Genomic DNA, 41,504 nt, shown 5'->3' with positions numbered 1-41,504 from the left:
AAGGCTTCTCCCCCCTCCTTTTCTTTATAAAATGACCAATATCAAACTGTTATAGAACACGAAAAAGAGCAAATGGTCATCACCATTCGTGCACATACGTTGTTGAAAACAAATAATATAGTAGAAAAACGTCTTTTCGACAAATTACACAGTCTGTGGATAAATAATTCAACAGCCTGTGTAATATCTTTCCACAGCTTATCCACAATTTGTGGATAACGCAAATAGGTCAGATAAGTAATTAAGAGTTAAAACACAAATATAATATCAAAATAAACAAGATGGTGCAATGGGTGTCACAAACTTATCCACACACTTTACATCCTGTTGAAAAATAATTATCCACATCGGTTATTTGTGTGAAAAAAATGTCGATAATGGATGTGGATAGTCTAAATATGCCGGAAAAATATCCACACCCTTGTTTTGCAGGCCTTTTAGGAGGAAAAAAGAATAAAATGCTGGAAACTGAAAAAGAAGGTTTCTTCGTTTGATAAATTATGTTATGCTTATAAGGTTGATAATAAGAGTTTTATCATTGATATTGACAATCGATGGGTTACACAAATATAATGAGTTAGACTGTCTTAAACAGCTATTCCTCAGGGAGGTGTCATAAATGAAAAGAACGTTTCAACCAAATAACCGTAAGCGTAGTAAAGTTCATGGCTTCCGCAGCCGTATGAGTTCTAAAAACGGACGTCTAGTTTTAAAGCGACGCCGCAGCAAAGGTAGAAAAAAATTATCAGCTTAGGCCACTGAATAATGTCAGTGGTCTTTTTTACATAAAATCGTAAATGAACTGTCAGTTTTTATCGGAGTGGAAGAAAACATGAAGAAGCGAAACAGGCTAAAAAAAAATGAAGAGTTTCAAAAAGTGTTCAGAAAAGGTCAATCAATGGCGAATCGTCAATTCGTTATTTACCAGCTGGATCAACCAAATCAAGATGAACTGCGTTTGGGATTGTCTGTCAGTAAGAAGATTGGTAATGCAGTGATGAGAAATCGAATTAAACGACTGATCCGCCAGGTGTTTTTAGAGGAAGGTCATAAGTTAAAGCAAGAAAAAGACTACATTGTCATTGCAAGAAAACCAGCAAGTGAATTGACCTTTGAAGAAACAAAGAAGTCTCTCCAACATTTATTTAGAAAATCCGCTGTTTATCAACAACAACCGAAAAAGTCTTCGTAATAGAAACTTTCGTTGAATCAATTTTTAAAAGCGCTTCCTTCATCTAGTGAATTAAAATGAAACCACCACTTTGTAATGAAAAAATGTTACCATACTGATTAGGTGAGTCACTTTCGTAATCAATTCCAACTTAAATAAAGTTTGAAGTAATGGGAGGAATCTTGTTGAAAAGGCGATTATTACTAATATTTAGCTTGATTGGCGTGTTGGTTCTATTGGCAGGATGTACACAAATCAATGAACCAATCACATCAGATAGTAAGGGATTCTGGAATTCTTATATTGTTTACCCGCTATCTCAATTAATCACGTACATGGCAAATTTGACTGGTGAAAACTACGGGGTTGCGATCATTATTGTGACACTGTTAATCCGCTTGCTCATTTTACCATTAATGATTAAGCAGTTAAGAAGTACAAAAGCAATGCAAGCATTGCAGCCTGAATTGAAAAAGCTTCGTGAAAAATATAGCTCTAAAGACCAAAAAACTCAGCAGCAGCTTCAACAGGAAACAATGGCCCTTTTCCAAAAAAATGGCGTCAATCCATTGGCTGGATGTTTCCCGATTTTAATTCAGATGCCAATCCTAATTGGTTTTTATCATGCGATTATGAGAACAGCAGAAATTAAAAAGCATACATTCTTATGGTTTGACTTAGGCAGTCCAGATCCATTGTTCCTATTACCGATCATTGCGGGGGTAGCTACTTTCATTCAGCAAAAACTGATGATGGCTGGAAATCCTTCGGACAACCCTCAAATGGCTATCATGCTATGGGTTATGCCGATTATGATCATTGTATTTGCCATTAGTTTCCCAGCAGCACTTTCATTGTACTGGGTTGTAGGTAACATTTTCATGATCATCCAAACATTAGTGATTAAAACTCCTCAAGTAAAATTGGATACAAAAGAAAAAGCTGGCGGGAATAAAAAATGAAGGAAATAACTGCTGTCGGTCGCACAATCGAAGAAGCAGTAGATTCCGGACTTAAACAAATTCAACTTCTAAAAGAAGAAGTAGATATCACAATAGTTGATGAAGGAAATAAAGGTTTCTTAGGATTATTTGGCAAAAGACAAGCTGTAGTCAAGTTGATAGAAAAGAGAAATGCTCTTAAATTAGCTACACAGTATTTAGATAATATTGTTAAATCAATTGATCCTAAAGCGAAGATTGTTTCCAAAAAGGAACCGAAAAAGATTTCTTTCCACATTGATGGAGATAAAACGTCATTAATGATTGGAAAAAGAGGACAAACTTTGTACTCTTTAGAAACATTGGTACAGCTAGTATTTAATCGCTATTCTGATCATTATCATCATATTACCATTGATATTGGAGATTATAGGAAGAAGCGACAAGAAGCACTTGAACAATATGCCGTCAAGACAGCAAACAGAGTTTTAAAAACGAAGAGAAAGGTTCATTTAGAACCAATGCCTTCTAATGAACGAAAAGTAATTCATGATACGATCGCCGCATTTTCTAAAGAACTTGCAACGGCATCGGAAGATACAGGCAGCAAGCGTCATGTAGTGGTGCTGTATAAAAAATAACAGAAAGGCTAGAATTCAGCAAAGCTGGATTTTAGTCTTTTTTTATTGAAAAATTGTCTTTCTATAGAAGATTCATCCTTTATTTCTAAAAAATTAGTGTGTGATATGAGTGGAAAACGCCATTTTTACAAGTAAGCAAAGGGATCAGGGCGTTTAAATTTATTGGATTTCGGTGTAAGATGTGAAGATAAGTTTAGAACGTCGTTATTCACATGTGGATAAGTTAAGTGTTAAAATAGATAGGATGCAAAGCTGTGGATAATTAGATAGAGGATACTTTCACTTCGCTTTCATTTATGGTATCTTTAAATTTTGGATTAAGCGTTTTTGATATAGAGATGGACAACGTCCATATAATAGATAAAAGACTGTCTATTAAGTAGAGAAAGAGGTGATTGAGCGATGGATACAATTGCAGCCATTTCGACACCGATGGGTGAAGGAGCAATTGCGATTATTCGTTTAAGTGGGCCTGATGCGGTACAGATCGCTGATCGGATGTATAAAGGGCCTAAGGAGAAAAAACTTGTATCAGTGGATTCTCATACCATTCATTATGGTCATATTGTGGATGCAAGGACTAATCAAGTAATAGAAGAGGTCATGGTGTCAGTACTTCGAGCGCCAAAAACATTTACGAGAGAAGACGTTATTGAGATTAACTGCCATGGCGGAATTGTAACGGTCAATAAAGTATTGCAGCTTGCTTTAAGAGAAGGAGCAAGATTAGCGGAGCCAGGTGAGTTCACAAAACGTGCTTTCTTAAATGGAAGAATAGATCTTTCGCAAGCAGAGGCTGTCATGGACTTGATTCGGGCAAAGACTGATCGTGCGATGAACGTAGCAATCACTCAAATGGAGGGACGCCTCTCCGGTTTGGTTCAGCGACTGCGCGGCGAGATCCTAGAAACACTGGCGCATATTGAAGTCAATATTGACTACCCTGAGTATGACGATGTTGAAGAAATGACACATCGCGTCTTAGTGGAAAAAGCGACATCGGTCAAAAAAGAAATTGAGTCGCTGCTTTCGACTTCTCAGCAAGGGAAAATCCTTCGAGAGGGCTTATCCACTGTGATTATAGGAAGACCGAATGTTGGAAAGTCTTCCTTGCTGAATAGCCTTGTACAGGAAACAAAGGCGATTGTCACAGATATTCCTGGAACTACGAGAGATGTCATTGAGGAATATGTGAATGTAAGAGGTGTACCTCTTCGTCTAGTCGATACTGCGGGTATACGTGAGACTGAGGACATTGTTGAGCGTATAGGGGTTGAACGATCTAGACAGGTCTTAAAAGAAGCTGACCTGATTTTACTTGTGCTCAATTATAGCGAAGAATTATCAGAAGAAGATATGAAGCTTTTTGAGGCTGTCTCAGGTATGGATATCATCGTGATTGTGAATAAGACAGACCTTGAGCCTAAGCTTGATGTAGAAAAGGTCAAGCAGTTAGCGAAGGATCGTCCGATCGTCACCACATCATTATTACAAGAAAAGGGCATTGATGAGCTTGAAATGGCGATTCAATCACTGTTCTTCACTGGATCAATTGAAAGTGGAGATTTAACGTATGTAAGTAATACAAGGCATATTGCCCTCCTTCAGGCAGCAAAACAATCAATTGAGGATGCTCTTGAAGGCATTGAAATGGACGTACCGATCGACATTGTTCAAATAGATTTAACACGCTGCTGGGAACAGCTCGGTGAAATTATAGGAGATGCTGTTCATGAAAGCTTGATTGATCAGCTATTCTCTCAATTCTGTTTAGGAAAGTAAAGGGAGGAACATAAGAAATGGGTTATGAAGCTGGCAATTATGACGTAATCGTCGTGGGTGCCGGTCATGCTGGGGTTGAGGCTGCTCTTGCTTCTGCAAGACAGGGCGCCAAAACACTTGTATTGACTATCAACCTCGATATGGTTGCTTTTATGCCATGTAATCCGTCCGTAGGCGGTCCTGCAAAAGGGATTGTCGTTAGAGAAATTGATGCACTGGGCGGAGAAATGGCACGAAATATAGATAAGACGCATATCCAAATGCGCATGCTGAATACGGGGAAAGGACCTGCTGTCCGTGCGTTAAGAGCGCAAGCAGATAAGTTCCAATATCAGCATGAAATGAAAAAAACAATGGAAAATGAACCGAACCTGACAATGCTTCAAGGTATGGTGGATCATTTAATTGTAGAAGATGATGAATGTAAAGGTGTCGTTACCCAAACAGGAGCAAACTATCGTGCGAAGTCTGTTGTATTAACGACTGGGACTTTCTTAAAAGGCCGCATTATTTTAGGGGATCTATCGTATTCAAGTGGTCCTAATAACCAGCAGCCATCAATCAAATTATCGGATCACCTAGCAGAGTTAGGATTCGATTTGGTTCGCTTTAAAACAGGAACACCTCCTCGAGTGAATAGTCACTCGATTGACTATAGTAAAACAGAAATTCAACCAGGTGATGATGTTCCGCGGGCGTTCTCCTATGAAACGGTTGAATATATTACAGACCAACTGCCATGCTGGTTAACATATACGAGTTTAGAAACACATCAAATTATTGATGAGAATCTTCACCGTTCTCCAATGTATTCAGGTATGATTAAAGGAACTGGTCCTAGATACTGCCCTTCCATTGAAGATAAAGTGGTTCGTTTCAATGACAAACCGAGACATCAAATTTTCTTAGAGCCAGAAGGTCGTAATACGCAGGAAGTGTATGTTCAAGGGTTATCTACAAGTCTTCCAGAGGATGTACAGCAGCGCATGCTTTCCACCATCCCAGGGCTCGAAAATGTACAAATGATGAGAGCGGGTTATGCCATTGAGTATGATGCAATTGTGCCTACTCAGTTGTGGCCTACACTTGAGACGAAGAAAATTTCTGGATTATATACAGCTGGCCAAATTAATGGTACGTCTGGCTATGAGGAAGCAGCAGGTCAAGGAATTATGGCAGGTATTAATGCAGGAAGAAAAGCATTGGGTAAAGAAGAAGTCATTTTAAGCCGATCTGATGCATATATCGGTGTTCTCATTGATGACCTTGTCACAAAGGGAACAAATGAACCTTACCGTCTTTTAACATCCCGTGCAGAGTATCGTTTGCTTCTTCGTCATGACAATGCGGATTTAAGATTAACTGAACTTGGCTATCATATTGGATTAATTTCTCAAGAAAGATTCCAGACATTCCAGCAGAAAAAAGAAGCCATTGAAGCAGAGAAAAAACGTTTATATTCTGTCATCATCAAACCTACAGCAGAGACACAAGAATTTATTCGTTCACTTGGTGGAAGTGAGCTGAAGGACGGTATTCGTGCAAGTGATTTGATGAAGCGTCCAGAAATGAACTATGAATCTGTTGTGACGTTAGCTCCTGCTGAAACACCACTTCCTTCTGATGTGTGTGAGCAGGTAGAGATTCAAATTAAATACGAAGGTTATATTGAAAAGTCACTCCAACAAGTTGAAAAGCTGAAAAAGATGGAGAACAAAAAGATTCCTGATCGTATTGATTATGATGCCATCAAAGGAATTGCAACTGAAGCGAAACAAAAGCTGAAAGAAGTCCGACCGCTTTCTGTTGCACAGGCTTCTCGTATTTCAGGCGTTAACCCTGCTGATATTTCTATCCTTTTAGTATATTTAGAGCAGGGACGTATTGCGAAGATAGCAGAATAGAAAGGATGTCGGCATGAACATTGAACAATTTACAGCAGCACTAGAGGAGAAAGGGATGACTCTTTCTCCTGTGCAGCTTGAACAATTTGAAACTTACTTCCGCATGCTTGTAGAATGGAATGAGAAAATGAATTTGACGTCCATTACTGAAAAGGAAGAAGTGTATTTAAAGCATTTTTATGATTCCATTTCCGCATCATTTTTCATTGATTTTCACAAAGTGACGACGATTTGCGATATTGGAGCTGGTGCTGGTTTTCCGAGCATTCCTCTTAAAATTTGCTTCCCTCATCTACATGTGACCATTGTTGATTCTCTTCAGAAACGAATTACGTTTCTTAATGAGTTAGCAAAAGGGTTAAACTTACAAGATACTACTTTTTATCATGATCGTGCGGAGACGTTTGGACAACGTAAGGAAAAGCGTGAAAGCTATGATCTTGTCACTGCTAGAGCAGTTGCGCGTTTATCTGTATTGAGCGAACTATGTCTGCCCCTTGTAAAAAAAGAAGGGTTGTTTGTGGCATTAAAAGCATCTGCTGCTGATGAAGAAATGCAAGCAGGGAAAAAAGCTGTTACTGTCCTCGGAGGAGAGGTTGTTGAAAAGCATTCCTTTGTTCTTCCTTTAGAAGAAAGCGAACGGAACATCATTGTCATTGAAAAGAAAAAGCAAACACCAAAAAAATATCCTAGAAAACCAGGAACACCTAATAAATCACCAATAGAAGGTTGATCATGTAAAAGGTCGGTTTTTCTTCAATATTTAAGATTTTACAGAAGGAAAAAACATGAGAAAATAGAATTATAAAAAGGTAGTTTTTAAAGGTGGTGTAGGTTCATGAAGCATTCACTCTCACGCTTCTTCGGGCTTGGTGACAAAGAACATCCTGAGCGTGAAACCGAAATAGAGGCAGAGATTGCTGAGCATGATACATTAAAGGAAGAGATACAGGAGCTCCCGGTCGACACAATTATGCCAAACCGTTTTCAGCCACGCACCATTTTTTCAGAAGAAAAGATACATGAGCTGGCCACGACGATTCATACCCATGGCATTATCCAACCTATTGTTGTCAGACCAACAGAAGAAGAAGGTAAATATGAACTGATCGCCGGCGAAAGACGTTGGAGAGCGGTACAGACTCTTCAATGGGAGAAAATCCCCGCTATTATAAAAGACTTTACTGATACGGAAACGGCATCTGTGGCATTGATTGAAAATTTGCAAAGGGAAGAGCTGTCTGCTATTGAAGAGGCTCATGCTTATGCACGTCTTTTAGAGCTTCATGATTTAACACAGGAGGCGCTTGCTCAGCGTTTAGGCAAGGGACAATCAACTGTTGCAAACAAATTAAGACTTTTAAAGTTGCCTGAAGAGGTACAACAGGCCATTTTAGAGAAAAAAATCTCTGAAAGGCATGCACGTTCACTTGTACCCCTAAAGCTTCCAGAATTACAAATCGCGCTATTGCAGGAAATCATCGAAAAGCAGCTGAATGTAAAACAGACTGAAGAGCGTGTAGTGAAAATGCTTGAACAAAAAACAGATCGCAAACCGAAGCCAAAACGTAAGGCGTTTAGTCGTGATACACGAATTGCGATGAATACCATTCGTCAGTCTCTCCATATGGTAGAAGACAGCGGGCTTAAAATAAATACCGAGGAAGAAGAGTTTGAGGAATATATCCAATTAACGATTCGGATTCCTAAATAGAAAAAAGCTGATGAGAGCCACTCGTCAGCTTTTTTTATTGGCCCTACATCACATTTACTTATTATTCATAAATTGGTAAAATATGATTTTCATAGAAGAAAGGAGGTGACATGACTCGATGAAAGTGAAAAAGACGAAATTTGTTATTATTTGTTATTTACTATTTTCTTTTTCTCTTTTTACAAATGAAACAACCATATTTGCTGTGAATTCGCCAACGGCTCCTGCAGAAGAAAGCCCGCTGGACAAAAAAGAACTGAACGTTCTGAAGAAACAAGGTGTTGTTTCTAAGGAGGTCACTTTACAGCAATTAAATCATGAGCATGAGTCTCAGGACGACACAATTGACTTGATTTCAGCTAGCGATGATTTGAAGGACTATGGCTTACAACAAAACAAGCAGGATGAGTTGGTAACGGATGAAAAGCCGCACACCATCAAGCACCTTTTAGGAAAGCCGTATCCTGGTACCGATATTATGCCTAAAAAAGGAGATATATTGGTGACAAGTACTGATGCTTTGAAGGGTATCGTTGGACATGCAGGTATCGTCATTAATGAGAAAAGCTTTGCTTCTATTCCAGGGTTTCGACAGCATCCTCAGCTTGATTCCATTCTTAACTGGTTTCGCTATAATGCCAATACAAAGGTAATTCGAATTAATCAAGAGGAAACAGCAGACCTGGCAGGGGAATGGGCGCACGATTATGTGAAAACTCATCCAAAGGCTCGATACTCCATCACCCTGTCAATTCAATCACTCGATCCGACGTATTGTTCAAAGATTGTGTGGCAGGCCTATGCCAAAACAGGTGACGCTTTGGGACATGCGACATATACCATTAAAACCCCCTACGGATTCTTAAAAAAGAGAAGCTATCATACAGTGACTCCTAAAGTCATTGTGAACGAAGGCCGTAAAATTGGTGGATTACATTTTTGACATGTGCCCCTCACTTTTGATGAAAGTGAGGGTTTTTTATGTTTGTCTTTTCCACCAAAAAGATATATTGATATATTTTTTAATGCGTTTTGGTTCGTCCTTTCATGTACGAAAATAGACATTTGCTGACGAATATATAATGGAGAAACAAAAAAAGCAAACGTTTCATACTTTTTTTGATAGAATAGGAAGTATGAATAAAATGAGAAACTTGTTAAGTTGAAAGTGGGTGACATCGTGGGAAAAATCATAGCGATTACCAACCAGAAGGGCGGCGTCGGGAAGACGACAACTTCTGTTAATTTGAGTGCGTGTTTAGCATACATAGGTAAACGAGTGTTGTTAGTTGATATTGATCCGCAGGGCAATGCCACGAGTGGTATTGGGATTGAGAAGGCCGACGTAGAGAAGTGTGTGTATGATATTTTAGTTGATGATGCAGATGTCCTTGATGTGATTAAGACGACAGAGGTCGAAAATCTTGATGTCATTCCTGCGACGATACAGCTTGCAGGGGCTGAAATAGAGCTTGTGCCTACGATTTCACGTGAAGTGAGATTGAAGAGAGCACTTGAATCTGTTAAGCAAAATTATGATTATATGATTATTGACTGCCCGCCATCACTCGGATTACTGACGATTAATGCGTTAACAGCATCCGATTCCGTTTTAATTCCGGTACAGTGTGAATATTATGCGCTTGAAGGATTGAGCCAATTGTTAAACACAGTGCGTCTCGTGCAGAAACATTTAAATACGGATCTTGCCATTGAAGGTGTCTTGCTGACAATGCTTGATGCACGAACAAATCTTGGGATTCAGGTCATTGAAGAAGTGAAGAAATACTTTAGAGATAAAGTCTATCAGACCGTGATTCCGCGAAATGTGAGACTGAGTGAAGCGCCTAGTCATGGGAAACCGATTATCTTGTATGATCCACGTTCAAGAGGTGCAGATGTCTATTTAGACTTAGCAAAGGAAGTGGATGCGAATGGCTAAAGGTCTTGGAAAGGGTATTAATGCACTATTTAACCATGTAGACTCAAATGAAGAAACGGTCGAAGAAATCAAAATAAAGGATTTGCGTCCGAACCCGTATCAGCCAAGGAAAACGTTTGATGATGATGCATTGTCTGATCTGAAAGAATCAATTCAGCAGCACGGAGTTTTACAACCGATCATTGTCCGTAAATCGATTAAAGGATATGACATTGTAGCAGGCGAACGCCGTTTCCGTGCAGCACAACAAGCTGGTCTGACAACGATTCCTGCGATCGTCAGAGAATTTTCAGAAACGCTGATGAGAGAGATTGCCCTTTTAGAAAACCTGCAGCGCGAGGATTTATCTCCATTAGAAGAAGCGGAAGCCTATGCTTCCTTGCTAGATCACCTCAGTGTGACGCAAGAGGAATTAGCGAAGCGATTAGGGAAGAGCAGACCGCATATTGCGAACCATCTTCGTCTTTTGACTTTACCGGATGAAGTACAAAAGCTGATTGAAGATGGAACGTTGTCGATGGGACATGGAAGAACATTGCTTAGCTTGAAAAACAAAAATAAGCTAGCGCCATTGGTAAAGAAAATCGTGGATGAGGGGTTAAACGTACGCCAGGTTGAGAAACTTGTTCAGCAGTTAAACGAAAATGTTCCACGTGAAACAAAGAAAAAAGAAGCACCAAAGGATCGAGTGTTGAAAGAAAGAGAGTCTTTCTTACAAAACTACTTTGGCACTTCAGTGACGATCAAGAAACAGAAGAAAAAAGGAAAAATTGAGATTGAATTTCTCTCCAACGAAGATTTAGAAAGAATCCTCGAATTGCTTTCTACGAGAGAATCATCAGAGTGACCATCTTGATACGAGATGGTCTTTTTTATATTCTGCCGGTGATATTTTGAATAGGAGCGAAAAGGGACCGATTTTTTTCTCTTGTCCAATCCATTTGATCAATGTGAGATAGACTTTCAGAAAGTGTATTGGCCATAGACATGACAAGATGAAGACGTGTGTTTTGGAGAACGAAGTATTCCATAAAACCGCTCACATTGACGATTCCATTAATATGAATATCTCCTACCTCTGGCAGCTCCTTTTGTACACCCGCCCCAGGCTTTAACGGGCCATCTCCAATTTGGAAGGAGCCTACACTTTTCACTCTTCCTAAACAGGCATCAATTGCTACAATAAACGGATGTTTATGAGCTTGTTCAATTTCAGCGAGCTTTTCTTTTAAATTGACCGCATGAACTGGGTCAGAGAGCGTTCCATATACATGAAGCTTTTTCAAATCCAGACCTGAAAGCTTTGTACCAACAAGTGGACCTAGAGAGTCGCCAGTTGAGCGGTCTGTTCCAATACAAACGATGGCAACGGGTCTTTTTCCTGCTTTCTGAAGATGCGAGAATAAAATACTTTTAAGCTGTTGAATGGCATTTGTATCCGTATGGGACACGTATTCTTTCACCCTATTTCTAAAAAAAAGACCGTTCTTGCTATTCATAGGTCTCACTTCCTTGTCATAGTAGTTAGTAACAGTATACGGAAACAAGCTTAATTCTATACCTATGAGGTGATGATTGTGTGGAAGGCTGGTTCAAGGTGGACGCTTTTAATTTTAGGAAGCTTAATAGGAGCGGGGTATGCTTCCGGCCAAGAAATTTGGCAGTTTTTTGGCATTGATAGCGGACTAGCCATTCTACTGTTTACATTGATGTTTATGCTGTCTACCTATGTGGTGTTGAAAATCAGTTATGAGGTACGTGCCGATCACTTTGTGCCAGTGCTAGAGCGGCTTGTCGGGCCATGGCTGGCTAAAGTGTATGACGTTTTAATTGTCCTTTATTTATTCACGACAACGACAGTCATGATTGCCGGTGGCGGGGTGACACTCGAGATGTATCATGTACCATTTTGGATTGGCATCGGTGCATTTTGTCTGTTTTCATTTATGATTTTTTTCTGGGATGTGAAAGGGCTCTTATCTGTGAATGCTTTCATTATACCAATTTTGGTGGCGGGGCTCATCTATGCGTTTGTTTTTTATTATATGAACCATGATCATATGTGGCGGATTGATTTTGGGCAGCAGTACAATTGGCCTGCCAGCATTGTCTTTGCCTCTTTGAATATATTATCTGTGGTGGCAGTGCTGTCTTCGGTTGGGAAAGAAATGAAGGGGCTTGGAGAGGCCAAAGTGGCGAGTATATTAAGCGGCCTGATTTTTGGGGTCATCTCGTACGTGTATAACGAAATACTGGTTGATATTTCTGGGAGTCTATCACCAGAAGGCATTCCTTTGTTTACAGTATTAGAAGGAGCACCGACATCATTGTTTGTGTTTATGACGGTTGTCCTTTGTCTAGCTATTTATACGACGACAGCTGCAGGTTTATTTGGTCTATCCAGCCGGATGCTCTCTTTTGTACCCTTGCCTCGCTGGCTGGTTGTGCTGGTGATGCTTCTTTTGATGGCGCCTTTAACATCTCTTGGGTTTGCCGATTTGATTGCTTTCTTGTATCCGATATATAGTTTGCTGAATCTTTATTTGCTTGTCTGTTTAATGCTATATCCGATTTTAAGTAAAAAGATATTTTCTCGCTCTAAAAATTATATTGATAAAATAAAATAAGCACCTCTCTTTGTCAGAGCGGTGCTTATTTTATCCGAATAGAATCAATGGCGTCTTTGATATCATCATAGACTGGCATTTGCTTGAGACGCTGAAGTCGTTCCTCTAATTCTGAAATGGCTTGTCCCTTTAAATGCTGGGAGATGTGTTGTTTGACAATGGTCGTCTGGTTGATCATGTCTTCTGTTTTAGACAATTGATACTCCAAGTGCACGCGAGTGTTTGCTAATTCGTCATGAAGCCGCATTTTGAGCAGCCGTTTTAGATCCTTTCGCTGTCCTTCTCTGCGTATGGCCTGAATTGCGGCCATTTCTTCGGGGGACTGCGTCTGTGTTTGCGGTGCCGATTGATTTTCAAATACAGACATGGAGCGGCGGGCACTCACATTTTGCAAGAAACGCTGGGCGTCACTAGGAGGTTTATTTTGATTGATCATGCGATGACTCCTTTCTTAATGAATACCCATTTGCATCGCAAGGCGTCTATCTGCCTTGGCGTAGTCATCACCCATTGTGTACATATGTCTTGAAAGGGTAGAAAGTTCTTGTTCGTAATCTCTCAGGGTGTACAAGGCATTCAGCTGTTTTTCGTGTGAATAAAAGGAGGAATGATGTTGTTCCATCCTCACTTCCTCTACTAGTGCTTCCACATCACTAGGACTTAGTAAATCATAGTGACCAAAGCCGACGAGTCCTTTGAGCTCCTGTTTTACATGCTGGACGGCGTCTTTTACACTTTCATCGATCCCATCGATTTTCTCAAATATAGTGTGTACTTCATGTTCAATCACACTTTGGAGATCGTAGGATGAATTTTTCAGTAAATGGGATTTTATGATAATTTCAAGGCCGCTTTGTGCATATGCACGTCCAGAATGGATTTCTTGCAACAGCATGGCTGTAAAACTTGTATTATGATCAAGCTGTTCATCTAAAATACGGGCAGACCCATCTGTGTGGAATGAATACCCATTTACTTTGTAACTCCCAGAAATAAGAACTAAAAAAGCATTTGTATCAAAGGATTCGTTCCATTCTATATTCATAGAAGCAAATGCTGATTTTAAAAAGGTGTCAATTTCTCTTTTTTTGTATTTAACGGGTTCTTGGACGGCGTCTTGCTGCCGTGGCGGTACAGTATACTTGACTTGACCCACCCCATGATCATGACGATTGAGTAAACCTACATAATGACTAGGTTGAATATATTCAGTCAATATCCGTGTGTATTGACCTTGCTGTGCTTTCTGCTGAATCGCAGGCGACAGACTGCTCCATATATTTGGGCTATCAAAGGTGACGGCTTTTTTGACAGCTGGCTGTTCTGTTGCAACATAAGCACAAACAGCACCGGCAAGGGCTTGTCCAGTGAGATAGATACCTGCATTTGGATGCTGCTGACAGACTTGCTCTATGTATTCCTTTCCTTTAAAAAAGACATGATCTTGATTGCCATCAAGGGACTTCCTTTCAATGGGATAGGCATAATCCGTTTTGAGCAATGACTGTGCCGCGGTGTGTACATCTTGTGGCGAGGTCACCGGCATTTGATTTGGCTGCGGACAGTGAAAAGCGACGATGAACTCGTCTGATTGTTCCGGCTGCATCGTTAAACCATATAATTGATGATCGACCTTGAGAAAATCATGGACAGTGAGCGTTTGCTGACCTATTTCTATCGTATGGTGCTGCTGGTAATTGTCTATGTTTCCAGCATGATCGGATATGATTTTATATTCTTTATCAGTTAATCTATCCTTTCGATTGACCATCGTACCTGCTCCCTCACATAACATTTATGCAGATATCATAAATCAAAAAATATGGAAAAACCACAGCGTTCTACCAATAAAAACCTTTTGACCTACAGTGTTTGTGACAATATTGAAAAAAAGCGGAGTTTAAGTAACTATTGGTCACAAATAAAATGATCTAAAAGAAGGGTTTTTTCTATAAAAAAGAATAGGATGAATGATTGAAAGAGGTTCTTTGTTTTGTACATTGCTCTTCATCGCCGTTTTTTTGTACAATAGATTCAATGAAGTGAGCAAGAGAGGTGAAGGCTGATGGCAGACAAAGCGTTTGGGTTACATGACGTCGTTGAAATGAAGAAACCCCATCCATGTGGTGTCAATCGGTGGAAAGTTATTCGATTGGGCATGGATATTCGTATTAAATGTGAAGGCTGCGGGCACAGCGTGATGATCCCACGAAGAGACTTTGAACGAAAAATGAAGAAAATTCTCGTCAAGCATGAGGAGCCAACTGCTTAAGTAGGCCTCATGCTTTTTTGATGAAATTCGTCTTTTGTATAGAAGAAGCAGGTGTAAATTCGAGTTTTAAAGCACTGATTAATCCTTTTTGGCAATGTTTCTTCTATTGATAATGCATAACGGTTAGCTTGTCTTTTCATGTAAACCTACTTATAATTGCTCTAGGTTCATATTACGCAGTATAACGAGCACGTTTGATATAGAGGAGATGAAAGAATGGCTTTAACAGCTGGTATTGTTGGCTTACCTAACGTCGGGAAGTCAACGCTATTTAATGCAATTACACAGGCTGGAGCGGAGTCTGCTAACTATCCGTTTTGTACCATTGATCCAAACGTCGGAATTGTAGAAGTTCCAGACGAGCGTTTGCAAAAACTAACAGAATTGGTGCAGCCGAAAAAGACAGTTCCGACTGCTTTTGAATTCACTGATATTGCTGGTATTGTCAAAGGGGCTTCTAAAGGTGAAGGTTTAGGGAATAAATTCCTTTCTCACATTCGTCAAGTAGATGCGATCTGTCACGTGGTGAGAGCTTTTGCAGATGATAACATCACACACGTATCAGGTAAGGTTGACCCTGTGTCAGATATCGAAACCATTAATTTAGAATTAATTTTGGCTGATTTAGAAACAGTTGAAAAGCGTTTGGCTCGTGTGAGTAAGCTTGCAAAACAAAAGGATAAGGAAGCGGTAGCTGAATTTGATATTTTGTCGAAGCTAATGGACGCATTTGAAGCTGGGAAATCGGCAAGATCTGTAGAATTTACAGATGAGCAGCAGAAGCTTGTGAAACAGCTTCATTTACTCACATCTAAACCAGTTCTTTATGTAGCAAATGTGAGTGAGGATGAAGTAGCGGATCATGACGGCAACGAATATGTGCAGCAAATCCGTGAGTTTGCTTCTGGTGAAAACGCTGAAGTCATCATCGTTTGTGCGAAGATCGAGTCTGAAATTGCAGAGCTTGAAGGAGAAGAGAAGCAGATGTTCCTTGAAGAGCTTGGCATCAAAGAGTCAGGTCTAGATCAGCTGATTCAAGCATCTTATTCGCTTCTTGGCTTAGCTACTTATTTCACAGCAGGTGAGCAGGAAGTACGCGCTTGGACGTTTAAAAAAGGAATGAAGGCACCGGAATGTGCTGGAATCATTCATACAGACTTCGAGCGTGGATTTATTCGTGCTGAAACGGTTGCATATGAGGATTTACTTGCTGGTGGAAGCATGTCTGCTGCAAAAGAGGCTGGAAAAGTCCGTCTAGAAGGTAAAGAATATGTAGTGAAAGATGGAGACGTCATTCATTTCCGTTTTAATGTATAGGTTCTTGTCATAGGCCGAGTAATTTGTTATAATATACAATTGTGAGTAATATAATTTATTGCTCCTTGCCCGTTTAGGGCCGCTTAGACCAAAAGGAGGTGCAATCAGATGAGAAAGTACGAAGTTATGTACATCATCCGCCCAACAGTTGACGATGAGGCTAAAAAAGCAGTTATCGAGCGTTTCAATAACGTGTTAACTTCTAACGGTGCGGAGATCACTGGAACAAAGGATTGGGGTAAACGTCGTCTTGCATACGAAATCAACGATTTCCGTGAAGGCTTCTACCAAATCGTAAACGTTCAATCTGACGCTGCAGCAGTTCAAGAATTTGACCGCTTAGCTAAGATCAGTGACGATATCATTCGCCACATTGTTGTTAAAGAAGAAGTATAAATCATTGAAATATATATTTAAAGGTGGTCTTTCAATATGCTAAACCGTGTTGTATTGGTCGGAAGACTAACAAAAGACCCTGAGCTTCGCTACACGCCTAATGGTGCGGCTGTAGCCACGTTTACTCTAGCTGTGAATCGTACGTTTACGAATCAATCTGGAGAGCGTGAAGCCGATTTCATTAACTGTGTTACTTGGAGAAGACAAGCCGAGAACGTGGCTAATTTCTTGAAAAAAGGAAGTCTTGCCGGTGTAGACGGTCGTTTGCAGACAAGAAACTATGAAAATCAGCAAGGACAGCGTGTCTTCGTGACAGAGGTTCAAGCTGAAAGTGTTCAATTTCTTGAGCCTAAGAGCGGCGGTGCTGGTTCAGGTGGATACAGCGGCGGTGGCAATAGCGGAGGCCAGTATTATGGCGGTAGCCAAAACGATCAGAATCCATTCGGAAATGAACCAAATCAAAATCCATATGGCAATCAGAGCAACCAACAAAATCGTAATCAGGGAAATAGCTTCAATGATGACCCATTTGCGAATGATGGTAAACCGATTGACATCTCCGATGATGATTTGCCATTCTAATTGATCTGAAAAATTGACTAAAGGAAAGGTGTGAAAACAAATGGCAGGTGGACGCAGAGGCGGTCGTGCGAAACGTCGTAAGGTATGTTTCTTTACTTCTAACGGTATCACGCACATCGATTACAAAGATGTTGATCTTCTTAGAAAGTTTGTTTCTGAGCGTGGTAAAATTTTACCTCGTCGTGTAACAGGAACTAGCGCTAAGTATCAACGTAAATTGACATTAGCGATTAAAAAATCACGTCAAATGGCATTACTTCCATACGTTACTGGTGAGTAAGTCGTTGACTTAAAAGCGGAGAGCCTCGAGCTCTTCGCTTTTTTTATTTGTCTCACTAAGAATCTCATCCGAATTGGCTAGAGCTGTTTTTGGCGGGCATCCTAGGGGAAGTATGTAAAAGAGAGAGAAAGTGACAGTTTGTTCTATACAAATACGGGGTCAATCTGTCATATTGATAGTCTAGAAAATAATTGCAGTCAGGGCGTGGGAAGATGATTGAATTTAAGAAGGTATCGATGCAATTTTCTGATGAGCGCTATGCCGTTCAATCGGTTGATTTAGAGATTCAGAAAGGTGAATTTTTTGTATTTATTGGACCTAGTGGAAGCGGGAAAACGACGACATTGAAAATGATCAATCGTCTCATTTCTTCTACAGAAGGTGAGATTTACATAAAAGGTCAAAAAATAAATGATTATGATATGTATGAGCTGCGCTGGGATATTGGGTATGTTCTGCAGCAAATTGCTCTTTTTCCTCATATGACCATTGAAGAAAATATCGCCGTGGTGCCAGAGCTCAAACAGTGGAGCCGGAAAAAGACCAATAAGCGGGTGGATGAATTGATGCAGATGGTTGGGCTTGATCCTGCTATGTATCGACATCGAAAGCCATCAGAGCTGTCTGGTGGACAGCAGCAGCGTGTCGGTGTGGCACGTGCACTTGCAGCTGATCCTGAGATTGTCCTGATGGATGAACCCTTTAGTGCGTTAGATCCACTAACGAGGGAGAAATTGCAGGATGATCTGCTTGATTTGCAGCGCCGTATTCAAAAGACCATTGTCTTCGTGACGCATGATATGCAGGAAGCGATGAGGCTTGGTGATCGAATTTGTATCATGAAGGAAGGGAAAGTGGTGCAGATTGGTCGTCCAGAGGAATTGGTTCAACACCCAGTCAATGCCTTTGTTCGGGAGTTTGTGTCAGGGGCTGCTCGCCATGTGGAGCATCAAGCGTTTGAGCTAGAGGCCATGGCTAGACCAATGGCTCATGAGGCTCTTTTAGGCTATGAAGCGATCACAGCCCATGCCACGCTGGATGATGTCTTATCCCAATTGGCAAAGCATGAGGAATTGGCTGTTGAAAAGGATGGGGAGCGAATTGGACTAGTGAATCGTCAAGCGGTGATTCAGTTTTTAGCTGATTCTCCTAGAGAGAGGGGCGAGTCACATGAATGATTGGATCAGTGTGTTATTGGACCGAAAAGAACAATTGGGACACGCCTTACTTGAGCATATTCAAATTTCTTTTATTGCTTTATTTTTAGCGATTTTGATTGCCATTCCATTAGGTATCTATTTAACGAGGGTGCCAAAGCTTGCAGAGTGGGTGATTGGGGTGACGGCGGTTTTGCAAACAATTCCGTCGCTTGCGCTGCTTGGCTTGTTGATTCCTCTCGTTGGGATTGGGCAAGTGCCTGCCATTATTGCACTTGTCGTCTATGCCTTACTCCCTATTTTAAGAAATACATATACAGGCATTCAGGAGGTCGACCCTTCCCTGAGAGAAGCGGCGCTTGCCATGGGAATGAATCACCGCAAACGGTTATTAAAGGTGGAGCTGCCTTTGGCCATGCCAGTCATCATGGCAGGTATCAGAACCGGGATGGTTCTCATTGTGGGAACTGCCACTCTTGCCGCACTGATCGGAGCTGGGGGGTTAGGAAGTCTGATTTTGCTGGGAATTGATCGAAATGATATGTCGCTCATTGTCATTGGCGCTATACCAGCTGCCTTACTCGCACTCTTATTTGATGTGGTGCTGCGCACTTTTGAGAAAATCTCTTTTAAAAAGACTGTGATCTCTGTGACGGTTTTTGCTGTGATTGCAGGAGCAGTTGTCGCGGGCCCATTACTGTTTCAACAAGAAAAGAAAGAAATCACCATCGGTGGAAAGTTAGGATCAGAGCCTGAAATCCTGATCTCGATGTATAAGCTTTTAATTGAACAGGATACGGATATTCAAGTCAATCTTAAGCCTGGTCTTGGCAAGACGTCCTTTGTTTTTCAAGCTTTACGGTCTGGTGATATTGATATTTATCCTGAGTTTACCGGTACTGCGATTTCTGAGTTCCTCAAACAAACAGCGAAAAGCACAGATAAAGAAAAAGTGTATGAGCAAGCGCGGCGTGGTTTGGAATCATCATTTCAGCTCCGCCTTCTTGAGCCGATGGCTTACAACAATACGTATGCTTTAGCTGTGCCTCAGTCGCTGGCTGATCAATATGATGTATCCAATATTTCAGATCTAGGCAAGATCAAGAATCGCATAAAGGCTGGCTTCACGTTGGAATTTTCTGATCGACAGGATGGGTATCTAGGTATTCAAAAGACCTATCAATTTTCCTTTGACGATGTGGTGACGATGGAACCGAAGCTTCGGTATCGAGCGATTCAAAAAGGAGATATCAATTTAGTCGATGCGTATTCGACAGACAGTGAATTGAGGGAATACAAATTAAAGGTGCTTGATGATGATCAGCATGTTTTCCCGCCATATCAAGGAGCACCGCTTCTAAGACAGGAGACATTAACTGAGTTCCCTGAGATCGAGACCTCTCTCAATAAGCTTGGTGGTCAAATCACAGATGATGAGATGAGAGAAATGAATTATGAAGTAAATGTGAAAGGTAAGGATGCATTTCAGGTTGCGAAAGCCTATTTAAAAAAGAAAAAATTACTGCAATAATCAAGGAAGAGCAGGTCTGTTATGTAAAAAGCAGACCTGCTTTTTTAAAAGGGAAAACAAAAACCGTTGACATTTATTTAAAAACATCATATCCTTAATTCGAGATAAATATATTTTTTGATTTAATATCTCGAATTCGAGATAATATAAAGGCGTCAGTAAAGACATAATGAATAGAGGTTTGTACTTCATGATGAGGAGGTCATTAGAAGTGAAGAAAACAGAAGGAATTCACCATATCACAGCAATTGTAGGGCATCCTCAGGAGAACGTTGATTTTTATGCAGGTGTTTTAGGACTTCGTCTCGTGAAGAAGACCGTTAATTTTGATGATCCGGGTACGTACCATTTATATTTTGGAAATGAAGGGGGATCTCCGGGGACGATTATCACGTTTTTCCCATGGCCAGGTGCACAAAAGGGACAAATTGGCGCAGGTCAAGTGGGCGTGACGACATATGTCGTACCGCCAGGCGCTTTCTCTTTCTGGAAGGAACGTCTTGAGCAGTTTGATATTTCTTATGAAATGGTTGAACGTTTTGATGAAGCCTTTCTCTCACTTGAAGATCCACACGGCTTGTTGATTGAGCTAGTAGAACGTGCGGAGGGAAAACAAAATGAGTGGACTTTTAACGGGGTCACACCAGATGTCGCGATAAAAGGATTTGGCGGAGCTGTTTTGTTAACATCACAGCCGGAGCAAACGATGCAGCTGCTAGAACAAACAATGGGTTTTGAACGAGTTGGAGCAGAAGAGGACTATGTGAGATTCCGTTCGTTTGGTGAGATAGGCAATGTGATTGATGTGAACAAGACACCTGTTGCACGCGGACGTATGGGTGTTGGGGTTGTGCATCATATTGCATGGAGAGCGACAGATGATCAGGATCAATTAGATTGGCAAAGACATATTGCGCAAAGCGGGTATCAAGTGACACCTGTGCAAGATCGAAATTACTTCAATGCTATTTATTTTAGAGAGCTTGGCGGCATATTATTTGAAATTGCGACTGATCCTCCAGGGTTTGCACACGATGAATCAGTGGAAACAATGGGTGAAGCATTGAAACTGCCACCGCAATATGAGGCGCAGCGCAGTCAGATTGAACAAATTGTGCTGCCAATAGAAGTGAGAGAGATTAAAGGGAAAGGAGATTCATGATGAAGCATCTTTTTCGAAAAGGAAAGAATGAACAAAGACCTGTTTTGTTATTATTGCATGGTACTGGCGGGACGGAAGAAGATTTATTGCCGCTTGCCGATTTAGTAGATGCTGACGCATCCGTTCTTAGTGTAAGAGGAAATGTGTTGGAAAACGGTATGCCGCGCTTTTTCAGGCGTTTGGCAGAGGGTGTATTTGATGAGCAGAATTTAATTGAGCGTACAGAGGAACTATATACATTTATCGGAGAAGCAGCAGATGAATATGGGTTCGATCGTCACAATGTGGTGGCTATCGGATATTCTAATGGGGCAAACATTGCTGGAAGTCTTTTATTCCATTACGAGGATGCGTTAAAAGGAGCTATCCTGCATCATCCAATGGTCCCAAGACGCGGGGTTTCATTGCCTTCATTAGCGGGGAAACAAGTCTTTATAGCAGCTGGTAAAAATGACCCAATGTGCCGTCCAGAGGAATCACAGGAGCTCGAGCAATTGCTGCAAGGCGCAGGCGCTTCAGTTACGCTTCATTGGGAAAATCGCGGACATCAGCTAACGAGAGAAGAAGTCGATGCTGCGGCATTATGGTATCGTCGTCAATTTTAATGAAGGTGGGGAATACAGGTGGGATTTTTACAGAAGCTTTTTGGGCAAACCAAACAAAAGGAGATGGAACAAATGGAAAACGTAAAATTAGCGATTATTTATTATAGTTCAACAGGTACAAACTATCAGATGGCAAAATGGGCTGAAGCTGGAGCGAAAGAAGCTGGCGCAGAAGTGAAGGTATTAAAGGTTGCTGAATTGGCACCAGAATCAGTTGTGGCATCAAATCCAGCATGGAAAGCACACTTAGACGAAACAAAGGATGTCCCAGAGGTTCAATTAAGTGATTTAGAGTGGGCAGATGCCATCATCTTTAGCATGCCGACACGTTTCGGTAACTTACCGGCTCAAATGAAGCAATTCTTAGATACAACTGGCGGCTTATGGTTTCAAGGAAAATTGGCAAACAAAGCAGTGAGTGCGATGACCTCTGCACAAAACCCAAATGGCGGGCAGGAACAGACCATTCTTAGCCTTTACACAACGATGTTCCACTGGGGAGCGATTATTGCCGCTCCTGGATACACAGATGACTCATTATACGGTGCAGGGGGCAACCCTTACGGCGTGAGTGTCACTGTTGATCAAAATGGAAAGATCCAAGAGGATGCAGAAGCTGCTGCAAAACATCAGGCAAAACGTACAGTCAATGTGGCAGAATGGATCAAAAAAGGTCAAAACGCTTAATCGATGGATACAAAAAAGAATGCAGCCTAGGCGCTGCATTCTTTTTTATTTAATAAGGATCTGAAGGTGTGCTGTTGTTAATCGCTTCGTTTACGGCTTGTGCGGCGCCTGTAGAGCCTATAGGTCCGCTTGGCTGTTCTTGTTTGAAGGCTTTTAAGCCGTCAGCGACACGCTTTCCGTAATCAGGGTCAGCCTTTGTAAAGTTTTCGATCATTTGCTCTTGAATGTTCTTTTGACAGGTCGCAAGGGTGTTGATTAAGTTCTTAATCAGTTCCTCACGTTCCCAATCATTGAAGCGGCGATACGTTTCTCCGGCTTGGCCAAAGTTGTTCGGGCGGTCAATGGCTTCTCGTTTGACGTCACCCTCTACAAAAGGCGTATGATCTTTTCCATCCTGCTTGGCTTCTTTTAATCCGCCGAGGATCGATGGTTCATAATTCACATGAGGGTTTTGCTCTTTGCCTTGATCGACATGGTATTCCATTTGCCCATCTCTTTGATTCGTGGCCACATGCTTTTTCGGTGCATTGATCGGCAGCTGTAAATAGTTTGGCCCCACACGATATCGCTGCGTGTCAGAATAGGAGAAGGTGCGCCCTTGAAGCAACTTATCATCTGAGAAATCCAAACCGTCTACGAGAACGCCAGTCCCAAAGGCGACCTGCTCGACTTCTGCGAAATAATTTTCTGGATTTTTGTTTAACACCATTCGTCCAATCGGTTTCCATGGATAGTCATCCTTGTACCAAAGCTTTGTCGGATCAAGTGGGTCAAAGTCAAGGTGAGGATGGGCATCATCTTCCATGATCTGCGCATATACCTCCCATTCAGGATGATCTCCTTGCTCAATGGCTTCATACAAATCCTGTGTGGCATGATTAAAGTTTTCTCCTTGAATCGCTTGAGCTTGTTCTTGCGTCAGGTTGCGAATGCCTTGCTTCGGTTCAAAGTGATATTTGACCAGCACTGCTTTTCCTTCATGGTTCACCCATTTGTAGGCATGGACACCTGAGCCTTGCATGTGCCGATAGGTTGCGGGGATGCCCCATGGTGAAAAGAGAAATGTCACCATATGCGTCGCTTCAGGTGATTGCGAGACGAAGTCAAAAATACGCTCGCCGTCTTGACGGTTGGTGACAGGATCAGGCTTAAAGGCATGAACCAAATCAGGGAATTTCAAAGCATCTCGGATAAAGAAAATTTTGAGGTTGTTCCCCACGAGATCCCAGTTGCCTTCTTCTGTATAAAATTTAATCGCAAATCCTCTAGGGTCACGCAATGTTTCTGGTGAATGACCGCCGTGAATCACAGAAGAAAAACGAACGAAAACAGGTGTCTTTTTTCCTTTTTCCTGAAATAATTTTGCCCTTGTATAAGTGGAAATGGGTTCGTCACCGAATGTGCCATAGGCTTCAAAATAACCGTGAGCTCCGGCCCCGCGCGCATGGACGACACGTTCAGGAATGCGTTCACGATCAAAATGACTAATTTTCTCTAGGAAATCGTAGTTTTCAAGCGTAGTTGGTCCTCTATTCCCAACGGTTCTCATATTTTGATTGTCTGTTACGGGATGACCTTGCCGATTTGTTAAAGTGTCTTCTGACTCTGAAGATGGTTTAGGGTGTTGTTCTTCTTTCAATTAAATCCCTCCTTCAATATTTCCCTAACAATATGGTCATCATGCTCCCTATTTCATACAAGGATTGATATAATGATTGAAAACTTTCACGAGGAGCGAACCTGATGATTCGATTACACTGCCTTCACGCCCATCCGTCCAATCAGTCATATATAGAAAATGTTTTTGGCGATACCGATATTGCGCTTTATCACACGGTCGATTCATCATTTATAGAACGCGCTACACAAGATCCCACTTTTGATCAACACAAGCAGCAAGCCTATGCTATCAACAGGCTGATGCAAGAGGGTGAAGCCGATCTCATTCTGCTCACGTGTACACAATACATTGCCGCTTTGGGAGATCAGCAGCATCTTTTTAAACAACCGATTGTTCCGATCGATGAACCGTTATTTGAGCTGATTTGTCAGGGAAAAGGGCCTCTTCAACTTGTGTTTTCAAACCCGGATACAGTGGAAGGGACGATGAAGCGGCTTAAATCATATGCAAAAGAGCACGGCAAACAGATTGATGCAGAAGTTATGGTGATGGAGGATGTCTTTCACCTTTGCCTAAATGGTGATATGCAGGCTTATGAGGAGCAAATCAAAAAGCAACTTAGAAGATGTATGAAAAAAAGCGGAGATATTTGCGTGATGCAGCTATCGATGGTCCATGCGGCACAGCAGATGGAAGAGGAGACAGGCGTTCCGATCATTCATCCGCTTTCTCCACTTAAACAGTTTGTCCATCAAACAATATCTGCTTTGAAAGAGTGAACCTGTCTGGTTCGCTCTTTTTGTATAGAAACGGAAATGGGATGACATGTTAAAAAAATAACCGAGCGCAAACTATTTTCCAAAGGCGCGCGTCTATCCATTGTAAGAAATAACCGATGCGCATTTAAGATAAAGGAGCTCTTTGTAAAATGAAGAAACGAAAGATTGAGGATCAATTTGCTGATTACGTAATGGAGCATAAACACAGTTTTTATCGATTGTCCTATAGTTATGTCAAAAACCCAGAGGATGCGATGGATGTCGTTCAAGAGGCGATTCATAAAGCACTCAAATCTGTTCACCGATTAGAGGATGCGACCAAGATGCATAGCTGGTTTTATAAAATCGTGGTGAACGCTGCCCTAGACTTTTTACGAAAGAAGAAGCGGGTGCAAGTGACAGATGATGACACACTCGAATTCTTGTCAAAGGGTGAGTCAGATGTCTATGAGGATCAAGATGTCAGACGAGCCATAGAGGATTTGCCTGAGATGTACCGGGTTATCATCATTTTGAGATTCTTTGAAGATTTAAAATTAGAGGACATCGCCCATATTCTCGAAGAAAACGAAAACACCATCAAAACAAGATTATATAAGGCGTTGCGGCTTTTAAAAGTAGAATTATCGCAGGAGGAAATATAAATGGATAAGCATTTGGAACAGTTAAAAGAGGAATATTTAGAAATCCCTATTCCACCGGAATATGATGCTATGGTTGAACGGACATTGAAACGAAAAAATAAAAAACCTCATTTTCAGCAATGGACCATCGGACTTGTTGCTGCGGCTGCTCTATTTGTCACGACAGTTAATGTCAGTCCACAGGCGGCAAGAGCCATTTCAGAGGTGCCTGTCATTGGCGAGCTGGTGAAAGTCGTGACATTCACAGAATTTAAAAAGAGCGATCAAGGAACGAATATTGACCTTAAAACACCACACGTTTCAGGGCTTGGGGACGGAAAATTACAAGACAGCCTGAATCAAAAATATTTAGCTGAAAACAAAAAGCTGTATCAAGATTTTGAAAAGGAAACAAAGGGTTATAAAAATGGTCATTTAAGTGTAGAGAGCGGATATGAAGTGAGAACGAACAATGACCAAATTCTCTCACTAGGTCGATACAAGGTGACGACTCAAGCTTCTGCGGCAGAGGAAATGACGTATGATACGGTGGATAAGAAAAATCATGTACTGATTACATTACCAAGCTTGTTTAAAGATGACCGGTATATAGATGTCATTAGTGAAAATATTAAAGATCAAATGAAGAAACAAATGAAAGAGGATTCAAATAAGATTTACTGGATTGGCAAGCAAGATATGGCGGATCCATTTAAGAAAATTAAGCCGGATCAAAGCTTCTATATCAATTCAAAAGGCAAACTGGTGATTTCCTTTAATGAATATGATGTGGCACCTGGTTACATGGGTGTAGTTGAATTCACGATTCCAACAAGTGTGCTAAAGGATATTCTTGTCAGCGATATGTACATTCATTAAAAGAAGAAAAAAGACTGCTGAACATGTCAGCAGTCTTGTTGTATTGATTAAGAAAGTGCATCTGTTAGTGCAGGTACCACTTGTTTCTTTCTTGATACAACACCTTTTAGTAAAGCGGTGTTGTTTTCAAGTGTGACGTTAAATGCTTTTTCTACTTTTGCAGCTTCTGCACCGAGTGCAAGAGCAAGGGAGTCATTTTCTAAGATGTCTGTGATCACTAGAACGAATAGATCAAGACCTTTCGCTGCGATGACTTCATTGATTTTCGCTTCAATGTCAGCCTGTCTTGCTGTTACTTCCGCGATATCTACTGTATTAACTTGCGCAATTTCCACTTTGCTATTGCCTAGTGCAAATTCTTTTGCATCAATTGTAATTAATTCTTGAACCGTTTTTTGGCTTAGGTCAGCGCCAGCTTTCAGCATGTCTAGGCCGTAAACTTCTGGATCTACCCCTGCAATTTCAGCTAGCTCATGCGCAGCATCAATGTCTTGCTGTGTGCATGTTGGGGATTTGAATAGCAAGGAATCAGAAATGATTGCAGATAAAAGCAAACCAGCGATTTCTTTTTCAATCTTCACTTGGTTCTCTTTGTACATTTTGTTTAAGATTGTTGCTGTACAGCCAACAGGCTCAGCGCGATAGTAAAGAGGTTCACTTGTTTCAAAGTTGGCAATACGGTGATGATCAATAACCTCAGTCACTTGTACTTGATCAATATCGCTTACACTTTGTTGGAATTCGTTATGATCGACAAGAATGACTTGCTTTGTTTCGTTTGCAGCCGTTTCAATGAAACGAGGTGCTTCTTGTTTAAAGAAATCTAATGCGTATTGTGTTTCTCCATTGATTTCTCCAAGTCTGACCGCTTCTGCCTGAACGCCGATTTTGTTTTTCAGATCAGCGTAAGCGATAGCAGAGCAAATCGTGTCTGTGTCAGGGTTTTTGTGTCCGAATACGAGTGTTTTTCCCATGTGAATTCTCCTTCTTACATTTATTGATGATGTTTCTATTCTAACAGCTTTTGACCTTGAATTCAGGGTTTATAGCTAAGAATAATCTAAAAAATTGTAACATGCTGATTGAAAAGTTGCATGTACGAATCTATATTGGTGTTCCACGTGAAACTCTCCTAAGATAGCCTGCATTTTACTTGCGATTTGCCGCTATGGTAAAATAAAGGTTGGGGTAAGACATGGTGTAGCTTACATCGTACGTATACATAGAAGGACACATTGAGCAAGATATAGAAAAAGGATTGGATAGAGGTGAAGGTGTGAAACAAACAAAAGCGTTAGTAGAGGGCGCTATCATGATCAGTATTTTTTCTGTCATGATGCTGTTTTATTTGTATGTGCCGCTATTATCCATTATTTTCTTTCTAGCTGCTCCGATACCGATTATCCTCTATACAATCAGGCACGGCTTGAAAAAAGGAATTGCTGCTGGCGCTATTGGGATAGTGATCAGCTTTTTAATTGGGTCTCTTGCTGGACTCATGAGTGCGCCAATTCTGATTGCTGCCGGATTAGGCATGGGTGTTTTCTACAGCAGAAGGCAGCCTGGGAATGCCATCATTACAGGTGCGCTGATCTATTTATTCAGTTTTCTTATCTCCTTTATTGTCAGTGTTCAGCTTTTTCAAGTCGATATCATGGGTATCGCGAAAGAGTCGGTTGAACAAATGATTCCGATGTTAGAGAGTGTCTTAAAGCAATCCGGCGCTTCTGAGCAGAACATTGCGAAGCAGCTGAAGCAGTTCAGAGAGATGCAGGATGCTGCATTGAGTGCTTTGCCTGTAGCGCTGTTAATTGGTGTCACATTGCTGGCGTTCGTGAATCACTGGTTCGTGCAGCCTCTGATCAAACGGTTTGTCAAAGACATGCCGGTCTTGAAGAAATTTAAGGATATGCGGCTGCCAAAAAGCATGGTATGGTATTATTTACTCACACTGCTTTTGATGCTGATTCAGACGGAAAAAGGCAGCTTTTTATGGCTTGTTCAAACGAGTGCTTTTCAAATTTTATTTATACTGGTGCTTATTCAGGGATTTTCCTTTATCTTCTATTATTGCCACGAAAAAAGCATCTCAAAAGCGGTGCCCATTTTCGCTATCGTGTTAGGGGTTCTCTATCCGCCAGTCGGTGTGATTGTGCGTATTATAGGGATTGCTGACATAGGCTTTGATTTAAGAGAGAAAGTAAAAAACAAATAATTCACTCTGAATGTTGAGGAGTTGATATCAGTGCCAAGCTTCTATAGAAAACCTGTCATCAAGTATCCGATCATCGCTTTGATTGTCCTTGCGGTGGTCACAGTCCTCCTCAACCTTTATTATAATTGGATCATAGGAGCGGTTGGTCTTTTCGTTCTTGCAGGTGTGCTCTACTTCTTAAAGTGGGCAGATACGCAAGTGCAAAAAGAGATTGATTCATATATTTCAACATTATCCTATCGAGTCAAAAAGGTTGGAGAAGAAGCATTAATGGAAATGCCAATTGGTATTATGCTGTTTAATGACCAGTATTATATCGAATGGACAAATCCATTTCTCGCTTCGTGCTTTCATGAAAGCACGCTTGTCGGCAGATCCTTGTATGATACATTCGAGTCCGTTGTGCCTCTTATTAAACAAGAGGTCGAGACAGAAAATGTGACGCTGAATGACCGGAAATTCAAAGTCATTATTAAACGGTCAGAGCGCCTTTTATATTTCTTTGATGTCACGGAACAGGTGCAGATTGAAAGACAGTACGAAAATGAACGAACGGTGTTATCTTATATCTTTTTAGACAATTACGATGATGTCACGCAGGGTCTTGATGATCAGGTGCGCAGCACCATTAATAGTGAAGTGACGTCGCTGTTAAACAATTGGGCACAAGAATATGGCATTTTCCTGAAGCGAATTTCGTCTGAACGATTTATGGCGGTTCTAAATGAGAGCATCTTAGCAGAGCTTGAAGCGTCGAAGTTCTCCATTTTAGACGAGGTCCGTGAGAAAACAGGGGCGCATAGTGCGACACTTACTCTGAGTATCGGGATTGGAGCGTCCGTTCCTTCTTTAAAAGAGCTTGGGGCACTTGCGCAGTCGAGTCTTGATCTTGCCCTCGGACGAGGCGGGGATCAGGTAGCCATTAAGCAGCCAAATGGAAAAGTGAAATTCTACGGCGGGAAAACGAATCCAATGGAGAAACGGACACGTGTACGCGCACGAGTCATTTCTCATGCTTTAAAAGAAATTGTATCTGAAAGCGGAAATGTCATGATCATGGGGCATAAGTTCCCAGACATGGACTCGATCGGTGCATCGATTGGAATTTTAAAGGTCGCCCAGGCCAATGGGAAAGAAGGCTATATTGTCATTGATGCCAACCAAATTGGTGACAGTGTTCAACGCTTGATTAGTGAGATTAAGAATTATGAAGATCTTTGGTCACGTTTTATCACCCCAGAGGAAGCCATGGAGCTTGCAGAGGATGATACATTGCTTGTGGTCGTGGACACACATAAACCGTCTCTCGTCATGGAAGAACGACTGCTCAATAAGATTGAAAATGTCGTGGTCATTGACCATCATAGACGCGGCGAAGAGTTTATCCGTGATCCATTACTTGTCTATATGGAGCCGTATGCTTCATCCACAGCAGAGCTTGTGACAGAGCTTTTAGAGTATCAGCCGAAGAAATTGCGTATTAACATGATTGAAGCTACTGCGCTTCTCGCTGGGATCATCGTGGATACGAAGAGTTTCTCGCTGAGAACGGGATCAAGAACGTTTGATGCAGCATCCTATCTTCGTGCGAAGGGGGCAGATCCTGTCCTTGTGCAAAAATTCCTAAAAGAGACAGTTGATCATTACATCAAACGGGCAAAACTCATTCAGCATACAGATTTGTATCAAAATCAGGTGGCGATTGCTTCATTGCCGTCAGACAGCTCGGAGTATTATGATCAAATTACGATTGCCCAGACGGCTGATTCTCTGTTGTCAATGAGTGAGGTAGAAGCGTCATTTGCTGTCGCTAGACGAGATGACAACACGGTGTGCATTAGTGCGAGATCATTAGGAGATATCAACGTCCAAATTATCATGGAAGCGTTAGATGGCGGCGGTCATTTGACTAACGCTGCCACCCAAATGTATGGTATAACCATTGAAGAAGCGGTAGAGCAGTTAAAAGCTGCCATTGATGAATATTTCGAAGGAGGGGTTCAAAGATGAAAGTCATCTTTCTAAAAGACGTAAAAGGCAAAGGGAAAAAAGGCGAAGTCAAGAATGTAGCTGACGGATACGCTCACAACTTTCTCATCAAACAAGGGTTAGCGGTTGAAGCAAATCCAACGAACCTAAGCGCATTGGAAGGGCAGAAAAACAAAGAGAAAAAGAATGCCATCCAAGAGCTTGAACAAGCGAAGCAACTAAAAGAGACACTTGAGGCGTTAACAGTGGAGCTCACTGCAAAATCAGGTGAAGGCGGTCGTCTGTTTGGATCGATTACAAGCAAACAAATCGCTGATAAATTGCAAAAAGATCATCAAATCAAACTCGATAAGCGCAAAATCGAGCTGAATGACGCCATCCGTGCATTAGGTTACACAAATGTACCGGTGAAGCTTCATCCAGAGGTACAAGCAACGTTAAAGGTTCATGTGACAGAACAAGCATAAAGCAGAAAAGAACCCGTCTCACGAGGAGGCGGGTTCTTTTTTTATGATGGATCTGAAATATAGACGCTTCGTCCGGCTCGCATACCGGATAAAAACATGAAAAATAGGATGATGATAAAGATGATAATGGATGGCGTCCATGTATGTGTGAGATCAAAAAGGATACCGATCATGAACGGACCAACGGCGGCTAATAAATAACCGAGAGACTGCGCCATTCCGGAAAGGGCAGCGGCTTGCTCCATATTGGTCGTCCGTAATCCGATAAATGTGAGCGCCAGACTGATGCTGGCACCTTGTCCAATACCGATCAATAAAACAGAGATCACGAGAATAGGCGTCGATCCTCCGAGAAGAAGTCCGATCATGCCAAGTAAATACACAAGGACAAGTCCGAAGACAAGCGGTCTTTGTGTTTTTAATTTTTCTGCAAAAACAGGCGTTAAAAAGGTGGATGGCAGCCCAGCAAACTGCATAATGGACAGCATCCAGCCGGCTGTCGACAGGTTCATTCCATGTGATGTTAAAATATCAGGAAACCAGGCGATGCTGCTATAGAAAAGGAATGACTGCAACCCCATAAAAAAGGTCACCTGCCATGCGACACGTGAACGCCATATCGGCTGCTCTGTGAGCGAAATGCTTTTGACGGCCGCTGTGTTCTGATGAAGAAGCTGTGGCGCCCAGACCATCATCGCGAGAAGAGCAAGGCCAGCCCATACGAGGAATGATGTATTCCAGCCGCCAGGCATCGTATGACTGAGTGGAACACTGATACCTGATGCAAGTGCCGCAAAGACGGACATCGAGGTCGTATACACGCTCGTCATCAATCCAGCATGTGCAGGAAATTTATGCTTCACGAGCCCCGGTAAGAGCACATTACATATTGCAATCCCGACACCGACAAGCGCGGTTCCAATCATTAAGAAGGTGATCGTGCCAAACGAGCGAATCACAATCCCAAATAAAAGGACAGCAAGCCCAAGCCAAAGGGTTCGTTCATTGCCAAGACGTTTTCCGATTTTAGGTGCAATTGGAGAAAGCAATGCGAATGAGAGCAGTGGTAATGTTGTGAGAAAACCCGCAAGTCCATTTGAAAGCTGTAAATCGGAACGAATGGCGCCGATGAGAGGCCCCACGGACGTAATGGCAGGCCGTAGATTAAATGCAATGAGTAAAATCCCAGCAATCAGCAGGATGGTTTGTCCTTTACTGCGAGGATGTAATGTTGATTGTTCTAGATGTTGTTCCATGAATGTAAACTCCTTTATTTCTTTAAGAAGAACGATCTTTCTTCTGTTCAAGTTCTGCTAGTTTAGCGATTAAGATATGCTGCGGCATATGCATGATTTGTTCAATGGGTACATTGAGTGATGCCGCAAGTTTTTGTGCTGTATCGGCTGAGATTTGTAAAGGTCTCATGAGCAAATCCCTCCTCTTTCAATCTATACGTTCCAATATATCATATCGGCTTTGTACCATGTTGATAAAAAATTAGAGTTCTCTTTTATAAAACCACTTTATGGCCGATAAGAAATTTTTTTGAAATTGTTTCAGATGATGGCCCTCCCCTTGTTCGATGTGATATTGCAGCTGCCAATCCTGCATCCCTTTCTGTAATAAAAGGTCATGTAGTTGTTTGTTGAATAAAGGCATGTGCTGTTGAGCAGATGTTTTGCCTTTACCTTCTTCACTGCCTACAGATAAATAGACAAGGTGCTCCACACACTGAATGCTTTGTTGTTTAGCAAACGGTAGAAAATCTTGATACCAAAATGACCCAGAGATAGATGCGATGTTTTTAAAAAGGGCAGGGTGCATCAATAGGGTATAAATAGCAAATAGTCCACCTAATGAAGCACCTACGTGACTATGTTGATGACAGGTCTGCTTGACTGGATATTCTCTTTTGATATAAGGGAGCAAGTCATTTGCTAAAAATGACATATACGTCTGTGCCTCGCCATTAAAGTCAGGAAACTCAGAACGCAGTGATGACGCCTTCCATGGTGTATATTCATCAAGTCGATTGAAGGGGTGTATGCCGACAATGATGATTGGCGAGATGGTATTGGCTTCGATCATTCTTTCGATCTCTAGCAGGTGTGTTCTAAACAAAGAAGAGCCATCTTGTACAAAGACAGCTGGAACATCAATAGAGGTGTCCTGTGGAAGGTAAATATCAAGCTGACGCCCATTAAACTCGTCATATAGAAACGTTCCGTTCATGTGTATTCTCTCCTCAAGGTTTTCAACTACGCTGAAAAGAAGACAAAGAGCTAAAAATAAAGATCATTTTAGCCCTTTGTCAACAATCTGATCGCGCAAATTGGCGCTTCTTTTTTTAGTTGTTTTTCTCTAACCATTTGACAGCTTTATCAAGGAAGGTTGTTTTGCTTAGTGCTGTTCCTCCTTGAAGCATAGGATCAACGACATTTGCATTGATGTGCCCATTTTTCACAGCTTTTAGGCTTGTCCAAATTTTATTTTGCTCTAAGTCCTTCAATGCGTTTGGATTCGATGAGTTTTCCGCTTTAGAGAACTGAACAAAAATATAGTCAGGATTTAGTTCGCCCAGGCGCTCCATCGAAATCATCGCTTGTGCTTTGGCTTTTTTGATATCACTTGGTGCTGAAAATCCTAAGTCCCCATATAAGGTTGAGTTGAAGTATACGTCTTCAGGATACACGTACAGGTCGCCCTGTCTAATGCGCAAAATGACAGCTGTTTTGTTGTTGCTTTTGTCTTTCAGGGTTTCTTTCGCTTGTTTGAGATCTTTCTGATAATCAGAAATGATGTTTTTGGCTTCTTCACTCTTTCCAGTCAGTGTACCGAGCAATAAAAGATTGCTTTCCCAGTCAGAAGAGACATGGGATACTGGGATCGTCGTTTGGACTTTATCCAGTTTTTTAATTGTTGCAGGCGGGAACTTTGTTGATCCGAGTATCACGTCTGGTTTTAGTTTTAAGATTTTTTCTAGGTTTGGTTCTGTTTTTTCACCGATGCCTTCTGTTTTCGCTGTGATGTCTTTAAATAATTCAGGGAATGTGCCGCCTACGGTAGAAGCACCAATAGGTTGGATACCAAGTAATTTTGCATCTTCCATTGATTCTAGGCTTCCAGCAATGACGATTCGTTTCACTGGTGTTTTGAGCTTGTACGTTTGATCTAAGTAATTGATTTTTGTTTCTGTTGCTTCAGCTGACTTGCTTTTGGCTGTGTTTGAAGCAGGTTTATTTTCTGTAGCACCACAGGCTGCTGTGGTGATCGTCATGATACAAAGGGTAAGCAATGCTAACCATTTTTTCATTTGTTTTCTCCTTTAACTGATAATTGTTCTCAATTAAAGATTGTATTAGGCTTTCGTCCTTTTAGCCATAGACAATTCTCTATCAAATGATGGACTTTTTACGGAAAAAAAGATAAAAGGTCCTGAATGACTCGTTGATGACTGGCTGCTGTGTATTCACGCCAAGGGTCAGAAGCGAGTGGATAGACTGCTTGTTGACTCACAGCCTTGAGATTTTGCCAAGCCTCCTGTTGCTTTAACTTTTGATAAAATGCAATGGTTTTTGGCTCCTTATGCAAGAAGAGGAAGATGGCGTCTGGGTCTAGCTGTTGTATGGAGCGAATGCTGATTTTTTTTTCTATTAGCTGACCATCATTCTGAAAAGCTGGCAGAAGACCAATGTCATAAAAAATCACTTCTGACATGGTGCGATTTACAGACAAGTAGAGCTGATCTTGAAAGATACGAAGAGGCAGGACGGTTTTTGGTGGATGATCAACAAGGCATGCCTTTTTCGCTTGAATGACGATTTCCTCGTAATGAAGCAACCATTCTTCTGCTTCCTTCGCTTCGTTCAGGAACATAGCTGTTTGTCTGAATTGAGCGCGCCAATTCAATTGTGTGAATGGAACAAAGTGAACAGGACAGATGGTTTTCAACACTTGTTTTTCTTCCTCTGTCACATGATCATTGGCAATGATCAGCTCAGGTTTTGTTTCCTTTAATTGCTGTAAATTGGCTTCAGCGTGCTCGTTGATACGATGTGCACTCAGGTGAATCGGAATTTCTTCTGCATGATGCTCAAAATCATGTGCTGTCCATTTAGGATGAAGAGGGGCAGCATATGGGATGATATGAATTGGTGTGAGCTGACCGAGTATGGAATGACCATAGGCTGCAATTTTCCGCTGACGGCTTTTCATATAAGCAGAAGGGGTCATGCCAGTTTTTTTCTTAAAGATGCGGCTAAAGTAATAGGGATCTTGATAGCCGATTTCCAGTGCAATGTCTTTGAGCTTTGCATTGCTTTTTGCCATTAACTGTTTGGCTCTTGCCATCCTTTTCTTGGTGATATAATCAGTGACACTCACATCAAAATGCTTTTTAAATAGCTCACTGTAATGATTGGCGCTGATGCCAGCCATATGAGATAGACTTGTAAGGCTGAGGGGTTCTTCGGAATGTTGATCAATATATTGTTTTGTTTTGAAAAGGGCATGTGCCGTGTCACAAATATCTTCTTTATGCAGTGTGAAAAGCTGCATAATGAGCTGTTGAAAAAGAGTTTGGCTTCTAAAAAAGCTAATGGATTCAGGTCTTTTCCATTCCTCTGTCATTTCAGGCAGTAAAGAATGAATTTGTTCAATCGAGCTAATATCGATAAATTGCCATACATTCAGTAAAGAACGGGCATGTTCAGTTGATACTTCTCCTATGTTTTGATCTTGCAGTGTGTAGAGCTGAAAGCGAAACAGATAGAGCTCGTGTTTTCGATAAGGCTCTGTTTTCAACATAAATGTTTCCCCAGGCATGATCGTATAGAGTGTCAGATTTTTCAATCGCCATTTTTGATCGTTCAATGTGAGTAAACCGCTGCCGCTTATGCTGAAGAGGAGGCAGAATGTATCTGATAGCTGTTGCTCCGTATGCGGAAGCTCTGCATTATTTATTTTTTCAGTATATGTTAATCGATAGATGAATTGTTCGGCATTTGCCATTGTACGTAATTGATTGTTATTTCCCATAAAACCACCTGATCTCTTATTGATTGATAAACATTCTCAATTAAATTGTAGCAGAAAGGGCTGGAAAGATGGTGATGTTTATTCTGTCAAAAAAGCACCCTGAGTGAGATCAGGGTGCGATGATTTATTCCGTTTTTCCATGTGCTAGGGCAGGTTCTTTTGTTAAGCTTAAAGGCCGTAAGTCCTGCCAGTGTGTCTGGATGTAATCGATGCAGGCATTTCTAGTGTCTTCACCAAAGACCTTTTCCCATCCATCTGGTACGGGTGCAAATGATGGCCAAAGTGAATGCTGTCCTTGTTCATTGACAAGCACAAGAAAGACACCGTCTTCACGATCAAAGGGATTTGTCATTTGTCATCTCTCCTTTATTCTTAGTGCTTTTGTTTGACCCGATGCAGTGTGTTGTCTAAGATGACACCAATTTCTGCTAGGGGTTTAGGCTGGCACATGTCTTTGTGCCGGCAATGAATGTCGTGCTGTTCAATTTTTCCGTTGATATAAGGTGCCCATGCTTCGGGATCAATTGGTGTAAACCAATCTGGGATAATGGTAGATCTAAAGAATAATATGTCTCCATGATAAGTTTTTGGCTGATATTCTCCGAGCAATCGAACTGAATTGACATAGGTTTCTTTTAGATTTCTAATGGCATCTTCACTTAAGCTTGCTAGTGCACTGCCATCTTTTTTCAAGATGTCGACGGCACTTTTCATTGTGAGCGGTTCATCTGTTAAGGTATCTGGATCATAACCGCCGAGCGCAAGAAGAGCGATTAGTGCTTCTTCTTCATCAGGTGCTTCTTTAATCGGTAAGAAATGGTTCGGATAGGCATCCAGCATCGCAACGAGTGAGATTTCTTCACCTTGCTGCTGGAGCTGTGTAGCTATTGCCTGTACAACGTTTCCGCCTAGTGACCAGCCAAGAAGATGATAAGGGCCTTTTGGCTGAATCGTTTGGATGTGCTTGATATAATCCGCAGCCATATCATCTAGTGTGCGCGGGTAGTCATCTTTTCTTGCGATTCCTCGTGCCTGTAATCCATAAATAGGGAGGTCTTTCTCTAATGTATTCAAGAGACCTGCATAGCACCAGCTAAGACCACCTGCTGGGTGAACACAGAAGAGAGGATATCTTTCTCCATTTGTTCGTAGTGGCAGCAAGATTTCTAGTGCGTTTTCATCGCTTCCATTTTCTAGTTTCTCTGCCAAACTTGCAACATTTGGTGCTTCAAACAACGTTCCGATGCTTAGTTTGACACCAAGTGCATCACGAATGCGGCTGATTAAACGAACCGCAAGTAAGGAATGCCCGCCAATGTCAAAAAAGCGATCGTCAATGCTGATTTTTGGCAAATCAAGCACCTCTTCAAAGAGATGACATAGGATTTCCTCCTTCGGATTTCTTGGGCCGCGGCCATCCGTTTGCTTTATATGCAATTGAGGTGCCGGCAGTGATTTTTGATCAAGCTTCCCGTTTGCTGTAAGTGGCATGGTATCAATCTGTACATATGCCGCAGGCACCATGTAATCAGGAAGACTGGCTGCGGCAAAATGACGAAGGGTCTCTGTATCGAAACAGTCTTCTTCAGTTGTTACGATATATGCGACTAAGCGTTTGTCACCAGGCTGATCCTCTCGCATAATGACGGCAACTTGTGCAACTGCATCGTGGCGTGCCAGAACGGCTTCGATTTCTCCAAGTTCAATCCTAAACCCGCGTATTTTAATTTGATGATCAGCTCTGCCAATGTAATCAAGTGCCCCTTCTTCTGTCCAGCGTGCGAGGTCACCTGTACGATACATCCTTGTGCCAGGTGCTCCATAAGGGTCGGCAGGGAATCGATCTGAGGTCAGGTCAGGCCTGCTTAGATAACCTCTTGCCAAGCCAGCTCCAGCTACATACATTTCACCTGTCGTCCCAGGGGGAACAGGTTGTAGGTATTCATCTAGTACGTAAACGTGTAGATCAGGAATCGGTTCGCCTATTAAGCTACTGGATTTCTTTGCGATCATGTCTCGATTGAGTATATTGTACGTAACGTGTACGGTGGTTTCTGTAATGCCGTACATGTTAATTAGCTTTGGCTTACAGTCTGAGTGACGGCTGTACCAATCTTCTAATCTGCTAAGCTCTAATGCTTCACCGCCAAAGATGACATAGCGGAGTGATAATGCTTGACCAAGTGTTTGTTGTTCCTTGTCTATCTGCATGAGCTGATAGAAGGCAGAAGGTGTTTGATTAAGCACAGTCACACCTTCCTCGACTAGAAGCTGCAGCATCTCTTCTGGAGAGCGAGAGATGGTATGAGGTACAATGACAAGTCGACCTCCATATAAAAGTGGTCCCCATATTTCCCATACTGAAAAATCAAAGGCATACGAATGAAACATTGTCCAAACATCTTCTTCATCAAAATGGAACCAATGTGCAGTAGATGTCAGAAGACGGATGACATTTTGGTGTGGGATGACCACTCCTTTTGGTTTCCCTGTAGAACCGGATGTATAAATAATATAGGCCGGATGCAGAGAAGATAGTGGCTCAATTCTGTCTATATCAGCCGGATTGTGATTTGGCGTAGTCAGCAATTGATCGCTCGTTTCTTTTTCGTCTAACAAAATCAAATCGCAATCAGCAGGGAGATGCACTGCATCTGCTTTTGTTGTGATGCTGCAAACGGGTTTGGCATCTTGTATCATGTATGCCAGCCTGTCTGCTGGATAGTCAGGATCAAGCGGAACATAGGCTGCGCCTGCTTTATGAACGGCTAATAAGCTTACGAGCATATCGATTGATCTAGGCAGGGCAAGTGCAACGAACTGTTCTGGTCCAACGCCTCTTTCTATTAATAAATGAGCAAGTCGATTGGCTTTGTTGTTTAACTCTTCATAGGTAAGCTGTTGATTGCCATCCGTTACAGCCACTCGATCAGGGTATTGCTGCGCCGTTATTTCAAATAAGGCTGGGAGACTAGGTGCTTGGTCTAACTGAGCGAATGTCTTTTTGTCAGGGAGAAATGTTTGTCGTTCTTTATCCGACAAAATGTTCACTTGACCAATCGGCAGGTGTGGGCGCTCAGCTACTTCTGTTAAAAAGCGCTTCATTCTGTCAGCGATTGCTCGAATGGTGCTTTGTTTAAATACATCTGTACTGAATTCAAACAAACCTGTTAATCCTGCTGCTGATCCAGTTTCAGTTCTTTGTTCTGTCAATTCGATGGTCAGATCAAATTTAGCTGACCCTACTGGTTTCACGTAGAGATCTGAGTCAAGTTGTGTCAGCTTCATTTCCGCCTTCGGTGTATTTTGGAAGGCAAGCATGACCTGGAACAATGGATTGCGTGATCTGGATCGGGTTGGATTTAGGATTTCGACTAGCCGTTCAAATGGCAGATCCTGATGCTCATAGGCTGCTAAGTCAACGTCTCGAACTCGCTTCAATAGCTCACTAAAGGTTGGATTACCAGCTGTATTTGTACGTAATACTAGTGTGTTCACAAACAATCCCACAATGTCGTCAAGTGCATCGTCATTCCGTCCAGCAATTGGACTGCCAATTGGGATATCTGTCCCCGCCCCAAGGCGTGTCAGTAATGCTGCAAGTGATGCTTGAAGCACCATGAACAAACTCACTTGATGCTGCTTTGCAAGCTCAAGGAGCAGCTGGTGTAAAGCGGGCTCAATCGTAAAGTCTATCGTAGCACCGTTGAAGCTTCCTTCCTGTGGACGCGGGAAGTCATAGGGAAGCTCCAGTTCTTCTGGCAGGTCATGTAAGGCACCTGTCCAATAGCTTAGTTGCTTGGCAAATAGACTATCCGTCTCTTCTTCACTGCCCAACAGCTTCTGCTGCCAAATAGCATAGTCAGCATATTGAACAGGTTCGGCTGGCAAGGAGAGTGATTTCCCTTGTATACGTGCTTCGTAAGCAGCAGCTAAGTCTCGTGTCAATGGTGCAAGTGACCAGCCGTCACCAGCGATGTGATGCAGCAATAGAAGCAGTACGGATCGATTTGCATCAAGCATGAATAAATCTGCTCGCAGTGCGGGTTCTTCTTCAATCTTAAAGCTATAGCGAATGGCTTCGTTTAACTGATTCTCAATTTGTTGATCGCTTGAAGCTGTGACATGGAGTTCAGGCTGAACACTTTTTGGATGTAAAATGACCTGTCTTGGCATGCCGTTCTTATTTGGAAAAATGGTTCTAAGGGTTTCATGTTTTTCAGTGATATCTGCCAATGCACCAATTAGAGCTTTTTGATCTAGTGTACCTGTCAGCTGAATGACAAGTGGGATATTGTAAGTTGGACTTGGCCCTTCAAGGCAATGAAGGAACCAGAGCCGTTTTTGGGCAAAGGATAACGGAATCTCATCTGGCTTGTTTTCTACCTGAAGCGGCGGCCGAATGTCCTTCGCTTTGTCAATGTGCTGCGCAAGCTCAGCAACTCGAGGTGATTCAAAAATGGTACTCATGCTTAGGTCTGCACCAAGTGTATCGCGTATACGTCTAAGCAGACGAGCGGCGAGTAAGGAATGTCCGCCTAAGTCAAAGAAACTATCATCTATGCCAATTTGAGATAGGCCAAGGGTTTCTGCAAATAAACTACATAGCATGTCTTCTTGGGGTGTTCTAGGTGTACGCTCAGAACTAACTAAAGACATATTTGGTGCTGGTAATGCTTTGCGATCGATTTTGCCGTTTGGTGTAAGTGGAAGTTCTGGCAAAACGACAACAGCAGAAGGCACCATGTAATCAGGAAGTGATGCAGCCACAAACTGCCTGAGCTCTGAAGGGTGCAGAGAAGTGCCATCTGTCAGCACAACATACGCACAAAGCAGCTGTTGTCCAGGTTGATCCTCACGAACGATAACAGATGTATGCTTTATGGATTGGTGTTGCATAATCACGGTTTCGATTTCACCTAGTTCAATACGGAAGCCGCGGATTTTAATTTGATGATCGGCACGGCTGATATAATCAATTGAACCATCCTCACGCCATCTGGCTAAATCACCAGTACGATACATTCTCGTGCCTTTTGTACCGAATGGATCAGCCACAAAACGTTCAGCCGTTAAATCATATCGTCCAAGATATCCTCTGGATACTCCTTCACCTGCAATATAAAGTTCACCGATTGATCCTGCTGGGACAGGGTTTAGCCCTTCATCTAAAATGTAAATAC

40 protein-coding genes (1 of these 40 only partly in view) are annotated in these 41,504 nt (G+C 41.8%); 28 read left to right on the top strand and 12 right to left on the bottom strand.

Going from position 1 to position 41,504, the window contains the following annotated elements; translation table 11 throughout:
• Positions 1-619 precede the first annotated feature (619 nt).
• The 11 genes from rpmH to MKZ03_RS18855 all read left to right on the top strand — a co-directional run bounded on the left by rpmH (position 620) and on the right by MKZ03_RS18855 (position 10,942).
• A complete protein-coding gene (gene rpmH / locus MKZ03_RS18905) occupies positions 620-754 on the top strand; it encodes a 50S ribosomal protein L34 (RefSeq protein ID WP_008360908.1) in 135 nt (44 codons plus the stop codon).
• Positions 755-832: 78 nt separating this feature from the next.
• Positions 833-1,192, top strand: a complete 360-nt coding sequence (rnpA, locus tag MKZ03_RS18900) for a ribonuclease P protein component (protein WP_034660668.1) — start codon at positions 833-835, stop codon at positions 1,190-1,192.
• Positions 1,193-1,350: 158 nt separating this feature from the next.
• Positions 1,351-2,133, top strand: coding sequence for a YidC family membrane integrase SpoIIIJ (gene spoIIIJ, locus MKZ03_RS18895; RefSeq protein WP_095286180.1), 783 nt, complete (start codon positions 1,351-1,353; stop codon positions 2,131-2,133).
• Positions 2,130-2,753, top strand: a complete 624-nt coding sequence (gene jag, locus MKZ03_RS18890) for an RNA-binding cell elongation regulator Jag/EloR (RefSeq protein WP_307500635.1) — start codon at positions 2,130-2,132, stop codon at positions 2,751-2,753. The genes spoIIIJ and jag overlap by 4 nt, the downstream gene beginning before the upstream one ends.
• A gap of 402 nt (positions 2,754-3,155) precedes the next feature.
• Positions 3,156-4,535 carry a tRNA uridine-5-carboxymethylaminomethyl(34) synthesis GTPase MnmE gene (gene mnmE / locus MKZ03_RS18885; protein WP_340974217.1) on the top strand — a complete coding sequence of 460 codons (1,380 nt, stop codon included), beginning with the start codon at positions 3,156-3,158 and terminating at the stop codon, positions 4,533-4,535.
• 17 nt (positions 4,536-4,552) lie between these two features.
• A complete protein-coding gene (gene mnmG, locus MKZ03_RS18880) occupies positions 4,553-6,439 on the top strand; it encodes a tRNA uridine-5-carboxymethylaminomethyl(34) synthesis enzyme MnmG (protein WP_066031461.1) in 1,887 nt (628 codons plus the stop codon).
• A 13-nt stretch (positions 6,440-6,452) separates the two neighbouring features.
• On the top strand, positions 6,453-7,172 hold the full coding sequence (gene rsmG / locus MKZ03_RS18875) for a 16S rRNA (guanine(527)-N(7))-methyltransferase RsmG (RefSeq protein WP_003215161.1): 720 nt from the start codon (positions 6,453-6,455) through the stop codon (positions 7,170-7,172).
• Positions 7,173-7,277: 105 nt separating this feature from the next.
• Positions 7,278-8,153 (top strand): nucleoid occlusion protein, encoded by an 876-nt coding sequence (gene noc / locus MKZ03_RS18870; protein ID WP_034660661.1) that lies wholly within the window; start codon positions 7,278-7,280, stop codon positions 8,151-8,153.
• Positions 8,154-8,271: 118 nt separating this feature from the next.
• On the top strand, positions 8,272-9,096 hold the full coding sequence (locus MKZ03_RS18865) for an orthopoxovirus pf05708 family protein (protein ID WP_341032600.1): 825 nt from the start codon (positions 8,272-8,274) through the stop codon (positions 9,094-9,096).
• Positions 9,097-9,333: 237 nt separating this feature from the next.
• On the top strand, positions 9,334-10,095 hold the full coding sequence (gene soj, locus MKZ03_RS18860; protein WP_034620351.1) for a sporulation initiation inhibitor protein Soj: 762 nt from the start codon (positions 9,334-9,336) through the stop codon (positions 10,093-10,095).
• Entirely contained in the window at positions 10,088-10,942 is an 855-nt protein-coding gene (locus MKZ03_RS18855; protein WP_282067633.1) for a ParB/RepB/Spo0J family partition protein, read from the top strand. Before soj ends, MKZ03_RS18855 begins: the two co-directional genes overlap by 8 nt.
• A gap of 25 nt (positions 10,943-10,967) precedes the next feature.
• Here the strand turns inward: MKZ03_RS18855 and yyaC are convergent, their stop codons facing one another.
• A complete protein-coding gene (gene yyaC / locus MKZ03_RS18850; protein WP_034660655.1) occupies positions 10,968-11,594 on the bottom strand; it encodes a spore protease YyaC in 627 nt (208 codons plus the stop codon).
• A gap of 72 nt (positions 11,595-11,666) precedes the next feature.
• Between yyaC and MKZ03_RS18845 the strand changes: the two genes are divergently transcribed.
• Positions 11,667-12,722, top strand: coding sequence for a YkvI family membrane protein (locus MKZ03_RS18845; protein WP_307500633.1), 1,056 nt, complete (start codon positions 11,667-11,669; stop codon positions 12,720-12,722).
• 25 nt (positions 12,723-12,747) lie between these two features.
• On the opposite strand, the gene MKZ03_RS18840 is transcribed toward MKZ03_RS18845, so the two are convergent.
• Positions 12,748-13,158, bottom strand: a complete 411-nt coding sequence (locus MKZ03_RS18840) for a hypothetical protein (protein ID WP_060597704.1) — start codon at positions 13,156-13,158, stop codon at positions 12,748-12,750.
• A 15-nt stretch (positions 13,159-13,173) separates the two neighbouring features.
• A complete protein-coding gene (locus tag MKZ03_RS18835) occupies positions 13,174-14,493 on the bottom strand; it encodes a hypothetical protein (protein WP_060597703.1) in 1,320 nt (439 codons plus the stop codon).
• A 294-nt stretch (positions 14,494-14,787) separates the two neighbouring features.
• Here MKZ03_RS18835 and MKZ03_RS18830 point away from each other — a divergent pair, with 294 nt between their 5' ends.
• From MKZ03_RS18830 to wrbA, 10 genes are all read left to right on the top strand, one after another.
• Positions 14,788-14,994, top strand: a complete 207-nt coding sequence (locus MKZ03_RS18830; protein ID WP_012011910.1) for a DUF951 domain-containing protein — start codon at positions 14,788-14,790, stop codon at positions 14,992-14,994.
• A 216-nt stretch (positions 14,995-15,210) separates the two neighbouring features.
• Complete coding sequence (ychF, locus tag MKZ03_RS18825; RefSeq protein WP_334750669.1) at positions 15,211-16,311, top strand: redox-regulated ATPase YchF; 1,101 nt, start codon at positions 15,211-15,213, stop codon at positions 16,309-16,311.
• A 108-nt stretch (positions 16,312-16,419) separates the two neighbouring features.
• Entirely contained in the window at positions 16,420-16,707 is a 288-nt protein-coding gene (rpsF, locus tag MKZ03_RS18820) for a 30S ribosomal protein S6 (protein ID WP_003215073.1), read from the top strand.
• A 36-nt stretch (positions 16,708-16,743) separates the two neighbouring features.
• The gene (ssbA, locus tag MKZ03_RS18815; protein WP_034660649.1) at positions 16,744-17,289 is read left to right on the top strand and encodes a single-stranded DNA-binding protein SsbA; all 546 of its coding nucleotides are present in this window, start codon (positions 16,744-16,746) and stop codon (positions 17,287-17,289) included.
• A 40-nt stretch (positions 17,290-17,329) separates the two neighbouring features.
• Positions 17,330-17,569: a 30S ribosomal protein S18 gene (rpsR, locus tag MKZ03_RS18810; RefSeq protein WP_008347556.1), complete on the top strand. Its 240-nt coding sequence runs from the start codon at positions 17,330-17,332 to the stop codon at positions 17,567-17,569.
• A 212-nt stretch (positions 17,570-17,781) separates the two neighbouring features.
• On the top strand, positions 17,782-18,747 hold the full coding sequence (locus MKZ03_RS18805) for an ABC transporter ATP-binding protein (RefSeq protein ID WP_307500630.1): 966 nt from the start codon (positions 17,782-17,784) through the stop codon (positions 18,745-18,747).
• Positions 18,740-20,257, top strand: a complete 1,518-nt coding sequence (locus MKZ03_RS18800; RefSeq protein WP_307500629.1) for an ABC transporter permease/substrate-binding protein — start codon at positions 18,740-18,742, stop codon at positions 20,255-20,257. The genes MKZ03_RS18805 and MKZ03_RS18800 overlap by 8 nt, the downstream gene beginning before the upstream one ends.
• Before the next feature lie 190 nt (positions 20,258-20,447).
• Positions 20,448-21,419: a ring-cleaving dioxygenase gene (locus tag MKZ03_RS18795; protein WP_341032599.1), complete on the top strand. Its 972-nt coding sequence runs from the start codon at positions 20,448-20,450 to the stop codon at positions 21,417-21,419.
• Complete coding sequence (locus MKZ03_RS18790; protein ID WP_341032598.1) at positions 21,416-22,024, top strand: alpha/beta hydrolase; 609 nt, start codon at positions 21,416-21,418, stop codon at positions 22,022-22,024. The genes MKZ03_RS18795 and MKZ03_RS18790 overlap by 4 nt, the downstream gene beginning before the upstream one ends.
• A gap of 72 nt (positions 22,025-22,096) precedes the next feature.
• A complete protein-coding gene (gene wrbA / locus MKZ03_RS18785) occupies positions 22,097-22,711 on the top strand; it encodes an NAD(P)H:quinone oxidoreductase (RefSeq protein ID WP_189318274.1) in 615 nt (204 codons plus the stop codon).
• 49 nt (positions 22,712-22,760) lie between these two features.
• Here the strand turns inward: wrbA and katX are convergent, their stop codons facing one another.
• A complete protein-coding gene (gene katX, locus MKZ03_RS18780; protein WP_307500627.1) occupies positions 22,761-24,350 on the bottom strand; it encodes a catalase KatX in 1,590 nt (529 codons plus the stop codon).
• Between the two features lie 104 nt (positions 24,351-24,454).
• Here katX and MKZ03_RS18775 point away from each other — a divergent pair, with 104 nt between their 5' ends.
• From MKZ03_RS18775 to MKZ03_RS18765, 3 genes are all read left to right on the top strand, one after another.
• Entirely contained in the window at positions 24,455-25,111 is a 657-nt protein-coding gene (locus tag MKZ03_RS18775; protein WP_307500626.1) for a hypothetical protein, read from the top strand.
• A gap of 149 nt (positions 25,112-25,260) precedes the next feature.
• Positions 25,261-25,755, top strand: a complete 495-nt coding sequence (locus MKZ03_RS18770; RefSeq protein WP_060597696.1) for an RNA polymerase sigma factor — start codon at positions 25,261-25,263, stop codon at positions 25,753-25,755.
• Complete coding sequence (locus MKZ03_RS18765; protein ID WP_106036341.1) at positions 25,756-26,613, top strand: DUF3298 and DUF4163 domain-containing protein; 858 nt, start codon at positions 25,756-25,758, stop codon at positions 26,611-26,613.
• A gap of 47 nt (positions 26,614-26,660) precedes the next feature.
• Here MKZ03_RS18765 and MKZ03_RS18760 read toward each other — a convergent pair whose 3' ends face one another.
• Positions 26,661-27,587 carry a manganese-dependent inorganic pyrophosphatase gene (locus MKZ03_RS18760; protein ID WP_307500625.1) on the bottom strand — a complete coding sequence of 309 codons (927 nt, stop codon included), beginning with the start codon at positions 27,585-27,587 and terminating at the stop codon, positions 26,661-26,663.
• A gap of 302 nt (positions 27,588-27,889) precedes the next feature.
• On the opposite strand from MKZ03_RS18760, the gene MKZ03_RS18755 reads away from it, so the two are divergent.
• The 3 genes from MKZ03_RS18755 to rplI are packed head-to-tail and all read left to right on the top strand — an operon-like array spanning position 27,890 to position 31,284.
• Positions 27,890-28,828: a YybS family protein gene (locus MKZ03_RS18755; RefSeq protein WP_034660744.1), complete on the top strand. Its 939-nt coding sequence runs from the start codon at positions 27,890-27,892 to the stop codon at positions 28,826-28,828.
• Between the two features lie 30 nt (positions 28,829-28,858).
• A complete protein-coding gene (locus MKZ03_RS18750; protein WP_060597693.1) occupies positions 28,859-30,838 on the top strand; it encodes a DHH family phosphoesterase in 1,980 nt (659 codons plus the stop codon).
• A complete protein-coding gene (gene rplI, locus MKZ03_RS18745; RefSeq protein ID WP_034323903.1) occupies positions 30,835-31,284 on the top strand; it encodes a 50S ribosomal protein L9 in 450 nt (149 codons plus the stop codon). The genes MKZ03_RS18750 and rplI overlap by 4 nt, the downstream gene beginning before the upstream one ends.
• 41 nt (positions 31,285-31,325) lie before the next feature.
• Here rplI and MKZ03_RS18740 read toward each other — a convergent pair whose 3' ends face one another.
• The 7 genes from MKZ03_RS18740 to MKZ03_RS18710 all read right to left on the bottom strand — a co-directional run.
• Positions 31,326-32,540, bottom strand: coding sequence for a CynX/NimT family MFS transporter (locus tag MKZ03_RS18740; protein ID WP_095286170.1), 1,215 nt, complete (start codon positions 32,538-32,540; stop codon positions 31,326-31,328).
• Positions 32,541-32,562: 22 nt separating this feature from the next.
• Positions 32,563-32,709 carry a YycC family protein gene (locus tag MKZ03_RS18735; RefSeq protein ID WP_003214589.1) on the bottom strand — a complete coding sequence of 49 codons (147 nt, stop codon included), beginning with the start codon at positions 32,707-32,709 and terminating at the stop codon, positions 32,563-32,565.
• Between the two features lie 72 nt (positions 32,710-32,781).
• Positions 32,782-33,516 (bottom strand): alpha/beta hydrolase, encoded by a 735-nt coding sequence (locus MKZ03_RS18730; RefSeq protein ID WP_060597691.1) that lies wholly within the window; start codon positions 33,514-33,516, stop codon positions 32,782-32,784.
• A gap of 115 nt (positions 33,517-33,631) precedes the next feature.
• Entirely contained in the window at positions 33,632-34,597 is a 966-nt protein-coding gene (locus MKZ03_RS18725; protein ID WP_034660636.1) for an ABC transporter substrate-binding protein, read from the bottom strand.
• A 98-nt stretch (positions 34,598-34,695) separates the two neighbouring features.
• A complete protein-coding gene (locus MKZ03_RS18720) occupies positions 34,696-36,321 on the bottom strand; it encodes an AraC family transcriptional regulator (RefSeq protein ID WP_334750661.1) in 1,626 nt (541 codons plus the stop codon).
• A 124-nt stretch (positions 36,322-36,445) separates the two neighbouring features.
• Entirely contained in the window at positions 36,446-36,673 is a 228-nt protein-coding gene (locus tag MKZ03_RS18715) for an MbtH family protein (protein ID WP_025093680.1), read from the bottom strand.
• Positions 36,674-36,693: 20 nt separating this feature from the next.
• On the bottom strand, positions 36,694-41,504 hold the 3' portion of the coding sequence (locus MKZ03_RS18710; protein ID WP_340974204.1) for an amino acid adenylation domain-containing protein. Its footprint extends 2,338 nt past the window's final position; only the last 4,811 of its 7,149 coding nucleotides appear in the window; its start codon lies off the right edge, out of view — the gene reads right to left on this strand; the stop codon is at positions 36,694-36,696.

It is taken from the genome of Bacillus sp. FSL R5-0431, assembly GCF_038002985.1.
In the GTDB taxonomy this organism is placed as follows: domain Bacteria; phylum Bacillota; class Bacilli; order Bacillales; family Bacillaceae; genus Bacillus.
This window is presented reverse-complemented; position numbering and strand designations above follow the sequence as displayed.

Excerpts from the sequence above, each read along its gene's own strand:
- rpmH (WP_008360908.1), top strand. The coding sequence starts at position 620 with ATGAAAAGAACGTTTCAACCAAATAACCGTAAGCGTAGTAAAGTTCAT.
- rnpA (WP_034660668.1), top strand. The coding sequence starts at position 833 with ATGAAGAAGCGAAACAGGCTAAAAAAAAATGAAGAGTTTCAAAAAGTG.
- jag (WP_307500635.1), top strand. The coding sequence starts at position 2,130 with ATGAAGGAAATAACTGCTGTCGGTCGCACAATCGAAGAAGCAGTAGAT.
- mnmE (WP_340974217.1), top strand. The coding sequence starts at position 3,156 with ATGGATACAATTGCAGCCATTTCGACACCGATGGGTGAAGGAGCAATT.
- mnmG (WP_066031461.1), top strand. The coding sequence starts at position 4,553 with ATGGGTTATGAAGCTGGCAATTATGACGTAATCGTCGTGGGTGCCGGT.
- rsmG (WP_003215161.1), top strand. The coding sequence starts at position 6,453 with ATGAACATTGAACAATTTACAGCAGCACTAGAGGAGAAAGGGATGACT.
- noc (WP_034660661.1), top strand. The coding sequence starts at position 7,278 with ATGAAGCATTCACTCTCACGCTTCTTCGGGCTTGGTGACAAAGAACAT.
- MKZ03_RS18865 (WP_341032600.1), top strand. The coding sequence starts at position 8,272 with ATGAAAGTGAAAAAGACGAAATTTGTTATTATTTGTTATTTACTATTT.
- MKZ03_RS18855 (WP_282067633.1), top strand. The coding sequence starts at position 10,088 with ATGGCTAAAGGTCTTGGAAAGGGTATTAATGCACTATTTAACCATGTA.
- yyaC (WP_034660655.1), bottom strand. The coding sequence starts at position 11,594 with ATGAATAGCAAGAACGGTCTTTTTTTTAGAAATAGGGTGAAAGAATAC.
- MKZ03_RS18845 (WP_307500633.1), top strand. The coding sequence starts at position 11,667 with ATGATTGTGTGGAAGGCTGGTTCAAGGTGGACGCTTTTAATTTTAGGA.
- MKZ03_RS18840 (WP_060597704.1), bottom strand. The coding sequence starts at position 13,158 with ATGATCAATCAAAATAAACCTCCTAGTGACGCCCAGCGTTTCTTGCAA.
- MKZ03_RS18835 (WP_060597703.1), bottom strand. The coding sequence starts at position 14,493 with ATGGTCAATCGAAAGGATAGATTAACTGATAAAGAATATAAAATCATA.
- MKZ03_RS18830 (WP_012011910.1), top strand. The coding sequence starts at position 14,788 with ATGGCAGACAAAGCGTTTGGGTTACATGACGTCGTTGAAATGAAGAAA.
- ychF (WP_334750669.1), top strand. The coding sequence starts at position 15,211 with ATGGCTTTAACAGCTGGTATTGTTGGCTTACCTAACGTCGGGAAGTCA.
- rpsF (WP_003215073.1), top strand. The coding sequence starts at position 16,420 with ATGAGAAAGTACGAAGTTATGTACATCATCCGCCCAACAGTTGACGAT.
- ssbA (WP_034660649.1), top strand. The coding sequence starts at position 16,744 with ATGCTAAACCGTGTTGTATTGGTCGGAAGACTAACAAAAGACCCTGAG.
- rpsR (WP_008347556.1), top strand. The coding sequence starts at position 17,330 with ATGGCAGGTGGACGCAGAGGCGGTCGTGCGAAACGTCGTAAGGTATGT.
- MKZ03_RS18805 (WP_307500630.1), top strand. The coding sequence starts at position 17,782 with ATGATTGAATTTAAGAAGGTATCGATGCAATTTTCTGATGAGCGCTAT.
- MKZ03_RS18800 (WP_307500629.1), top strand. The coding sequence starts at position 18,740 with ATGAATGATTGGATCAGTGTGTTATTGGACCGAAAAGAACAATTGGGA.
- MKZ03_RS18795 (WP_341032599.1), top strand. The coding sequence starts at position 20,448 with ATGATGAGGAGGTCATTAGAAGTGAAGAAAACAGAAGGAATTCACCAT.
- MKZ03_RS18790 (WP_341032598.1), top strand. The coding sequence starts at position 21,416 with ATGATGAAGCATCTTTTTCGAAAAGGAAAGAATGAACAAAGACCTGTT.
- wrbA (WP_189318274.1), top strand. The coding sequence starts at position 22,097 with ATGGAAAACGTAAAATTAGCGATTATTTATTATAGTTCAACAGGTACA.
- MKZ03_RS18775 (WP_307500626.1), top strand. The coding sequence starts at position 24,455 with ATGATTCGATTACACTGCCTTCACGCCCATCCGTCCAATCAGTCATAT.
- MKZ03_RS18770 (WP_060597696.1), top strand. The coding sequence starts at position 25,261 with ATGAAGAAACGAAAGATTGAGGATCAATTTGCTGATTACGTAATGGAG.
- MKZ03_RS18765 (WP_106036341.1), top strand. The coding sequence starts at position 25,756 with ATGGATAAGCATTTGGAACAGTTAAAAGAGGAATATTTAGAAATCCCT.
- MKZ03_RS18760 (WP_307500625.1), bottom strand. The coding sequence starts at position 27,587 with ATGGGAAAAACACTCGTATTCGGACACAAAAACCCTGACACAGACACG.
- rplI (WP_034323903.1), top strand. The coding sequence starts at position 30,835 with ATGAAAGTCATCTTTCTAAAAGACGTAAAAGGCAAAGGGAAAAAAGGC.
- MKZ03_RS18740 (WP_095286170.1), bottom strand. The coding sequence starts at position 32,540 with ATGGAACAACATCTAGAACAATCAACATTACATCCTCGCAGTAAAGGA.
- MKZ03_RS18735 (WP_003214589.1), bottom strand. The coding sequence starts at position 32,709 with ATGAGACCTTTACAAATCTCAGCCGATACAGCACAAAAACTTGCGGCA.
- MKZ03_RS18730 (WP_060597691.1), bottom strand. The coding sequence starts at position 33,516 with ATGAACGGAACGTTTCTATATGACGAGTTTAATGGGCGTCAGCTTGAT.
- MKZ03_RS18725 (WP_034660636.1), bottom strand. The coding sequence starts at position 34,597 with ATGAAAAAATGGTTAGCATTGCTTACCCTTTGTATCATGACGATCACC.
- MKZ03_RS18720 (WP_334750661.1), bottom strand. The coding sequence starts at position 36,321 with ATGGGAAATAACAATCAATTACGTACAATGGCAAATGCCGAACAATTC.
- MKZ03_RS18715 (WP_025093680.1), bottom strand. The coding sequence starts at position 36,673 with ATGACAAATCCCTTTGATCGTGAAGACGGTGTCTTTCTTGTGCTTGTC.